A 55,950-nucleotide genomic window follows, 5' to 3' on the forward strand; every position below is an offset into this window, starting at 1 on the left:
CACAGTTCACGGATCATACATCCGCTATCAAAATTCGGGGAAAGGCAACCGTGTTAACCAAATACGGCTCGCTCGATACCGACGAGTAACAATTACATAAGAAATATGCGGATGAGCAGGCATAGCCTGCTTTTTTCGTATATACAATTAGGTATGGCACGGGAGCGGGGACTGGGTTCAGATGAGAGGGGGATGATGAAGCGTGATGAAGGGCAAGGGGCAAAGGTTGTTAAGAAATCTTCTCGGCGGCTGTCTTGCGGCTGTTATGTGTGCCTTGATCATCACGCTGCTTCACTCTTTAAGCGGCGGAACTCCAACATCACGTGCAGTTATGGTGATCCAGCCGGAGAGGATAACCTGGATCGGCAGTGATAATCTGGTGGATGCGCTGCTCGCCCAGCACTTCTCCCAGCGGATACGCAGGACGGATTTGAAATCGGCTGTTCTGTCGGTGGATTTTGCGATCCCGCAAGAGGCAGTGGATATTGAGCCTATGTATGAGGATGTGCTGAAGCTGATCAAGCTATCCTTTAACCAAGCCCGTAACGTTGACCGGCTGCTCATACGCTTCGTGGAGCCTGCTGCTGGAAACGGACCGCATGCTGAAGTGAGGGAACGGCTGCTGCTGGCAGCCGATATCCGGCGAACAGACAGCTGGCTGGCCGATGCAGAAGCGGTGGAGGTTACGGATCTGCTGGCCGAAGAGAGCTGGTCGCACCGGCTTCGAATCAGCTTTACAGCTCTTGGGGCTCAACGGTTTGGCCGGAGCCACGGACTGTGAGCAAGGCATTCAGCAACTATAGCGGCTAAAGCGGGATAAGAAGCATTACTGTGCTTCACCATTACAGTTGTGATATAATAATTTAGATTATAGAGCTGCAGCTTGGAACATGAACTGCACTGCCCGGAGGCTGGACGATGAATGAATACCGCATACCAGAATTAGCCAGAAAATACGTCGAGCACGACATGATAACAACCCATACCGAGCTTCCGGATTTCCCCGACTTCCGGGTCAGGTTACTATATACGCTGTTGTCTGAAGGCACAGCAAGTGCTGAGCATCACGAGCTATATGCGCTTGTCGTGTCACTGGTTCAGATGGGGCTGGATATCCATGACGTCATTGATACCGACACGGCTGTTCTGTCCCAAATACGCATGCGTGAAAGGCAGCTGAATGTACTGGCCGGCGACTATTACAGCGCACGATTTTACCATTTGCTGTCTCAGGCAGGGCAGGTGGGAATGGTCCGCTGCCTGAGTGACGCCATCTGCGAGATTAACCGTCAAAAGATGAATCTGTATATATTGATGAGGCAGATGAAGCTGACGGCGGAAGAATATATGGCTGCATGCACCGAACTGAAGAGCGGTTTGTTTGCGGGCTTTGGCCCGTTTCTGGGAGAAGCGCATTCCCCCGTATGGCCTGAACTGCTTGCGGCTGTCAGCCGCTGCGATGTTGTGATGGACGAGCTTGAGCGTGTGAGCGAGCCATTGCGGTTTGAAGGCAGCTGGGGATACTGGCATGTGCTTGAGCATGGATCGGAAGAGGAGAAGATGAAGCTGATTCAACACGGGCGTGAGGATAGCTTTATTAAACTCCTGGCTCGAAAATACGACTTGCGCGGACAGCTGATCCGCATGTTGAAGCAGGCGGTTCAGCAGTTTCAGACTGCTGCGGGCCAGCTGGAATCGGACAAGCTCACGGGCGAGCTGGCGGAGCTTGGCGAGAGCATTCTGCGTCCTTTTACCGCGCAAGCGGCTGTATACAACGAGATGAGGTGACAAGATGGATGCGAAGACGAAGGAGAGCTTCGTCCATTCCGTATTTGAGACCATAGCCCCCAAATACGATATGATGAATGATTTGCTCAGCTTCCGCAGGCATAAAGCCTGGCGTAAATTTACGATGCGAAAGATGAATATTCAGGCAGGAGAAACAGCCATTGATATATGCTGCGGAACTTGCGACTGGACGATTGCCATCGCGAAGGCGAGCGGTACAGGGCATGTGGTTGGGCTTGACTTCAGCCAAAATATGCTCGATATCGGCCATAAAAAGCTGGATAAGGAAGGCCTGGATTCCCAGATCAGTCTTGTTCAGGGCAATGCTATGAGCCTCCCCTATCCGGATCATTCATTCGATTATGCGACAATTGGCTTCGCCCTGCGCAATGTGCCTGATCTGCACAAGGTGCTGCAGGAGATGCGTCGTGTCGTGAAGCCGGGAGGGAAGGTTGTCTGTCTTGAGCTCTCGAAGCCAACCTGGCAGCCATTCAAGGGGATTTATTACTTCTATTTCCGCAGATTGCTTCCGCTTGTCGGCAAGCTCGTTGCCAAGAGCTATGAACAGTATAAATGGCTGCCCGAGTCGCTGGTTGCTTTTCCGGATCGGCATGAGCTGAAGGCGATTTTCGAACAGAACGGACTGAGGCAGGTGGAAGCCTATCCGCTGACCGGCGGAATTGCCGCTCTCCACATCGGCACGAAGGAGAATGGCCGGACATGATGCGTAAAATAAAGATTTTTATGGAAATGATTAAATTTGAGCATACGCTGTTTGCTCTGCCTTTTGCCTTCGTGGGAGCCATTCTGGGAGCTGTAATGGAACAGGACAGGCTGCCGGGATGGGGGGAGATCGGATGGGTTATTGTAGCTATGGTGGGCGCCAGAAGCGCAGCCATGGGACTAAACCGGCTGATCGACCGGGCCATTGACGCGCGTAACCCGCGGACGGAAAAACGTGCGATTCCCGCAGGACTGCTGCGTTCGAATGAAGTGCTTATTTTTATTACGGTCTCATTCCTTCTATTGTTTGCAGCTTCCTTCCGGCTTGATCCATTGGCAGTAAAATTGCTGCCTGTTGCGATCTTTATGCTGGTTTTTTATTCTTACACGAAACGGTTCACTTGGCTATGCCATTTATTCCTGGGCTTTACGATCGCGCTCGCGCCGCTTGGCGGATGGGTTGCCGTTACGGGCACAGCAGGGTGGTCCGCTTATCTGCTTTATGTTTCCGTCGCTTTCTGGACAGCAGGCTTTGATATCGTCTATGCTTGCCAGGATTACGAGTTTGACCGCAGGGAAGGTCTTCACTCGATTCCAGCCCGTTTTGGAATCAAGCGCTCCTTATGGCTTGCCCGTTTGTTCCACCTTGTACCAGCCGGCGGTTTCCTGGCGTTATTCTGGATGACCGAATTAAGCTGGGGGTATCTGACAGGCACTATTATTGCAATAGGTCTGCTCTTCTATCAGCATGTCATAATCAAGCCGCAGGACCTTTCGCGTGTTAATTTATCGTTCTTCACTATGAACGGAACGCTGAGTGTCGTATTATTTGTCTTTACGCTGCTTGATTTGGTGGTGCTGCATCAATGGTGAGCAATCGCTCTTATGCCGGCAAATGGGTAGTGGGGATTACGGGAGCAAGCGGCTCTGTCTATGGCATTAGGCTCACCGAGGTCCTGCTTGCCGGCGGCGTGCAGGTACACCTTGTCATTACGGAGGCCGGATGGCGTGTGCTGAAGGAAGAAGCGGGCTGGACTGCTTCGAAGAGGCAGGAGGCGCTCGAAACGCATTTTGGCCCTTATCTGGCTGAAGGTGCTCTCCGGTATCATCCGGTAGCCGATATTGGTGCAAGCATAGCGAGCGGTTCCTTCCGCATGGATGGCATGATTATTATTCCCTGTTCCATGGGGACCCTTGCTTCTATCGCCCACGGCACGTCGGATAACCTGATGACACGGGCTGCCGATGTGATGCTGAAGGAGGGACGGAAGCTGCTTCTTGTGCCGCGGGAAACACCGCTTCATGCCATCCATCTGGAGAATATGCTTAAACTGGCCCGACTTGGCGTGCGGATTATCCCTGCCATGCCGGCCTTTTACTATCGCCCGCAGACTATGCGTGATATGATTGAATTTATGGTTGGTAAAGTACTCGACAACATGCCCTTCGAGCACGATTTGTACCGAAGATGGGGAGATGAGCAGGATGGGCCTTAAACGCCCGATCACCATCGGACGCATTGATTATGCCAATGTATGGCCGATATATGACTACTTGAATGAAGTATTAGCAGAAATGGATGCACCGCCTCTCAAATTTATGCAGGCTGTCCCGTCTGTATTGAATAAAGCATTGGGCGAAGGCAGAATTGACGCTGCTGCCGTGTCATCCTTTGCTTATGCCCGACACAGCAGCGAGCTGCTGCTCCTGCCGGGTTTATCAGTTAGCGCAGACGGCCCGGTGGGTTCTATTCTGCTCTTCTACAAGGAGCCGTTTGACCGGATGCTTAGCGGCAGAATTGCGCTGACAACAACCTCCGAGACATCGATTAACCTGTTGAAGATTGTCTTGGAGCAGAGATATCAGGCGAAGCCGGAGTATCTGTCAATGGAGCCGGATTTAGAAGCCATGATGGAGGTGGCGGATGCCGCGCTGCTGATTGGGGACCATGCGATTCGGGCATCCTGGCTGGAGCATGGTTACCGTGTGCTGGATGTCGGCGAGATGTGGAAGAAATGGACCGGGCACAGCATGACGTATGCGGTTGTAGCGGTCCGGCGTTCTGTGGCAGAGTCTTATCCTCAAGAGGTCGGGCTGCTGCACCGGGCGCTGCTGGAAAGCAAGCGCAGAGGCATACGGTATGCCGGTGAGCTGGCAAGAAAGGCGGCAGCTGAAATCGGCGGTGATTTGTCCTACTGGAATCAGTATTTTCACGGGCTGAGCCATGATTTTGGCACAGCCGAACAGACAGGCCTGATGCACTATTTTGGCTTTGCAAAGCAGTTAGGCTTGCTCAGTCAGGATGTGGGTATCCGGTATTGGTCTGAATCTGTGGCACAGGTGAACGAATGAAACTTCTGGATATATACGCAAAGATGCGTGCCGATCTTAACAAAATAGAAAAAGAGCTGGAGCGGAGCATTACGAGCGATCATCTGCTTCTTAGCGAGACCTCGCTCCATCTGCTGAAGGCGGGCGGGAAAAGGATTCGTCCGGTCATCGTGCTGCTGGCGGGCAAGTTTGGCGACTACCGGCTTGACGTGCTGGAAAAGGTCGCTGTTCCGCTTGAATTGATTCACATGGCGTCACTCGTGCATGATGATGTGATTGATGATGCCAGCACGAGGCGCGGCCAGCTGACCGTCAAGTCTAAATGGGATAACCGCATCGCCATGTATACGGGTGATTACATACATGCTAAGGCGCTGACAATTGTCACAGAGCTTAGTAACCCTGCCATTCACCAGGTGCTGTCCAAAGCGCTTGTGGAGATGTGCATCGGTGAAATGGAACAGATCCGCGACTTTTTCAATACCGGACAAACCGTGCGTAATTACCTGCTTCGAATCCGCCGCAAGACGGCGCTGCTGATTGCTATCAGCTGCCAGCTTGGCGCGATGGCAGCTGGTGCTGGCGAGCAAATTTACAACCGGCTGTACCGGTTCGGCTATAACATCGGGATGGCCTTCCAAATCCGTGATGATCTGCTGGACATATGCGGGACAGAGAAGCAAATCGGCAAGCCTCCCGGCTCCGATATTCGTCAAGGGAATATTACACTCCCCGTACTTCTCGCTCTCCGTGAAGCGGACAAGCGGGAGGAGCTGCTCACTGAAATTGCCAGACTGAAGAGCACCAATGGTGAAGCAGACAGCAGCAGAGCCATTGAACTTATTCGGAATAGCGAAGGAATAGGTGAAGCAGAACGCCTCGCCAGCCGATATATAGATAAAGCGGTTCACGCGCTTTCCGGTCTACCTGATATACCGGCCCGGAAGAGCTTGAAGGATATAGCCTATTTTATTGGCGAACGCAGTTATTAAGAACATCCGTACAGGAGGGATTAATAATGGAACAAACATTCTTGATGGTGAAACCAGATGGTGTTCAGCGGAGTCTAATCGGAGAGATCGTGTCTCGCTTTGAGAAGAAGGGATTACAGCTTGTTGGTGCGAAGCTGATGATGGTTAGCAAGGAGCTTGCGGAGCGGCATTATGCCGAGCATAAAGGTAAGCCCTTTTATGAGCCGCTAATTGAGTTCATCACATCTGGTCCAGTGTTCGCGATGGTCTGGCAGGGTGATCAGGTCATTGCGCTGACCAGATCGCTGATCGGCAAGACCAATGCCGTGGAAGCGGCCCCGGGCACTATTCGCGCCGATTTTGCGGTACATACCAATTTCAACCTGATTCACGGATCGGACTCCGTGGAGAGCGCACAGCGCGAAATCGGTATTTTCTTCGATCCAGCCGAGCTGATTCCTTACGATCATACGATCCAGCGCTGGATTTAATTTAGGCCACAGACTAACTGCAGGACGCGGGAGGAGCGCTTTATGGAAGACACGGATTTTTTATTTTTCATTAAGCAAATCAAGGCGAAAACAAACATCGATCTCTCGCAGTACAAGGAAGCGCAAATGAAACGCAGGCTGACTACACTTCGAGCAAAGCATGGATTTACCACTTTTGCAGCCTACACGGAAGCGCTAAATTCTGATCCGAAGCTGATGAATGAGTTCCTGGACCGGATGACAATCAATGTATCCGAATTCTGGCGCAACCCAAACCGCTGGGCGGCTCTCGAGCAGAAATTCCTGCCGGAGATGCTCAAGACGGGCGGCAAGCTGAAGATTTGGAGTGCGGCGTGTTCTACAGGCGAGGAGCCTTACACGATTGCGATGATACTGGACAAGCTTGGCGCTTTCGAGCGGGCCTCGATCCTGGCCACGGATCTAGATAACAAGGTTCTGGAGAAAGCGATGGAGGGGCGGTATTCGGACCGTTCGGTCAAGGATGTGCCGTCCTCGTACAGGGATCAGTACTTCAACCATGCAGGGGATGATGAGCTTACTGTCAATCCCAAGCTGAGGAAGATTATCCGGTTTCAGCAGCACAATCTGCTGCACAGCGCGTTTGAGACCGGCTTTGACCTCATAGTCTGCCGTAATGTAATGATTTACTTCACGGAAGAGGCGAAGCATGAGCTGTACCACAGGTTCGCGAGCAGCTTACGGCCTGGAGGCATGTTGTTTGTAGGCAGTACAGAACAGATTTTCTCACCCGCCCAATATGGGCTTGATACGGTGGAGACCTTTTTTTACCGCAGAAAAACGGACTAATGTATAAGTGTTCATCTTTTTTCCGATACTGACAGTAAGCATGCATGTCTGGAGGTATAGGATGGATAAGCGCAAAGTAATCGCGGCATACCGCCGTGGGATGATTACGATTCATGAGTGCGCGCAAATACTTGGACTTGAAGCTATACAGGTGACCGGCATAATTGAAGATTTCAAGCTGCCGGCGGATCCGGCTGGCCTGCCCGCTAAGCAACCGATCAGCGGTTGCTGATATGGCAGTATACTAGAACCGCTTCTCCCGTCAATCGGCAACAGCCGACACACGGAGGAAGCGGTTTTTTCTTATATGAGGCCCTTATTATATGTAAAAGACAAAGCCAGCCGGGAATTGTATACATGGCCTTCATTTCTTGTCAAACCGTCAGGGCTATACTATAATGAGCAAAGATATTAGCGGATATACATAGCGAATTAGGGGGAAATCGGAGTGAGTTTACGATACTTAACGGCCGGCGAGACGCATGGTCCTCAGCTGACTGCCATTATTGAAGGTCTACCGAGCAATCTGATGATTGATTTTGAAGAGCTGAACTTTCAGCTGGAGCGCAGACAGAAGGGTCACGGACGGGGACGGAGAATGCAAATCGAGAAGGACCGTGCCAATATCGTGGGCGGTGTCCGTCATGGTAAAACAACCGGTGCCCCTGTCGCTTTAGTGGTCGAGAATAACGATTGGAAGCATTGGACCAGTGTAATGAACATTGAACCAATTGAAGGCAGCGATGAAGAGAAGCGCCGCGTGCATCGTCCAAGACCCGGACATGCCGATTTGAACGGCGGCTTAAAGTATAACCTGAAGGATCTGCGTAATGTATTAGAGCGTTCCAGTGCCAGGGAAACGGCAGCGCGTGTTGCGGTTGGTGCCGTTGCAAGGCAGCTTCTGGCTGAATTCGGCATTAAGGTAGCTGGACAAGTGATTCGAATCGGTGAGGTGGAAGCGAAAGTGAGCCAGCTGCCGGTTGACGAATTAATCCGCATTACGGAGGAATCACCGGTCCGCGTTGTGGACAAGGAAGCGGAAATTAAGATGATGGAGCATATTGACCAGATGAAGGCTGACGGGGACTCCATCGGTGGAATTGTGGAATGTATTATTGAGGGTGTGCCAGTAGGGCTGGGCAGCCATGTTCAGTGGGACCGCAAGCTTGATGGCCGCATTGCGCAGGCTGTCGTGTCTATTAATGCCTTCAAGGGCTGCGAGATCGGCATTGGTTTTGAAGCAGGCGAGCTGCGTGGCTCACAGGTTCATGACGAAATCATGTATGAGGATGGGCGTGGTTTCTACCGGGCCTCAAACCGTGCAGGAGGTTTTGAAGGCGGTATGACAACAGGCGAGCAAATCGTCGTGCGCGGCGTCATGAAGCCGATTCCAACCCTGTATAAGCCGCTTCGCAGTGTTGATATTGATACGAAGGAGCCATTCACGGCACAGGTAGAGCGTTCGGACAGCTGTGCGGTACCAGCAGCAAGTGTAGTGATGGAGCATGTTGTCGCCTGGGAGGTCGCCAGAGCATTTCTGGAGAAGTTCGGCGGTGACTCAGTAGAGGAGATTCGGGGCAACCTGAACCGCTATCTTGAGCAAGTGGGGCAGTATTAAGATGCGTGAGTTAACCGTCGATCTGGGTGACCGATCTTATCCGATCTACATCGGGGAAGGTCTGCTGCAAAGAGCGGCTGAATTGTTTGCCAAGCATGGTGTCAGCCTGAAGTCCCCGCTTATGATCGTCTCAGATGCTAACGTAGCGGATAACTATCTTGTGCCGCTGGAGGAGCAGCTCCGGTCAGCCGGTTACCAGACCGTCTCGATTACTGTACCGTCCGGAGAAGGTTCGAAGTCGTTGTCCGTATTTGAATCGGTCATTACCAAGGCGCTGGAGGCTGGTCTTGACAGGCATTCCACCATTGTTGCGCTGGGTGGAGGCGTGGTCGGCGATCTGGCCGGCTATGCTGCCGCGGCCTATATGCGGGGAATTCGTTTTATCCAAATCCCTACCACCATCCTGGCTCATGACAGCAGTGTTGGCGGCAAGGTAGCCGTTAACCATCCGCTGGCCAAAAATATAATCGGAGCGTTCCATCAGCCTGAAATCGTTCTGTATGATCTGCAAACTCTGCAGACGCTACCTGGACGGGAGGTCCGTTCAGGTTTGGCAGAAGTCATTAAGCACGGTCTGATCTGGGATGCCGGATTCGTCAGTTGGATTGAAGAGAATATGGAGGAGCTGCTCGCTCTTGATCCGGAGGCTTTGGGCTACGCTCTATACAAGGGCTGCAGTATTAAAGCCGAGGTTGTATCCAAGGACGAGAGGGAGCAGGATTTGCGCGCTATCTTAAATCTGGGTCATACGATTGGGCATGCGCTTGAAGCGGTGGCAGGTTATGGAGAGCTGACACATGGGGAGGCTATTGCAATCGGCATGGTCGGCTCGGCCAGAATTGGTGTTGAGCTCGGCGCACCCCAAGAGGTCTATGACGTTACGCTGCGCCTCTTTAACAGCTGTGGTCTTCCGGTAGGGATTCCCGCCAACTATGATACAGAGGCGATCATGAGCGCCATGATGCGAGACAAGAAATTCAGGGAAGGCCGTATGGTTTTTGTCGTACCGACCGCTATCGGCAGGGTCGTCATTGATAAGAACATGTCGGCTGATTTGGTTAGACGGACCGTGGAGCAGCTTAAGGGGGAGACTGGGCAAGCATGAGTGTACGGGGAATTCGCGGAGCGATTACGGTAGATGTGAATGAAGAACAGCCTATTCTGCAGGCCACCATTGATGTGCTGAACGGAATTGTTACGGAGAATAGTGTTTCACCTGAAGATATATGCAGCGTATTGATTACGGTGACGACTGACTTGGATGCTGCTTTTCCTGCCAGAGCCATCCGCGAAATGGAAGGCTGGGAGCTAGTTCCCCTGATGTGTGCGGTTGAGGTTCCGGTCAAGGGCAGTCTTGAACGCTGTATCCGGTTAATGGTGCTCGTTAATACGGACAAGACGCAAGCTGAAATACATCATATCTACATGGGTGAAGCAGCCGCTCTACGTCCCGATTTGGGCAAATCTTGAGTCCGAAACCGGCCCGGCAGCCGGGTTGACGCACGGATAGCTGCTAGTGTATAGTGGTAACAAGTTTTAGCGAAAAAGAAGAGACCAATAGTAATTGAGCATAGAGCAGAGCAGAGTGTATGACGAGTTGAGATGAGCTGAGTTTAGAGGAATTAAGGAAGACGGGCAGACACAGTAGGTAGTGTTTGGCCGCTTTCGCTTCAGGCCAGGCGAGAACATGACCACAGGGTGATGGCGCAGATGGCTGATGAGGCGTTCTTCCGTAAACCTTCATCTTATACCCATAACCGCTCCTGCCTGTGCAGGGGCTTTTTTATATTCCAATACGGAGGGATAAGAGATGACGAGCGAGCGCAACGAAGTAATCCGAATGGCAGCCGAGTACAATTTAATACCGATTGCCCGTCATGTCATGGCCGATACCGAAACACCGATCCGGTTATTTCAGCATTTCAGCAAGGAAGACCATGCGTTTCTGCTGGAAAGCGTGGAGGGCGGGGTCAAGTGGGCGCGTTATTCCTTTATTGGAACCGATCCATTCATGATGATTCGCGGGAAGAACGGAAGAATGGTCCTGGAGCGGGAGGGACAAACGTTCGAGCTGAATGATAAGCCTCTGGAATTGTTAAAAGCGCATCTTAGGGCTTACCGCAGTCCTTCGCTTCCCGATCTGCCGCCCTTTACCGGCGGAGCGATTGGATTTTTCGGATATGATCTCCTTCAATATTATGAGAAGCTGCCGGCCCACCGGATGGATGATATGCAGATGAGCGACCTGCAATTTATGTTTTGTGACCAGATCATCGTCTTCGATCATATTAAACAGCAAATTCAGGTGATCGGTAACGTGCATATCCGGGAAGGTGCTACCGATCTTGAGATCAGTGAAGCGTATGACCGTACGCTGCGACGTATTGAAGCGGTGATCGAGCGGATGCAGCAGCCTGTACCGTACCCTCTTGCAGCCGGCGGCTCGCCGCCAGAAGACCCCGAGCTCGGTGAGGTGAAGTCCAATCTGAGCAGGCAGCAGTTCCTGAATAATGTGGATAGAGCAAAAGAATACATCCGGGCAGGGGATATTTTCCAAGTGGTGCTGTCTCAGCGCTTTCATATCGAAACAAGTGTAGATCCGCTGCATGTATATCGGGTGCTTAGAACGATGAATCCATCACCTTATATGTACTATCTGAAAATGGAGGACGAGGTGATTGTCGGTACATCACCTGAGGCGCTTGTGAAGGTGGATGGGGATAAGGTGGAGACACGTCCGATCGCCGGTACACGGCCGCGCGGGCGCACGCCGGAGGAAGATGCTGCTTTGGAGCTGGAACTGCTGGCTGATGAGAAGGAACGGGCTGAGCACTTAATGCTTGTGGATCTTGGACGCAATGACATCGGCCGTGTATCCGAGTTCGGAACGGTACGCTGTGATGCTTACATGGAGATCGAACGTTATTCTCATGTCATGCATATCGTTTCCAACGTATCAGGCAAGCTTCGCAAGGACAAGGATTTCTTCGATGCCTTCGTGTCCTGCATGCCGGCCGGTACCGTATCTGGCGCACCTAAGCTGCGGGCAATGGAGATTATCGCAGAGCTGGAGAATGAAGCGCGTGGAGCATATGCGGGCGCCATTGGCTACTTGGGATTCGGCGGCAGCCTGAACACCTGCATCACGATCCGGACGATCATATTCAAACATGGCAAAGCCTACGTGCAGGCAGGTGCCGGTATCGTATGGGATTCCGTGCCTGAGAACGAATACATGGAGACCGTCAATAAAGCTAAGGCCATGCTTAAAGCAATCCGAACCGCGGAAGCGATGTTCCCGGTTAAGGAAACGAAAGCAGCCGGCAGTATGATAAACATGGATTATTATCATCGGGTATAGGAGGAATCAAGATGGCGGACACGATTTCGATGCAGCAGGCTTTGCAGCAGCTTGTGGGCGGCAAGGATCTGACACGTGAGCAGTCCAGGCAGGTTATGAACCTTGTTATGCAGGGCGAGGCAACCCCTGTACAGATAGCCGGCGTTGTTACAGCTCTTCGTATGAAAGGCGAGACGGAGGAGGAAATTACAGGTTTTGCAGAGGCAATGCGGGCCTGTTCGAACCGCGTAGAGACTGAGCAAGAAGGACTGCTGGATACCTGCGGCACCGGCGGCTCCGGGATTCATAAATTTAACATCTCCACCGCATCCGCAATTATTGCGGCGGCCGGCGGAGTCCGGGTTGCCAAGCACGGGAATCGTGCTATGTCCGGCAAGGCCGGAAGCGCGGATGTATTGGAGGCGCTGGGCGTCCAAATAAATCTGACGGCAGACGAGGCTGGAAGATGTCTGGATGACATCGGCATCTGCTTTATGTTTGCACAGCTGTACCACCCTTCTCTTCGTCATGCTGCGGTTCCCCGCCGCGAGCTTGGTGTCCGGACCATCTTTAATATGCTGGGGCCTTTGACGAATCCCGCGGGGGCGGACCGCCAGCTGCTCGGCCTATACGACAAGTCACGAACGGAGACGGTGGCAGCTGTTCTGGGCAAATTGGGACTGAAGAGAGCGGTAGTCGTCAGCAGTCACGATGGTCTGGATGAGATTAGCATTTCGGATGCGACCCAGATTTCCGAGCTGCAGGGCGGTACCGTTAAGACTTATGATATCACGCCAGAAGAGCTTGGACTCGAGCGGCGGCCAATCGGTGAAGTGCTTGGGGGTGACGCTGCTCGTAATGCTGACATCATCCGGCAGATCTTCGCAGGCGAAGAACGGTCTGCATACCGGGATATCGTGCTGGCTAATGCGGGTGCGTGCTTGTATGTCGGAGGGAAGGCCAATTCTCTGCAGGAGGGTGTGCGAGCTGCAGGAGAGCTGATTGACACGGGCAAAGCGCAGGCTAAGCTGGCTGAATTGATTATGAAGACGGGAGAGTTGACCCATGTTTCTGGATAAAATCGTAGCCGCCAAGCGGCATGAAGTTGAACTGCTGACTGAGTCCTTTTCCTTACCGGAAATCGAACGGAAGATTACCGGCATGCCGGCGTGCAAAGGCTTTGAGCAAGCGCTAAGGTCCCGGCGTAACCGTCTAATGGGACTGATAGCCGAGGTGAAGAAGGCATCGCCCTCCAAAGGCCTGATCCGCGAGGATTTTCACCCGGTGGAGCTTGCGAAGACTTATGAGGAAGCAGGGGCGGACTGTATCTCTGTGCTGACGGACACCGATTTTTTTCAAGGCTCGAACGATTATCTGAGCGAGGTTCGCAAGCATGTGCAGGTTCCGCTGCTTCGTAAGGATTTTACGATCGATTACCGGCAAATCTATGAGGCCCGGGTAATCGGAGCAGATGCTGTTCTGCTGATTGCTGCAATTCTTACAGCGAGCCAGATAGACGAATATATCGATTTGGCCCGCTCTCTTGGTATGGATGTGCTCGTTGAAGTCCATAACCGGCAGGAGCTGGAATCCATTCTGGAGCTTGGCAAGGCGACACTGATAGGCGTTAATAACCGGAACTTAAAGACATTCGAGACCGATTTGGCCGTTACGGAAGCGCTGGCGGAATTGGTTCCTGAGCATGCCCTTCTGATCAGCGAAAGCGGCATTGGCGGGCCGGCTGATATCGATTATCTGGCTGGTGTGGGAGCGCAGGGCGTGCTGGTAGGTGAGCATTTTATGCGTCAGCCGAATGTCGGGGAAGCTGTACATAAGCTGCTGGGACCGGTGAAAACGTAATGACCACGCGCATCAAGATATGCGGACTTAAAGACAGCAGTACAGTATGGCAGATGAACGGCCTGCCGGTAAGCGAGATCGGACTTGTTTTTGCGAAGAGCAAGAGACAGGTCACCGTAGAGCAGGCAGCGGAGCTGATTGCGGCAGCTGCAGCCATAACAGGCGCAGGGAGCAGGCGTCCACGGATGGTTGGCGTCTTCGTTAATGCGACCACGGAGGAGCTGGACAAGCTGCTCCCGGCTGCCCCTCTGGATGTTGTTCAGCTGCACGGGCAGGAATCGCCGGAACTATGCCGAACCATTAAGGGCAGGTACGATGTAGAGGTTTGGAAAGTATTTGCTGTTGCTCCCCATGAAGATCAGAACGCCGCAATGAGGAAGCTTGAGCCTTATGCAGGAACGGTAGACGCGTTCTTAATTGATACAGCGGGAGGCGGAACGGGCGAAGCATTCGACTGGACGGTTATCGACGGCTATAAGGAGGCAGCTGCTCAAATCGGCGTACCTCTGTATGTGGCAGGCGGTCTGCATCCAGACAACGTAGGTGAGCTTGTTCAGAGCTACAGGCCGGATGGCGTGGATGTATCAAGCGGAGTAGAAACGGATGGCGTGAAGGATATTGCCAAAATAAAAGCTTTTGTGGAAAGGGTGGCTACAGCATGAATCAAGTTCCTGATCAGCAGGGGCGTTTCGGAAAGTTTGGCGGACGATATGTTCCGGAAACCTTAATGAACGCACTCCTTGAGCTGGAGGAGGCCTATCAGCATTATTCTAAGGATCCTGATTTTATTCGTGAGGTCCGCTACCTCCTGAATAAGTATTCGGGCCGGCCGACCTCGCTTTATTACGCTGAACGGCTCACCAAGCATCTTGGCGGCGCCAAGATATACTTGAAGCGGGAAGATTTAAACCATACAGGCGCGCACAAAATCAACAATACGATTGGACAGGGCGTGCTGGCAAAGAGGATGGGTAAAACCAAGATTATCGCTGAAACAGGCGCAGGGCAGCATGGTGTTGCCTCAGCAACGGTAGCAGCGCTGCTGGGTATGGAATGCAAGGTCTTCATGGGGGAGGAGGATACAAAGCGGCAGCAGCTGAATGTATTCCGGATGAATCTGCTCGGAGCAGAGGTAGTGCCTGTTACCTCGGGAACGCGCACGCTTAAGGATGCCTGCAATGAGACGCTGCGGTACTGGGTAAGCCATGTCGAGGATACCTATTATATACTTGGTTCTGTAACAGGACCGCATCCCTATCCGATGATGGTCCGTGACTTCCAGCGCGTTATCGGTGACGAGACAAGAGAGCAGATTGTGGAGGCGGAAGGCAAGCTTCCTGATTACGTGGTCGCGGCAGTCGGCGGCGGAAGCAACGCGATAGGCATATTTTATCCGTTCGTGGGTGATGAATCGGTTCGTCTCCTTGGTGTAGAAGCCGCAGGGCGAGGGGTGGAGACACTAGAGCATGCTGCAACAATGACCAAGGGCAAGCATGGTGTATTCCAAGGATCGCTAAGCTACGTGCTGCAGGATGAATATGGACAGGTCCAGCCTGCTCACTCCATCTCGGCAGGGCTTGATTATCCGGGAATCGGGCCTGAGCATGCTTATCTGAAGGACACGGGACGCGCTGAATATGTACCGATTACAGACGCCGAAGCGCTGGAGGCTCTCCAGCTGCTATCACGCACTGAGGGGATTATTCCTGCGCTCGAATCGGCGCATGCGGTTGCCCAGACGATGAAGCTTGCACCGACGCTGGATAGTGACAAGGTTATTGTCATCAGCTTGTCGGGCCGTGGCGATAAGGATGTTGAGTCCATTATGCATTATCTCGGAGGTGAACCCGGTGAATCGCATTGACCAGGTGTTTGAGGAACTGAGGGCAAGCGGTTCAACCGCGCTGATCCCTTTCATTACAATGGGTGATCCGGACATCCGTACATCCGTCGATATTATCAAGACACTGGTTCAGGCAGGCGCGGATATGATTGAGCTGGGCGTGCCTTACTCAGATCCGCTGGCTGACGGGCCGGTAATTCAGCGTGCATCGGAGAGGGCACTCCGCCACCGTATTTCGATTGTGGACTGCATCCAGGTAGCTGAGGATGCACGTAATGCAGGAGCGGATGTGCCGTTTATCCTGTTCACCTATTATAATCCGGTGCTTCAGCTGGGCCTTGAACGATTCTTCGAGCTGATCACCAGCAAAGGCATTAGCGGACTTATTATTCCCGACCTTCCGATTGAAGAGGATGAGGAAATGCGCGGACTTGCCGAGCAGGCGGGCATCCACCTTATCCCGCTTGTTGCCCCGACCTCTCATGACAGAGTGAAACGGATAGCCGCTAAAGCGAGAGGATTCGTGTATTGCGTATCCTCGCTAGGGGTAACCGGTGTACGATCTGATTTCCATGCGGGCATTGATGAATTTCTGCAGTCAGTCCGGGAAGCGGCTTCCGTTCCAATCGCGGTCGGGTTCGGCATCTCCAGCAGAGAGCAGGTGGAGCGCTTTGCCGAGCAGGCTGACGGCGTCATAGTGGGCAGCGCTATCGTGCGGAAGATCGAAGAGGCATTGCCGCTGCTGGCTGAACCAGACCGCAGGGAAGAAGGCCTGCAGTATATTCATGACTATGTAAGAGATCTGAAAGCTTAAGTCATTCACGCTTTACTAGAGCTCTGCCGTATACCGGCAGGGCTCTTTGGTTCTTGATGAATGGCAGGGGATATGAGACAATGTTCATTAAATGCTAAACGAGTAAGTCTATTGGATAAATTGGATGAGGTGAACGCCGTGCAGCCGAAAAGCAATATTGTACATCTTCCGGTCTATCAGCCGGGAAAACCGATTGAAGAGGTTAAGAGAGAGCTAGGCCTTACCGAGGTTATAAAACTTGCATCAAACGAAAATCCGTTTGGCTGCTCTGAGCAGGCGAAGCAGGCCATTATGTCGGAGCTCGATAACACAAGCTTATACCCTGACGGGGGGGCGGTAGCTTTAACACAGACGCTTGCCGAGCATCTGGGCGTGAGTGGCGACCAACTGATCTTCGGCGCGGGGTCAGACGAGGTGATCTTGATGATTGCCCGTGCGTTTCTCGTAAAGGGTGACGAAACCGTGATGGCGGACGAGACCTTCCCGCAGTACAAGCATAATGCAGAGATTGAGCATGCTACGATTGTGGAAGTGCCGCTGAGAGACGGGAAGCATGACCTGCCAGCCATGCTGGCCAAAGTGAACGAGCGGACTAAAATTATATGGATCTGTAATCCTAATAATCCGACGGGAACAATCGTGACAAGGGAGGAGCTGGACGCATTCCTGTCCGAGGTTCCACCTCATGTTCTGGTTATTCTGGATGAAGCGTATTGTGAATATATTGGCGATCCATCCTACCCGGATGGCGTAGATTATGTGAAGCAGTATAAGAATGTCATTGCTCTTCGGACGTTCTCTAAGATTTATGGACTGGCGTCTCTGCGTATTGGTTATGGTATCGGACATCCTGAGGTAATCCGGTACGTTAATCAAGTGCGCGAGCCCTTTAATACAACGCGGTATGCTCAGGCAGCAGCAAGAGCTTCCATCCTGGACACAGCTTTCATTGACAGCTGCCGTGAGCGGAATGCTGAGGGGCTGCAGTACCTCAAGGAGCAGTTTGACCGGCTGGGGCTTTCCTATTTTGAGCCGTATGGCAACTTCGTAATGGTAGATGTCAAGCAGCCGTCCCAGGCTGTATTTGACGGGCTGCTGCGCAAGGGTATTATAGCACGAGCCCGCTGGACGTATTACCCGACACATATACGTATTACAGTCGGAAGCAGGGAGCAGAACGAGAAATTCATCCAGGCACTGGAGCAGGTGCTGCAGGAACTGGCGGTGCAAAGTTGATATTATGACTAAAATTGCGATATTCGGCGTCGGCCTGATCGGCGGATCGCTGGCATTATGCTTTAAAGGCAAGCCTGGGCTGCATGTGGTTGGCCATTCGGTCCGCCCAGAATCAGTCCGCAAATATTTGGACAGGGGGGTCGTCGATGAGGCGACCACCAAATTGGAGGAAGCAGCGGCGGATGCCGATTTTATTTTCCTCTGTGTACCGGTAGGCAGTTTGGAGACCTATATGGAAGCGATATGCACTCTACCGCTTAAGAAGGGGTGCATTATTACCGATGTAGGAAGCACAAAGGCCAGTGTAGCGAAGAGGGCGCGGACGATGGACTTGAACGGAGCAGTATTTATAGGGGGGCATCCGATGGCCGGGTCCGAACGCTCGGGTGTTGAAGCGGCCAGTTCCCACTTGTTTGAGAATGCCTATTATGTCCTTACACCCGACAGCAGCACCCCTCAGGAGGCAGTTGACCGGCTGACTGGGCTTCTTCAGCATACAGGCGCTCATATTGTACATGTGGAAGCGGGAGAGCACGATGAAATTGTCGGTGCGATTAGCCATCTGCCCCATATAATCGCGGTTGCACTTGTGAACCAGGTAAGGGGCTATAGCGAACACAACGACCTTTATCAGGCGCTTGCTGCCGGGGGCTTCCGGGATATTACGCGTATTGCATCCAGTGATCCTGTCGTGTGGCGGGATATTCTTATTAACAACCGGACGGTTCTGTTAAAGCTGCTTAAGGAGTGGAGGGCGAATACAGAGCAGTTTATGCACATTCTGGAGGAGGGCAACGAGACTTTAATCGAAGAAGCATTCCGGACAGCAGGAGAATTTCGCGAAGGACTCCCAGAACGCCGTAAAGGCATGATAAGAGCCTTATACGAGTGCTATATTGACGTTCCTGACCATCCGGGAATCATAGGGCGGATTGCGACAGAGCTTGGCAAGCACCGGATCAATCTGAGTAATCTGCAAATTATTGAGAGCAGGGAAGATGTCCCTGGCACGCTGCGTTTATCGTTCCGCAAGCAGGAGGAGCTGGACAGGGCGGTGCGTTTACTCGAGTCATTAGAGTTCAAGGTGCATTTTTAAAAAATAATATACGAAAAATGAAAACGGATACTTGACAGAATGAAAACGGATACATATAATAAAAGTACAGTATGGTTTCTCTCCACTCCTATCCAAATCATTCGCACTTAGTCGTGCAGCCACCCGTAATCGGGTGGTTTTTTTTTGTGTTCATAATAAGAGTGATTGGACATCTCCTAATAGGCATATTACCATGAAGATAGGCTTAGGTAATTTCTCTTGGCCGTCAGATTCTTGTACGTATAACACAGTATCGACAAATTCTGAGGTCAAAAGTTGGTAAATTTTAATTTATCCTTTGATTGAAGCTGTGTTAGAATATTCATATGCTTTGTAAAAAACTGGCGATCATCGAAAATTGTCGAATGTGGCAGGGATTTTGATGATCAACTCGAAACCATAAGGAAGTATAACTATATTGGAGCCTTTCATATGCTGTATAGATTTGCTAGACGGCAAGCAATGGTTGAGTAGCGGAAAAGAAATCATTATTCGTTATGATAATTTATTAATATTCAGCGAAACTTTTTACTCTCCGGTAGGTACAATGTGTATACCGTACTGGGGAGCTAACTCCGAAAGCCAAGGAGGGTCGCTTGCATGACCGACTCCCAGTTGATACGAGAAATAAAGGACGGCAACGTACAGCTATATTCGGAATTAATGCGGCGATACCAACGAAAGATAATGGCTTTCATACTGCATATGCTGAAGGGGGCAGGACTCGAGCCGTTGGCTGAGGATCTTTGCTCCGAAACATTCTATAAGGCATATCGCAGTCTGCATTCCTTTCGGGAAGGAGACGCATCCTATTCCACATGGTTGTATACAATCGCAAGAAATACCGTACTCAGCGAGCTCCGCAAGCAGAAAAGTGGAAATGTATCACTTGACGAATCCGGTTACGTGCCCGTAGCGTCGGCTGATACGATACCGGAATACAAGCTTCTGCAAAATGAGCGGATGGGACTGGTACGTAAGGCGATTAATAACCTCCCGGAGAAGCAGCGCTCGGCCCTGATCCTGCGCGAGTACGATCAGCTCGATTATCAGGAGATTGCCTCCATATTGGGCCAGACAGTCAGCTCGGTAAAATCATTACTGTTCCGGGCCAGAGCCAGTGTCAAGACGCAGCTTGAGCCGTACTTTGGGGATTCGCCGATCCTGGAAGAATACGAGGGGATGAAGGCGCAATGAATTGCAGAGAAGCGGAAGAGCTGTTCGGTATTGTCTGGGATCTGCCGGAGAATGATCCGGAACGCCTGGCGTTTGAGCAGCATTTAATAGAATGTGAAGGCTGTGCAGAGCAGTTCGCCATATGGGAAGAAAGCGAAGCCATGATTCGTGACTTGTCGCTCGAAATGCCGGAGAGCGCGCCGATCGATCATGTCAACCGCGGTGTTATGGAGCGCATTTATAAAGAAGAGAGCTGGCTTATGCCGGTAACGGAGCGCTCCTATCGCTTCACAAGGTCATTCCGCCGCAATATTGCCGCTGCTATAGCAAGCTGTATGGCTATGTTTGTAAGCGGGCTGTTTTATTTCCTGTTCGGTTACTCCGGCAATTCATCATCTAACGAAGTAGTTAAAATGACAGGACTGATTGAAACGGCAGATGCTAATAACCCGGGTGCGACAATCAGTCTGGATTACTATCAGGAAGTGCCGGTAGCGAGTATCAGTGACCCGCTTGTCCTTCAGGTTGTACCCAAAATTCCGGAATACTGGATTGCATTGTCAATACTCGGCATCATCATGACTCTCCTGTTTATGAATTGGCTGTCAAGGACAAGGTCGTGACACATTTGAGGTAAAGGAGCGGGTGCCCTTGAGGATTGGGTTAATCCGGCATGGCAGAACGGAGTGGAATGCCCTTGGCAAAATTCAGGGGCAGACTGACATCCCCCTTAACGAAGAAGGGATACGCCAGGCAGAGGCCTTAGCCAGAAGGCTGTCAGCAGAGGAAGGGAAATGGGATGCGATCGTATCCAGCGATTTGAAGCGTGCCTACGATACAGCAGCTATTATTGCGCGGACCCTTGATATCCCTCATCTGCCCCCAGACCCGAGAATCCGGGAACGGTCATTCGGTATCATAGAAGGGACAACAGAGGAGGAGCGTCTGGCACGCTGGGGGACGGACTGGAGACAAGCGGATGCCGGACAGGAGAGCGATGAGTCAATCGTAAAACGGGGCATGGCTTTCATTGACGAATGGAGAGCCAGCCAGCCGGAAATCCGTCTTCTTGTCGTATCCCATGGCAGCTTCCTCGCACAATTGTTTCAGGCGATGTGCCGCCGTGCCAACAATGGATACCTGGTCAATATGTCATTCTCTGTACTGGAGTATGTGGATTCGTCGTGGCAGCCTTTATTGGAGAACTGCACCTTGCATCTTCAGGATTTGGAACAGAGAAGCTAGACTATTTGATTCAAATTTGAACATTTCAAGAGACTGCAAGCAGGTATTTATCCTGTGGCAGTCTTTTTCTATTTATAGGCCTATTACAATTTATTCTATCCATCTGACTAAGACGAGGCGTTATCATCCCATCCAGAGGTTTAAATTTTCCCGAATTTCCCATAATGATAGTAAATCATGCGAAGCGGAGGCGGGAAAATGAACTTGGCAGAGATGCTGGGCTATGCGGATATCGCCCAACTGGCCCGGATTGCCGGTGTTTACCGCTGTGATTGCAGCGGCCACTCAAAGCATGAATTGATTCAGGCTATCCTGGTAGCAGTAAGCGGGAAAGAGCTGTTCGATAACCAACTTGAGGACATGCCTGTCGAGGATCTTCGTTTTCTCAATTCCCTGCTGTTTGATTCCAGAGATGCCTTCAGTCTGGAGGACTTAGTTGCCCGTGCCAGAAACTGCAGCTTTGGCAAGGATGATCAGTCAGCGGTTACAGGTGCAAGAAGCGCAATAAGCGCAAGTGAGATGCTCCCGGGTAGCGAACAGAGCAGGAAAGAGCCTGCAGACAAGCCAGTCTCCAAACGCTCAAGCAAGAAAGTTAAGCCGGCGGCAGAGCCAGGGCCACGTGATACCATAGCGAGGTTTAAGCATTTGGGATGGCTGTTTAACGGACACAGTGGAATGGACCGATATCTGTTTCATGTGCCGAGCGACCTGAAGCAGCGCTTTAAGGAGGCGCTGGCAAGACGATACCGCAGAGCAATCAAGGAATGCGGGGAGCCTCCTGTCTACCGGGATGAGCAGCTGCTGCTGGCGGATGACATTCTGCATTTACTCCGCTATGTGGAACAACAGGAAATTCCGCTTACTGTGGAGGGGGCAATGTACAAACGGCAGACTCTGCAGGTGCTTGAGCTGATGTCCATTACGGAGGAAATGCCTGTCAAGGGAGCCTGGCGTTTCGGTTATGGCCGAAGATTCAAGGATTACCCGGACCGGTTGTCCCTGCTGTACGACTATTGTTATTACAGCGGGCTGATCTCGGAATCGGATATGCGATTAACCCTCACCATGGCGGGTAAAGAAAAACTAGAAGGTAAGCGCAGAGAAGAGCCATCGGAGCTGTATCGCTTTTGGCTTCGCCTGTATAAGGGAGCAGTACCGAATCTGACAGCGATCGTCCACTGGATCGACGAGCTTGCTGTCAAATGGGTCGCAATAGACCCGCTAAGATCAGAACTGCTGCCGCTTATCAGACCCTTCTATTACGATTCGGCGGAAACGGTATTCAACCAGCGGGTAATCATGATGATGCTGCATTTGGGTTTGCTGCGTGTAGGAGAGGATGAACAAGGCTGTCAGGTTGTCCGAATGACTGCTGCTGGACATGCGATTGTCCGTGGCGTTCATGTTTCGGAGCAAGACCACATTCAACTTGATTGACAAGCTGTGGGACGGTTGGTAGAATCTCCCCAATATATGGAGAGGGGATAGTCCATCGTGATCATTCCATACAGGGGAGTTGTACCAACTATAGCTGATCAGGTGTATGTGGCTGAAGGGGCCAAGTTAATTGGCGAAGTCATGATCGGGTCTGAGAGCTCGATATGGTTCAATGCAGTATTAAGGGGCGACATGGCTCCAATTGAAATCGGGAAACGGTGCAACATTCAGGATGGCGTGATCGGTCATGTGAATACTGATCAGCCGCTCATTCTGGAGGATGAAGTGTCGGTTGGTCATGCGGCCGTAATTCATGGCTGCCGCTTAGGTAAGGGCACATTAATCGGTATGGGGGCCATCGTACTAAACGGGGCAGACATCGGTGAATATGCTTTAATAGGAGCGGGTTCAATCGTAACCGAAAATAAAAAAATTCCTCCTTATACGCTTTCCTTGGGTTCGCCTGCCAGAGTCGTCAGAGAATTGAACGAGCACGATCTTCAGCGGATGAAAAGGACGATGGAAAGCTACGTGGCGAAAGGAAAGGAATACAGGACGGGATAAACACCGGTATGGGGGTGGATCCTATGGATAAAATGAAAGTCACGTATGAAGCAATGCTTGGATTGGCTGCGGAAATGGTGCTGGATGAAGCTGTTCTTGATTTCCGTAGGAAACGGATCTATGACGAAATTGATAGAGCGCTAGCGGATGGGGACGAGGTTGGCTTTCAGAAGCTTACAGAAGAATTAAAGGCATTATGTAACTAACGGCCATTGAACCTTGCCCGGCAAAGGCCCGTGTCAGCTGTAGAGGACAGCCGCACGGGCTTTTTTTGTTGGCGTAATTATTGGTGCCATGCTCTTTTTACCGTTTGCAGGATTCTGGTGTTGTGGTAACATGGGAGACGCTGCATGTAGATTGATATGGAGGCAGGGGACAGAATGAAATTCAGTGAATTTGACCATACGCGATGGGCGGAGCTGCAGTTATACTTTGACACATGCGTGCTGCCTGTTACCGGAATGACAGGAGCTGAATCGCCAGCCGAAGCGACAGAAAAGCTGGAGCAGCTACGTGATCTGCTGGATCTGGTTGAAGTTCCTTACAAAGGAAGAACAGTTACTTATCCGGCCTTGCACTATACGGGAGAAGGCAGCAGGCTGGAGGAAGCGGTTGCCTTCGCGGCAGGGAAGATGAAGAAGAACGGGTTCAAGCATGTGATTGTCGTAAGCCTGCCTGAGCTGGCCGCTGATGTGCCGGATGTTGATTATGTGATTTCCCCTACACCAGAAGGTGAACTTCCTCATGGTACAGTCGTCACGAATGCCATACAGCAGCTGTGGAGAAAACAGGCCGAAGGCTGAGTGTATGCTTGTCTGTGCATATTCATAACTAGCTATGGGGAAAATTAGGTAATGGAAGCTCAAATGTGACAAAATCGCAACAAATTTACGATTGTAAATGTGGAAAGTTTCAAATTATGTGACGGATTCTTGACGCTCCAAACCGCCTAGGCTATTATAAGTTATGTCTTGGTTCGTCATGGTTTTTGTCGTCCGGACAAGACCAGATATACGATTGGCAAAGGGGGTAGAACAGTAGATGAGCAAACACGAACAACGTGAACAAACACATAACACCGTGAAACGCAAAGAAATGTCCCGGCGTCAATTTTTGTCATATACGCTTGGTGGTGCAACCGCATTTATGGCGGGCGGCGCGGTATTGCCGATGATTCGTTTTGCGGTGGATCCGATTCTGACGAAGAAAAGTGAAGGAACGTATGTGAAGGTTGTTGAGGAGAGCAAGATTACAACCGAGCCTCAGGAATTTAAATTTCAAATTCATCAGGTAGATGGCTGGTATGAGAGTGACCCGCAGCTTTCAGCGTGGATTTCGAAGGATGAATCAGGGGAGATATTCGCCCTGTCACCTGTCTGTAAGCATTTGGGCTGTACGATTAGCTGGAACACGCAGAACAATAACCAGTACTTCTGTCCATGCCATGAAGCGCGCTATACGAAAGACGGCAAGAATCTTGCTGTCGCGCCAAATCCGCTGGATGAGTATGAAGTGGAAGTTAGAGACGGTTTTGTGTACCTGGGACCTGTCAAAGGCAATACACGTGTGGAATAAGGAGGCGTAACAACAGATGTTTAAGACGGTATACAACTGGATTGACGAACGTCTGGATATCACGCCGATGTGGAGGGACGTTGCGGATCATGAAGTACCGGAGCACGTTAACCCGGCGCACCATTTCTCCGCATTCGTATATTGCTTCGGCGGGCTGACGTTTTTTATTACAGTCATTCAAATTCTGTCAGGTATGTTCCTGACCATGTATTACGTGCCGGATATTATTAACGCTTACGCGAGCGTTGACTATCTGCAGCATAAGGTCGCCTTCGGCGGTATCGTACGCGGCATGCACCACTGGGGTGCCAGTCTTGTTATTGTCATGATGTTCCTACATACACTTCGGGTATTCTTCACCGGCTCCTATAAGGCGCCTCGTGAAATGAACTGGGTAGTAGGGATGCTTATCTTCTTCATTATGTTAGGACTTGGATTCACCGGTTATCTGCTTCCGTGGGATAACAAAGCTTATTACGCCACTAAGGTAGGCATTCAGATTGCCGAATCCGTCCCTTACCTGGGACCGTATATTCAAGAACTGCTCCAGGGCGGTGAAGTCGTCGGCGCTCAGACGCTGACCCGATTCTTTGCGATTCACGTATTTTTCCTGCCGGGCGCGCTGCTGGCCATGCTGGGGGCTCACTTCCTCATGATCCGCAGACAAGGTATTTCCGGACCACTATAATAGAAGGGAGAGCTGCACCATGTCCGAAAGCTACAAAGCCAAGGAACGCGTGGTATATGTGGGCGACTCCCGGGTTCGCAAAGGGAATATGCCTAACGTGCCAGCAGATTACACGTCTTATCCAGGTAAATCGGAAGCATTCATTCCGAACTTCCTGCTGAAAGAATGGATGGTCGGCTGTGTTGTATTAGTCGGCTTCCTCGTACTTACCATGGCTCATCCGGCTCCGCTCGGTTATCCGGCTGACCCGACGAACGGTGCCTTCATACCGATGCCGGACTGGTACTTTCTGTTCATTTATCAGCTGCTGAAATATCCATATCTCTCCGAGAACTATGTAGTCCTCGGTACGATCGGGATTCCGGGAATTGCGTTCGGTGCGCTGCTGCTTGCACCATTCCTGGACACAGGCAAGGAACGCCGTTTCTACCGTCGTCCAATTGCATCTTCACTGATGATTCTCTCGCTCATCGCATGCGTATATCTGACCAAGGTATCCTGGGATCACTACACGCATGAGCTTGAGAAGACGAACACGATTCCTGAGCACATCGAGCGTGAGGAGAAGGCTCGTGAAGCGGCTATGGCTGGCAAGGAGCGTCCGAACTACACGAAGCAGCCTGAGCTGCCTGCGGTTGTTGATGCCGGTGATCCGGCAACAAGCATTATCCAGGCGCAGTGTCTGTCCTGTCACGGCACCGAGTACGAAGGCAGAGGAAATATACCTCCGCTTCGTGGGGTAGGCGACAAGTACTCGAAAGAGGAGATCGCTGAGATCGTGACGAACGGCCGTGGCGGTATGCCGGCGTTTGGCGAAGGAAAAGGCGGTAATGTTGAGCTGTCCGCTGAAGAGATCGACCAGGTAGCTACCTGGCTAGCGAAGCAGAAGGCGGCAGCCGAATAATACTATTAACGAAGCCTGACCGTTACTTGTAACGGTCAGGTTTTTTATGTCACAATAAGGGAATTAGGACAAGGTTAAGGATATACATAAGCATTATTTACTGAACAGAAAGAGGTGTTAGCTTGTCAATCTCCTGGTTATGGAGCCGAGCGCTCCTGCTTAACCGCAGCTTTTTATGGCTGCTCTTTGCGGTAAATGCGGCAGGAACGGTCTACGGCTATATGTGGTACGGGGACCAGCTGGCGGAGACGGCCGCGAACCATCCTCTATGGAGGCTGGTTTTCGTGCCGGACAGTCCGACGGCGAGTCTTTTTTTTACATTGTCGCTGCTGTTCCTGCTCTATCCTCCGGGCAGGGATAACCGTTTGTTGAACCTGCTCCGGGCATTCGTAGAAGCCTTTGCTGTACTCACGCTTATTAAATACGGTGTCTGGGCGGTAGGCATCAACTTTGCGCAGCAGGCGCAAGGAAGTCCGCTAGACTGGCAGAACTGGATGCTTATTGTCTCACATGCCAGCATGGCTGTTGAAGGTCTGCTGTATATCCGGTTTATGATCTTTGGCCGTGCTGCAGCCTGCGTCATACTGGGCTGGCTGCTGCTTAATGATACAGTCGATTACACATTTGACGTCTATCCATGGCTTCCCGGTGTGCTTGAACCACATGTGACGGCTGTAAGGAACCTTACTGTTCTGCTGTCCTTAATAAGCTTCTTAGTCAGTCTGCTGGCATTGTCGCTGGTACAACGGGGCAGAAAGGCATAAAAAGGACGACTTCCCCATAGGATGGTAGGGGAGGGGATGTCCATTGAAATTTCACAAGTTAATGCTGCTGTTAGCGGCTCTCTTGATATGCTCCGGCTATGCGCAGGCCTCTGGTGAAGAGGCTGTTCCGCCGGAGGGAGGAAGCAAGCTTGAGCAGCTTGCCGTTTTGGCGGATGGCTTCTATCAGGCATCGATGGATAGCAACCGCCAGCTGGCATACAGCTATTTGACACGTCTGAAGCGCTTGACGGCAGATGCTGAACTGCGGCAAATCGGAAACAGGGAAGGCTGGCACGCGGTTGACGAGCGCGTGATAAAAGCGGAATCTTCCGTAAAGGATGGCCGTACGGCCTACAGGTGGAGGGAAGAGGCGACACAGCTGCGTCTTGCTGTTGATGCCCTGGCCAAGGAGCATCAGTCATTATGGATGCAGTACGAACAGCTGCTTCGCGATGATTTGGGGAGGCTTAAGCAGGCGTGGAAGCGGGGCGGGAGAGATGGAGCACAAGCTGCTCAAGCCGCATTGTCCCAGCTTAAGCAGCACACTGAACGGCTTGAGACAGCGGCTTATGTGGCACGCGGTGCAGAGCCGGTTAACCTGCTCAAGGATCGAATCAGCTATACCGCTAAGCTGATCCGGACGGCTGAAGACGGCGATGTGAAGCAGAGCTGGGTGGACCAGTCGCTCCTTATGCTAACAGACGCCATTGATCAGCTGTTCGAGCCCGGGGAACAGGCTGTTGATGTGCCCGTGGCTGGCAGTCCGGCATGGCAGTGGATGTTTACGATCAGCCTGATCATACTTGCTGCCTTGTTCTATACCGGACTCCAGAAATACCGGTTCGACCGGGATGGAATAACACCGGCCAGACGAGGCTAAATCCAGTCTTATGATTCTTTGAAGCCTTCGCCGATAACATCATGTACTTCGCCGACCACGATGAAAGCCTTCGGATCAATCGATTGAGCGATTAGCTTAAGCCGTCTAATCTCCTGTCTTCCCACGACACAGTACACCATCTGCTTGTCTTGTCCGGAGAAGGCGCCGATGGCGGGAACAATGGTAACACCACGGTCAAGCTGCTTGGTAATGACTGCGGCCATTTCGTGGCCCTGTGCAGTTATGATAGAGAAGGATTTGGCGGCGTATGCTCCTTCTTGGATGAAATCGATGACCTTGGCAGCAATGAACACCACAACGAGTGTATAAAGCACTCTCTCCTTCGGAATGAAGATAAGGGAGAGTCCGATTATAACCGCGTCCATGGCAAGAATGACCTGTCCCATGCTCCAACCCCGGCCTCTTGAAGCGATGCGGGCCAAAATATCGGCTCCACCTGTTGTGGCGCCGAAGCGGAATACGAGTCCAAGGCCCGCGCCAAGCGTCACACCGGCGTATAGTCCGGCGAGCAGGAGGTCGCGGTCTGTTCGGAAAGGGTCAATAATTCCCTGGTGCATAAGCAGCTCGATTAGCCACAGGAAGAAGGTCAGAGACAAGGTGCCATAGATCGTCATGAACATCTGGCTTCCTCCGAGCTTCCGCCAGCCGATGATGAAGAGGGGGATGTTCAATAGCAGTGTTGAAACGAACAGGGGCAGTCCGAACACATAATTCAGCAGAATGCTGATGCCTGTGACGCCGCCTTCCATGAACTGGTTAGGCAGTACAAAATAATGCAGCCCGAATGCATAGATGGCTGTTCCGGCCGAAACCGCAACGAGCAGGCGGAGCTTGATTCCCCGCAGAAACGTAAGCATAATGTTACCTCCATTGATAGCAGCAGTGACTGATTTATTCTTCCATTATACAATATACATTATCACATGCTGATCCGGTATGTGATATTTGTTTATCGGGAGGCATGCCAGGCTCTTTGCGCAGGCATTGTTTTCAGCTGTTCTTTGCGATAACATAATAAGAGAATACTGCTTGCTGGAGGGAACAGGACTTGTCTAATAAATCACTGGCTTCTATTCAGAAGGAAGTCGATCAATACATAGGTCAGTTTAAAGAAGGTTATTTCAGTCCTCTGGCGCTAATGGCCCGTTTAAGCGAGGAAGTGGGTGAGCTTGCACGGGAGGTCAACCACCAGTTCGGTCCCAAGCCGAAGAAGCCGGATGAGGCTGATAACTCCATTGAGATGGAATTAGGCGATATTCTATTTATATTATCCTGCTTCGCAAATTCTCTCGGAATCAGCTTGACAGAAGCTCATGATAAGGTAATGAACAAGTTCAATACACGTGATGCTGACCGCTGGACCCGTAAAGAAACCGAACAGTAAACGCCGTTTGTACATATGCTGTAATAAAGCTGTGTACAAGGAGGCTGGGCGAATGGACGGGGGACAATGCGTGAAGAAGGCTTACGAAAGTATCCTTCATGGCGACTATGAGCTTGCCGAGCATTGGTTCGAGCAGGCCGTCGCCTCACAGCCTTTCAATCCTGCATACCATCATAAATGCTCTATTACATGCCTGCGCAACGGCAAGCTGGATAAAGCGCTGCATTATGCGGAGGAAGCCGTTCGGCTTGAACCGCATAATGACGAATGGCGTTTTCATTTGAATACAGTCCGGGCGCAGATGTTGCTTAAAGAGTCAGCCGCAATACTGTCGGCTGACCTGCCCGATTACGGGATCGCGATAGCCAGGCTGCGTGAGGCGATTGAGCTTGATCCGCTGCTTGATGAAGGTTACCTGATGCTGGCGGCGGCCTACGGCACACTGCGTATGTATGATGAAGCAGCACTGTGCGCAAAGGAAGCGCTCAAGCTTAATCCTCAGCATGCGGGTGCACGGCGGCTGTTCGCCGATTACAACCGGAGACGGCGTCAGGCCCGGGAGCGGCGTAAACAGAAAGGACAATAAGCACCGTATCCGGGCTGCAGTTATTTCTGTGCGGATACGAATGAACAAGGAGATGCACGATGAGCGAACCAATTAAAGTAGCAGTGGCAGGAGCGGGCGGACGCATGGGCCGTGAAGTGGTAAAAATGGTGCTGCAGGACGACAATCTCGTCCTTGCGGCAGCTGTGGACCGTTCGGCGGAGCTGATTGATGCCGGCCTGTTGGTCGGCCTTTCCGCCTGCGGTGTGTCTATTACCAGGGATTTGGAAGAAGCGCTCCGGGATTCGGGTGCAGATGTGCTGGTTGATTTTACGATACCGGCCTTCGCTTACAGCAATACACTGGCAGCCATAACGCATGGCGTGCGTCCGGTTGTAGGTACAACAGGGTTTACGCCGGAACAGATCAAGGAGCTGGACGAGCTGTGCAAGGGCCGTGGGATTGGCGGCCTGATTGCACCGAACTTTTCCATTGGCGCGATACTGATGATGAAATTCGCGGCAGAGGCGGCTAAGTATTTTCCGCATCTAGAAATTATTGAATATCACGGAGACCAGAAGCTGGATGCACCGTCCGGTACTTCCATTAAGACAGCGGAGCTGATTTCCGAGGCCAGACGTGAATTAAAACAGGGCAATCCCAATGAAGAAGAAACCATTGAAGGTGCAAGAGGCGGCTATTATGACGGCTTCCGCATTCACAGCGTTCGTCTGCCGGGTGTATTTGCACAGCAGGAAGTCATATTTGGCGCTTTCGGTCAATCGCTAAAGATTCGGCATGACTCCTATGATCGGGCAGGCTACATGCCGGGTGTGAATGTGGCTGTCAATAAGGTCATGAATTACACTGGGCTTGTTTACGGTTTTGAACATCTAATGGATTAACAGTTGAGCGGCAGAGGCCGGAGGGAGAGTTTTGATATGAGTCAACAGATGAATATTGCTTTTATTGCGCATGACCGCAAAAAAGATGAAATGGTAAACTTCGTAATTGCTTACGAGCAGGTGTTCAAGGATCATACTCTGTATTCCACGGGCACGACCGGCACACGAATTATGGAACAAACGGATTTGCAGGTCCAACGTTTCATGTCCGGACCGCTCGGCGGTGATCAGCAGATCGGCGCAATGGTTGCCAAAGACGAGATGGATCTCATCATCTTCCTCCGTGATCCGCTTATGGCACAGCCGCATGAACCGGACATTACCGCTTTGCTGAGATTATGTGATGTTCAAGGCATACCTGTGGCTACAAATATAGCAACTGCTGAGCTGCTGACGAATGCACTTGCAAGAGGCGAATTCGGCTGGCGTGAGCTTGTTCACAAGTACAAGCCGGGGGAATGGCAGTCATGAGCAGTCTTGACATACTCGCCTTCGGTGCTCATCCCGACGATGTCGAAATTGGAATGGGCGGCACGATTGCCAAGCATGTTCAAGCAGGAATGAAGGTGGGCATATGTGATCTGACAAGGGCAGAGATGTCGTCCAACGGGACGGTCGAGCAGAGAAGGCAGGAGGCGGATGAGGCATCGAAGGTGCTGGGTTTATCGATGCGCTCCTGTCTCGCCCTGCCGGACCGCGGGCTCACCGGCTCGGCGGAGCAAATAGCTGCCGTAGTGAAGGAAATCAGACTCCACCGTCCCCGGCTGGTATTTGCACCTTACTGGGAAGACAGGCATCCTGACCACAACAGCTGCAGTCGTATTATTGAGGAGGCGGTATTCAACAGCAAGCTGAGGCGCTATATGCCTGAGCTGCCGCCGGTGCAGGTTGAACAGCTGTTCTTCTATTATATCAACGACATGAAGGACGTCAGGATGACCATTGATATCAGTGGCTTCTACGAGACGAAGATACAGGCGCTGCAGTGCTATCGTTCCCAGTTTGAACCTGCCCGTGAAGGGGAGGATAAAGTGGCGACTCCGCTGAATCAGAGATACATTGAACGGGTTACAGCCAGAGATCAGCTGGTTGGCAGTCAGCGACAGCTGGCTTACGCAGAAGGCTTTGCCGTGAAACAGCCGCTGGTGGTTGAATACCTGTAATTACTTCTTTTAAGTAATACATAGCTTAAATCGTTCCGCTGTCTCATAAAATATACGATAACGAAGCATTGGGGGTGCGGTAATGGCAAGACCGCTGAAGATTGGCATTACCTGTTATCCGACGCTGGGCGGATCTGGAGTAGTCGCTACAGAGCTCGGAAAGCTGCTGGCTGAGAAGGGCCACGAAATTCATTTTATTACACACAGCATCCCCTTTAGGCTGGGTAAGTTCCAGAGGAATATTTATTATCATGAAGTAGAAATCAGTGACTATTATGTGTTCCGCTATCCGCCTTATGATTTATCTCTTGCCAGTAAAATGGCACAGGTCGCCAAGATGCAGAAGCTGGATCTGCTGCATGTGCATTATGCGGTACCGCATGCAATCTGTGCTTACCTTGCCAAGCAGATGGCCGAACAGAGCGGGCTTAAGACGGTCACGACACTGCATGGCACGGACATTACGGTGCTGGCCCAGGATGAGTCGCTGAAGGATCTGATCCGGCTGGCCATTCATCAGAGTGATGCGGTAACTGCGGTTTCTCAGGATCTGATCCGGGAAACACGTGAGCTTCTTGACATTTCGGATCCTATTGATTTGACTTATAATTTTGTGGATAAGAGGGTTTATTACCCCCGTGAGTGCCGCTCGCTGCGCAGCGAGTTTGTTGATGGAGAAGAGAAGATTCTCATGCATATTTCCAACTTCCGCCCTGTTAAGCGTGTAGGCGATGTCGTTGATATATTTGCAAAGGTGAGCGAACGGCTTCCGGCAAAGCTTCTTCTCGTCGGAGAAGGACCAGATTTATCCCGCATCCAATGGAAGATCCAATCTATGGGACTGCAGGATAAGGTTCATTTTCTCGGCAAGCAGGATGATGTGGCGCAGGTTATATCTATCGCGGATGTAATGCTGCTGCCATCGGAAAAGGAAAGCTTCGGCCTTGTCGCTCTAGAGGCTATGGCCTGCGGGGTGCCGACCATTGGCTCGGTGGCGGGCGGTATTCCTGAACTGGTTGCTCACGGTGAAACGGGATATCTGGCACCGATCGGCGATACGGAGCGTATGGCTGATTATGCGGTCAGTCTGCTTCAGGATCCGGAACGTTATGCGAAATTCCGCAAAGCATGCCTTAGCAGGGCGAGAAGCGAATTTTGCAATGACCGGATAACAGCGGAGTATGAACGGATTTATTACCGTGTATTGGGGATTGATACCGAGGTTACCCTACCCGTCTGCGAATAAGTATGTATCTAACCACTAAGGGGCAGGTTGCTGATGAAGATGGAACTGGATAAACGGATGGCCGAAGCGGTCCCCATTTTGAGACGGTTGAACGAGGCTGGTTATGAAGCCTACTTTGTTGGCGGATGTGTCCGAGATCTCTTAATGGGGCGCCGTCTGTCTGATGTGGATATTGCGACGTCAGCACAGCCGGATTCGGTGATGGAGCTATTCCCTCGCTGCGTGCCCACAGGTCTGCGGCATGGAACCGTTACCGTCCTGGAAGAAGGCAAGGCTTATGAGATTACGACATTCCGCGAGGAGTCGGAATATGAGCAGCATCGCAGACCACAGGCTGTCCGGTTTATACAGAATCTTGAGGGGGATTTGCTGCGCCGTGACTTTACGATCAACGCCATGGCTATGGACGTTAACGGTGAAATCAAGGACCCGTTTGGAGGGGTAGCTGACATGGAGCGAAGGATACTTCGCTGTGTCGGAGATCCCGATGCAAGATTGCAGGAGGATGCACTGCGGATGCTGCGGGGCATCCGTTTTGCTTCTATGTTCGGCTACAGCATCAGTTATTCAACCTGGAAGGCGATGCTCAGACACCGTAATCTGCTGTCCTTTATCGCTATGGAGCGTGTGGGGAGCGAGCTGGACAAGATGCTGAGCGGAACCCTTCCGGCTGCAGGTCTTACCCTTCTTGGCCGCAGCGGTCTATGGAGGCACTTCAAGCAGGTGCCCCCTCTTAACCGGAGCATCTGTGCAGCTGAGCCGTTCGGTAACCAGCCTGCTGGAACGTGGCCGGCAGCGCTTGATCTTCGGTGGGCTTATATCTGGATCAGCCTTATGGCGGATCATGAAGAGCTGAGGAAGTGGCTGCTTCATTTTAACTTTGGCAAGCAGCGGGTTGAGCGTATTGCCGCTTTGGTACATATGAATGCTGCGGCTGTTGAACTTATTGATAGATCGGCTGCAAGTCAAACCGGGGCTGTTTATCTTGATGGATGGATTGATCTCCTATTACGTTTTGGCAGGCAAACGGCCATGGACTGGATTGAACTTAAAATTGAAACAGGAGAAGGTCTGCTGCCTGCCATGACCACTGAGAAACTCAGTGAGCTTAGGAGGACGGCCGAAGAATTATCCGTTCTCTCACCGGCTGATCTCGCGATCGGCGGCGATGATGTAAAGGCTGTAACTGACAAGCCTGCGGGACCTTGGATTAGACGACTGCTGGGAGAGCTGGTGCGGGCCTGTGCACATGGCCAGATTCCGAACACCAAGGAGGCGCTTTTGTCGGAAGCGGCAATACGGATTGAGAAGGAGCAAACATGAGAGAGCAGCTCACAGCATTACTTAAAGAGAGACAAGGCGAATATGTATCAGGAGAGCAGCTTAGCCGGCTGTTGAATGTCAGCCGGACAGCTGTGTGGAAGCATATCCAGAAGCTTGAGGAAGAGGGTTATAAGATCGAGGCTTCCCGCAAGCTGGGATACCGGCTTGTCGACAGCCCGGACCAAATCACGCTGACAAGTCTGCTGCCGCGGCTTACGACAGAGAGGCTTGGCAAATCGGTAAAGCTGTATGACGAGGTGGACTCCACTCAGAATATCGCGCATAAGCTGGCAGAGGAGGGGGCACCCGAGGGCACAATTGTGCTGGCCGAGCGGCAGCTGAGCGGACGTGGCAGATTGGGGCGGACGTGGCTGTCTCCTAAAGGCAGGGGAGTATGGATGAGTATGATTCTTCGTCCTACGATTCCGCTTCCCTATACACCGCAGCTTACGCTGCTGACTGCGGTGGCGCTGTGCCGGGCGCTAAGGCGGTTAACCGGGCTCGAGATCGGAATTAAATGGCCGAATGACCTGCTTATTGACGGCCGCAAGATTAGCGGCATCCTGCTGGAGTCGAGTGCAGAGGAGGAAAGGCTCAAGCATGTTATTGTCGGTGTTGGCATCAGTGTAAATCTGGACAAGCAGCATTATACCGAAGACATGCTGGACCGGGTGATCTCATTAAAAATGGCTGCCGGCAGATCTTTTGACCGCTCCGAGATTATTGCCGGGTTTCTTGCCGAATATGAAGCAGTTTATGCGCTCTACGAACAGGAAGGCTTTGCCCCGATTCGTTCATTATGGGAAGCCCTATCGGTATCCCTACATAAGCCGTGTAAGCTTACGACTCCACAAGGGATAATGGAAGGCGTGCCGGTCGGATTGGCGGATTCGGGAGCCTTGCTGCTTATGCTTCAGGACGGTGCAACTGTACCGGTCTTTTCGGCTGAAATGGGTTGATTCCCGTCTTAACCCTGCATGTGCAGGAAGTAGCTGGGCAACTGAATAGACGGCAAACTTTTTTTTTGCTATACTGGGTTGTAATTGAGGCGGTATTCCTGATGGAAGCTGCACTCTTGGCCAATTTTCCAAAAAAATTTGTAAAGACATGGATAAACGTTCGTTCAGATAAGCGCATTCTGCTCTGAGCCGCAAGGACCGAGACAGAAGGAAGCTCGCAGTCAATGGATGTTTCTTTTTGGACTCTGAAACCTTTTTGGCGGCTCGCTGAAAGGTTTTTTTACGTTTGTTCGTGCCAGAAGGAGACGTTGACGATGAAGCATGCCCTAAGCGTGACCAAGCTGAAGAAAATGAAGAAGGACGGAAATCCGATTTCCGTACTCACGGCATATGATTATCCATCCGCTAAGCTTGCTGAAGAGGCTGGCATTGATGTACTGCTCGTTGGTGATTCACTGGGCAATGTCGTGCTGGGCTATGATACGACCATTCCTGTAACATTGGACGATATGGTGTACCATTCACGGGCGGTTGCACGCGGAGCGGCTAATACCTTCATCGTTGCGGATCTTCCCTTTGCCACCTACAGACTGGGGAAAGAGGCAACTCTGCGTAACGCGGCAAGACTGATGCAGGAAGGCGGGGTCCAGGCGGTTAAAATGGAAGGCGGCGCCGATCTCGCAGATGAGATCGAGACGCTGGTGAGATCCGGTATTCCGGTAATGGGTCATATCGGGCTGACACCACAGTCTATTAACCAGATTGGAAGCTATAAGGTACACGGCAAGATGCCGGAAGAGATCAGCAGGCTTATCGAAGATGCCAAGGCGCTGGAGAAAGCTGGAGTATTTGCTCTTGTGCTCGAGCTGGTTACCGATCAGGTGGCAGCCCAAATTTCCAAGGAGCTTTCCATTCCCACAATTGGTATTGGCGCGGGAGCAGGCTGCGACGGTCAGGTGCTTGTCTACCATGATCTACTCCAGTACGCATCGCCATACCGTGCGAAGAAGTTTGTCAAAACCTACGCAGACATCGGCACAACTGTCCGCCAGGCCATCGGCGAATTTGTCCAGGATGTCAAGAACCGCACGTTTCCTATGGAAGAACACAGCTTCTCGTCCGGACAGGAGCAAGGGTCTGTGCCGGTATATGGGAGCGGTAGTACGGACAAGAAGGAGTACGTGCCTAAATGAAGCGTTGTAACACAATAACAGAACTTCGTAGAACACTGCGGGAATGGAAACAGAACCATCCGGGCGGAAGCATAGGGTTCGTGCCGACAATGGGGTTCCTGCATGAAGGGCATGAGAGCCTTATCCGGCGTGCTGCAGACGAGCATCAGCTTATCGTAGTAAGCATCTTTGTTAATCCCCTGCAGTTTGGCCCGAATGAAGACTTTGAGCGGTATCCTAGGGATCCTGAACGAGATGCCAAGCTGGCTGAGAAAGCTGGAACGGACATTTTGTTTATGCCTTCCGTAGAGGAGATGTACCCAAGGCCGGTGTTGACGAAGGTGATGATAAGCGGTTTGACTGACAAGCTGTGCGGGGCTTCAAGGCCTGGCCATTTCGACGGTGTGGGTACAGTTGTCAGCAAGCTGTTCCACCTCGTTCAGCCTGATGCCGCTTATTTTGGCCAGAAGGATGCTCAGCAAGTCGCTGTCATTGAGCGTATGGTGGAGGACTTGAATATACCGGTGAAGATCGTGGCCTGTCCAATCGTACGCGAGCCGGATGGCCTCGCTATGAGCTCCCGTAATGTATACTTATCTCCGGAGGAGAGGACGCAAGCTGTTGCGTTGTATCAGTCCCTGCAGCAGGCGGAGCAATGGTTTGCCGACCCTGATTTGACGGCAGGCGAGATTAGACAGCGGATGTCAGAACTAATCAGACGAAGTCCGCTCGCCGAGATAGATTATGTTGAAATTTTGACCTTCCCGGACCTAGAGGATTCCAGGCAGGATATCCCATTGGGGGATCTGCCGCCTGGATTCCGCTATATAGCGGCACTGGCTGTTAAGTTTGGTGCGACCCGATTGATAGATAACCGTATTTATACCGTAAAAGGGAGATGAACACCATGTTTCGGACTATGATGAAATCCAAGCTGCACCGGGCGACGGTGACAGAGGCGAATCTTAACTATGTTGGCAGCATTACCATCGATGAGGATTTAATGGAGCTTGCGGATATCTGGGCCAACGAGAAAGTACAGATCGTAAATAACAATAATGGCCAGCGTCTGGAAACCTACGTCATTCCCGGGAAGCGCGGTTCAGGTGTTATCTGTTTAAACGGTGCCGCAGCCAGACATGTTCAGCCGGGAGATCTTGTGATTATTATTTCGTACGGGATGATGACGGAAGAGGAAGCGCGCAAGAACAAGCCGAAGGTTGTTATTCTGGATGCGTCCAACCAACCGGTGAAGACCATGACAGAAGAGAAACATGCAACCATTCTGTAATAACACCCTCTGCATCTGAAGTCCCTTAACATGGATGCTGTAGCGGCTTGCACCTCGTATAGAAGCAGCCTGCTTAACAAAGAATGAGCATAGTCCCCGCAGCGAAGAGACATGTCGCTGCCAGGTCTAGTCTATTCGTGAAGGTGGGGTGCGTGCAGTTGCTTCAGCATGTGTTTGCCGTCATGAACGAGCTTCTTGATGAAATCATGATCTCTTATCCGAATGCACAAGAAGCGAAGCAGAAGGAAATGCAGGAACAAATGAAGATTCTTCAAACGATGAGTGATACCATTATTGATGGATGGCTGCAGGTGGAAGAGAAGCTTGCCTTTCTCCGTCAGAGCAGTGCAGACAAAGAGCAGACAACTGCTCCCGGGACTGCCGAGACCTCTACAAAAACTGCAGCCATGCAGACTGAAGCGTCTGCTGAATGGCTTCCGGCCTTATGCGCCAAGCAGCCGTATCCGGCTCACGAGGCGGTAACTGAGGAAGCGGGACGCAGCCTGAACATCGGCCAGGGGTATTTCAAGCTGTTCATGTTCAAGGAGGCAGTCCCGCATTTTCGCCGGACGGTTCGAATCTGTCCGGATTCGGTAACCGCCAGATTATATCTAGCCATGTCCCACATGCATCTGGAGGAATGGGAAGAGGCGGAACAGCTGTTCCAGCTGATCGTCAAGTGGACCAGTCATCCCAAGTGGAAGGCACTCGGCTACAATGCTCTGGGCTGCATACAGGCAGTCAGAGCGAATATCGAGCAAGCGGAAGCCTATTTCCGGCTCGCTTACGATGCGGACCCGTCCTTTTCGGGCGCGGCCAGCAATTTGAACAGCTGCAAGAAAAATACAGGCAAATTGTCGTTATATTTCGGCAGTGCCGAGCTCAGCTGTATGTGAGAGGAACGAACCGGATGAAATTTGCTGTTTTGGATTTGGAAACGACAGGCCACGGTGCCGATGATGATATTATTCAGGTCGGTCTTGTGCTGCTGGATGAGGAGCTTGAGGTTACGGAAACGTATGTCTCCTTTGTCCGGCCGCGCATACCGATCCCTCCTTTTATTACCCAATTAACCGGTATTACCGATGAAGATGTGGCGGATGCTCGTGAGCTCGATGAAGTGCTGATGGAGATGATCCCGAGGCTTGACGATGCAATCCTGGTTGCCCATAATGTCGGATTTGATGCCGGTTTCTTGAATAATTCCCTCGATCGCTGCGGCTATATGCCTTTTGTCGGCCGGCGGCTTGATACGCTGGATCTGCTCAGGATACTGTACCCGGGTCTGACAACCTACCAGCTAGGTGCCGTCTCAGAGGCTTTTGGCATCGAGCATGAACGGCATCATCAGGCCGACAGTGATGCGATGGCGACAGCCGTTATTTTTCGGTCATGTGTCGAGAAGCTCTACGATTTGCCTCTGCTAACACTTCAGCGATTGGCCTCATTCTTTCAAACCGAGGATGACCTCGGATGGTTTATCCAGCAGGCGCTGATACGAAAAGAAAGCGAAATCGCCGTCGATCAGGACGCTTTCGCTTATTTTCGGCAGTTTGCTCTGAAGGTCGGTGATTGGACAGAGGAGCTTCCCCCCAGGTATGATGATGAGGAGAGCCTTGAACAGATCCGGGGGATGGATTTTGATGCCTACCTGTCCCAGGTTAAGGAAGCCTTTGCGGAGCATGTTCCCGGTTATGAGCAGCGAGAAGCGCAGGAGCAGATGTTCCACGAGGTTTACAATGCCCTGTCGGGAGACAAGCATCTCATGATAGAAGCGGGTACAGGTACGGGCAAGTCACTCGGTTATTTGATTCCTTCCTTGTTTTATGGTGTCCAGCAGGAGGAGAAGATAGTCGTAAGCACGCATACCATTAACCTGCAGGAGCAGCTGAGAGAGCGGGATGTGCCGCTGCTCCAGAGAGTGCTTCCCTTTCCTTTCAAGGCAGCTGTCTTCAAGGGACGCAGCAACTACATGTGCCTGCGCAAGTTTGAAGGCAAAATAAACATGCAGGACTTCATCTCTCCAAGTGAAGACCGGATTACAGCTGCACAAATGATTGTCTGGCTCGGTGAAACCGAGCATGGTGATCAGGAAGAGCTGAACTTCAGCAACCGCGGTGGTGATTTTTGGGATACGGTGTCAAGCGATGCGGATTCCTGTCTGAATCGTTCCTGTCCTTGGTTTAAACGCTGCTTTTATCACCGTGCGAAGAATGAAGCCAATCTAGCCGATGTTGTCATTACCAATCATTCTATGCTCTTCACGGACATTCGGGCTGATCATCGGCTGCTGCCGACCTATGGGCATCTAATTATTGATGAGGCCCATCATTTGGAGGATGTGGCGGGTAAACATCTCGGGCTGCAGTTATCTTACTTCGGACTGCTGAATCCGCTGCAGCGGATTTGTAAGGACTCGCGAACCGGCATGCTGCTTCAGCTTAAGTACAAGCTTGCTGCCGAGGGTGATGAGCGGGTACAGGAATGGACAGAAAAGATCGACGCGGCTGTTCCGGTATTCGGAGAAATCCGGGAGAATTGGGATCAGCTGTTCGATATGCTCTTCGGTTTTGCGGCCGCAACGCGCGATAACAACATCGAGAATGGCCAGACTGTGCTGCGTCTTAAGCCAGACGGACTCCCGGAAGAGTGGCATTTTGCCCAGACAGCCGAATCGAATGTTTATGCCGGGCTTAACGAAATCGTTCGCTCGGTTGATAAGCTGGTTTCCGATATCAAGGAGCATGTAGATGATCCGGGGATTCAGTCTCTGATCACGGATATGAATGGAAGTCTGAAGGATCTAGCGCGGATCCGGGACGGCGTGCATAATTTTATGCGCCTTGAAGAGAAGGGAACTGTCTACTGGCTGGAAGCAAATACTAATTTCCGGGCAAAATCGGTACAGCTTCATGCCGTACCGGCAGATGTCAGCAGTCAGCTGAAGCAGTATCTGTTCGAACCGAAGCAAAGCGTTATCATGACTTCGGCAACCTTGTCCGTCCAGAAATCGTTCCAGTATGTATGCGAGCAGTTCGGGCTGGATTCTTACGCTGATCAAGGAAGGCTTGTAACTGTTCAGCTGCCGTCACCGTTTAATTACAGGGAACAGGCCCTTGTCTGCATTCCCCGTAACTTCCCCAGCCTGAAGGGAGCCTCAGGTGATCCACAATTTGTGGGTGCTCTGGTTGCTTCCTTGGCGGCCGCAGCACGTGAGACAAATGGACGTATGCTGGTGCTGTTTACTTCATACCGGATGCTGAAGCAGGCTTACGAACCGCTTAAGGATGCCTTGGCAGGGTCGGGGATACAGGTTCTTGGGCAGGGTGTGGACAGCGGGAGCAGAAGCAAGCTGACGCGCAGATTTCAGCAGCAGTCTGCCTCAATTCTGCTTGGCACAAGCAGCTTCTGGGAAGGGGTTGACATCCCGGGAGAAGCGCTGAGCTGTCTGGCGATCGTCAGGCTTCCGTTTCAGCCGCCGAATCACCCGCTGGTAGAAGCCAAGTCGGAGATTCTGCAGCAGGAAAAACAGAATCCGTTCATGAAGCTGTCGATCCCGCAAGCCGTAATTCGTTTCAAGCAGGGCTTTGGGCGGCTCGTGCGGACAGCGCAGGATAAGGGGATTGTGCTTATCTTTGATACACGTGTTATTGAAACGTATTATGGAAAATATTTTCTGTACTCACTTCCGGGACCCAAAATCGAGCACATGCATCTGGACCAGATTGTGCCTCGAATCCGCGAATGGCTTGGGGCCCCGCAAGCGATTGAAGAGGGGGCGGAGTAGTTGAAGCAGGCGAAAATATCGGAAGCGGTTGTACGCAGACTCCCGATATATTTACATGTTCTGAATGATCTGCAGCGCAGTGAAATACAGACAGTCTCTTCGCAGGATCTCGGACAAAGACTGGACCTTAACCCGGCCCAAATCCGTAAAGACCTTGCCTATTTTGGTGAGTTCGGACGCAAGGGAATAGGCTATGAGGTGTCTTACCTGATCGAAAAGATCCGCCAGATCCTAAAGCTGGATCAACAGCTTAATGTAGCTTTGGTTGGAGCGGGTAACCTTGGGCAGGCGTTGTGCAATTATAATATGTACATCAAGGATAATATGAAAATTGTGGCCGTGTTTGATGCCCATCCGGCTAAGATCGGCAGCAGGATTAATAATATGACGGTGCTGGATATGGAGCACCTCAAAACAACAGTTGAGTCGCTTGGCATCCGGATCGGTATTATAACCGTTCCGGCTGTTGAAGCGCAGAATGTTGCGGATAAGCTGGTTGCAGCGGGGGTTGAGGGAATATTAAACTTTGCCCCTGCTATTTTGAAAGTGCCTGAGCTGGTACGCATACACCATGCTGATTTTACAACGGAGCTGCTGAGCTTGGCTTACTATCTGGAAAATGGAGCGGATCATAATGACGATGACAAAGTGGTGGATTGAGGGCGGAATTTTCGTAACCATGGCATCCCAGGAGCCAGTCGTGAAGGGACATCTGGTCGTGGAAAACGACCGAATTGTATACATAGGCGCAGAACACCCTGGCAAGCTGGCAGAAGGCGCAACCCGCATATCGGGAAGCGGCTTGGTGTTCATGCCGGGGCTAATCAATACGCATGGGCATGCGGCAATGTCTCTTCTCCGCGGTTACGCAGATGATATGGTGCTGCAGGATTGGCTGCAAACGAAGATTTGGCCGATGGAGGGCAATTTTACGGACCAGGACGTTTATTGGGGAAGCGCACTGTCAGCCCTCGAAATGCTCAAGAGCGGGACGACGGCATTTGTTGATATGTATGATCATATGAATGAGGTTGCAAAGGTCGTTCAGAAATCAGGGATGCGTGCTGTCCTTACCCGCGGCGTGATTGGCTTGTGCCCGGAGGATGTTCAGCGCGCCAAGCTCGAAGAGGCGGTCCGTTTCGTCCAGGAGTGGAATGGCAAGGCTGACGGCCGTATCATGACGATGATGTCCCCGCATGCGCCATATACATGCCCTCCTTCCTATATTGAACAAATTGTACAGGCTGCGCACGATTTGGATGTACCGCTGCATACCCATATGTCTGAAACGGCAGCCGAAGTAGAACAAAACGTGCGCGATTACGGCTGCAGGCCTGTTGAGCATCTGGATAAGCTCGGGTTGTTCTCCAGACCATCGCTGGTTGCACATGCCGTACATCTCCAGGATGATGAAATTGCGCTGCTCGCCGAACGCGGAGTAGCAGTTTCTCATAATGCGGCCAGTAATTTGAAGCTCGCCAGCGGTATTGCCCGGGTACCTGAATTGTTGAAATCGGGTGTAACGGTGTCGCTCGGCACTGATGGGGCGGCCAGCAATAATAATCTGGATATCTTTGATGAAATACGGCTTGCTGCCCTAATTCACAAAGGTGTCACAGGCGATCCAACTGCCGTACCGGCAATGGAGGCTCTTCGTCTGGGTACGGTTTACGGAGCAAGGGCTATCTGGCAGCAGGATCAAATCGGAATGCTGCAGGTCGGAATGAAGGCAGATATGATCGCACTTGACCTGGATCAGCCTCATTTTTACCCGCGGACGGACATTGTCTCCCATCTGGTATATGCGGCAAGCGGCAGAGATGTGCGTCATGTGTGGGTGGATGGTGTACAAGTCCTGAAGGATCGGAAAGCAGTACTGCTTGATGAAGAGAAAATTATAGCCGAAGCTCAGCGCTGTTTTGAAAGGCTGACCAATAAGGTATGAGATCCAGCTCTTCGGCGACCCGTTTCATGACTCCGGGACGGTGGGCTATACTCGGCTCGCTAGCGACCATTCTGATATTGCTGCTGCTAAATTTATATTATCAGTGGGTACAGTCGGATATAAGGCGGGAGGAGCGTGCAGCCGAGCGTATAGCAGTGGATGCAGCTCAATTGACTGATATCAGTGAAACAGAGAAGTTTGTATGGGATGAAGTGGTATGGGTTGTGAGAGGCTCGGCTCATGATGGACAGAAGGTAATGGTCTGGGTTACGGATGGCAAGGCTGATGTTGTTCCGGAAACTCTAGGCGTAACGGAGCATCAGATAAAGTCGAAGCTGCTGGCGGCCAGACCGGAAGCGGAGATTATCCGGATCAGGCCCGGACTGTACAACGGCCAGAAGATATGGGAAGCCTATTATAGCTTGCCGGAGGAGCCTAAGCGGTATTACTACGAATTTTTTTCCTTTACCGACGGCTCACCTATTATCCAGTTCCGGCTTACCAACAAGTACTCGAGTTGAATTATAAGCAACGAACAAGCAAATTATATAAACACTCTAACGTTTTCCTAACCATGCATTAGAAAGTTTTCATATCTGCCTTTTATTTCAGCCCCCTATTCGGACATGTTTTATGATATACTCTCTTATAGCAAAGGTGCTATACGATAATATATCAATCGTCCTTGAAAGGGGGCTTTTTTGTATGAATAAATTACGTCCGCTGCCTATACTCCTGACCGTACTGCTGTCTGGCGCTGTGTTGTTCGGAGGATGGTTCTCATATCAGAGTTTTGCTGTGGAAAGACCTTTCATGGAGTCCTTAGATTCAATCCAGGGTGTGGAGGTATACGAGCCCGTAATTGACCGGGATTCCGTCACTGTTAAGCTGAAGCTTGAGAGCGGCAGTGATCTAATGTCCGTTTATCAAGAAATTAAGAAGCAGGGTTCTGATATAATCGGCAATAAAGAGTTGAAGCTTGATATTGATCAGAAGCCTTCTGCTGAGCTGGAGAAGATTTGGTCTTCCGTCTTGTTTGAGGTGGCTCAAGCGATGGATAACCAGCTATACGCGAGTATACCAGAAGCAGCTGCTAAATGGATGGATAAATATGACGGCCTTGATGTTGTAACTTCGATGGATGATACCAATGTATATATAACACTTGAACAATCGGGGGAGTCAAAGTTTGTGATTCTGCCTCGAATCCCGGCGAAGATGGGGGTATGGCCGAATGCTTAAATATGGTAAAGAGATAGCGATTGGTTTTTTACCGGTATTACTTATATTCCTGTATATGACTGGTGTGAATATACTGCCTCTTCTGCTGGCAGCAGGTGTAATCGGTGCGCTCTTCTATGTTGCACGGACACGCGGCAACGTAGCCGCTGCTCATGGCTCGAAGAAGAGCTCTGTCCGCCAAATGACTCCACTGTCCTTCGAACAGATCGGCGGACAAGAGAGGGCGAAGCAGGAGCTAATTGAGGCTCTGGATTTCATTGTCAAGCCAGAGGAGATTGCAAAGTTCGGTATCCGCCCGCTTAAGGGTATCCTTCTTACCGGCCCGCCGGGAACAGGCAAGACGCTGCTAGCCAAGGCTGCGGCACATTATTCGGATTCCGTTTATGTGGCTGCTTCTGGCAGTGAGTTTGTGGAAATGTATGTGGGCGTGGGTGCCAGCCGGATCCGTGATATATTTAAGGAAGCACGACAGAAGGCTGTGAAGAGCGGGAAGAACAACGCCGTTATCTTTATTGACGAAATTGATGTTATTGGCGGTAAGCGTGATGGCGGCCAGCATCGGGAATATGATCAGACGCTTAATCAGCTGCTCACTGAAATGGACGGCATTCATTCAACTGAATCGCCTAGAATTCTTATCATCGCAGCCACGAACCGCAAGGAAATGCTCGACAGCGCACTTCTACGTCCAGGTCGTTTTGACCGTCATATCGGCGTGGACCTGCCAGATAAGAAGGGCCGTGCACATATCCTTAAGATTCATGCCAAGAACAAGCCTCTTGACGATAACGTCAACCTGGATAAGATTGCAGAGGAGTCGTTCAACTTCTCAGGCGCACAGCTGGAGAGTGTAATGAACGAGGCTGCGATTTATGCCATGCGGGACAAGCAGGAGAAGATCAGGCAGCAGCATCTCAGCATGGCTATCGATAAGGTTATGATGGGTGAGAAGACAGATCGTGAAGCGACGAAGGAAGAGCAGGAGCGGGTAGCTATTCATGAACTGGGTCATGCGATAGCTGCAGAAGCTGTCCGTCCGGGCAGTGTATCAACTGTGGCCTTGTCGCCAAGGGGGCAGGCGCTCGGTTATGTACGCCATAATCCGCAGGATGACCAGTATCTCTATACGAAGCCTTACATGGAAGATCAAATCATGATCGCACTCGGCGGGGCAGCCGCTGAGGAAATGTTCTACGGCAACAGAAGCACAGGCTCCCGCGGCGATTTTGAACAGGCGATGGCCATCGTGCGTAATATGGCCGAATCAGGATTGACGGAAATGGGTATAGTAGATAGAAACATGGTTACTCCAGAAGCACTCTCTAAGGTGTCTGGTCGTATACTGGACGATTTGATGGAACGCACGAGAAGGCTGCTGGAGAGCTACCGCCCTGTGTTTGACGGCTCGCTCGCCATTCTTCTGAAGGATGAAACCTTGTCAGGCGATCAGTTCCGGGTACTTATGCAATACAATAATGGCTCTAAAAGCGCTTAATTTTTCGACATTTTCATGAATTAAGAAGGATGTCCACCTGGACGCCTTCTTTTTTCATGATCAGGTAATGTATAATATAGTGGGTTTGCGACAACTGAAAATACAAATAGAGAAGGTGAGCATCCATGGCAATCAGGAAAGTAGGAGTAGTTGGAGTAGGAACAATGGGTCAAGGGATTGCGGAAATGCTGGCATTCAAGGGCCTGGATGTCGAAGTTTTGGAGAAAACGCCGGAGCAAATGAAAAGCTCAATGCAGCAAATCGAGCTCAGCCTCGATAAACAAATAGAGAAGTGGGCGCTTACCCAAGCAGAGAAAAAGCTGGTACTCAGCCGGATCAAACCGGTTAACAGCTTGGCGGAAATGTGTGACTGCGAGATAATTATCGAAACAATCACCGAGGATCTTGAAGCCAAGAAGAAGATTTTTGAACAGCTTGACCAGCACTGCAACCCGAACGTAATATTGGCGAGCAACACCTCTACCCTCAGCTTGACTGAGCTGGCAAGCCATACATCCAACCCGCAGCGGGTTGTCGGTATGCATTTTATTTATCCTGCTTACAAAATTGATCTTGTTGAAATAGTACGCGGACTGCAAACATCCGACGAAACCTTTGGCAGCATCAAGCATTTTGTAGAAGACGTTATTAATAAGAAGAGTGTCATGGTGTTTGAATCGCCGGGCTTCATTACGACCCGGTTAATTTGTCTGTTCATTAACGAGGCACTGCATGTGCTTGAGGAAGGCGTTGCTTCCGCCGAAGATATTGATAATGCGATGCGCGTAGGTTATTCATTCCAGCATGGTCCTTTTGAGATGGCCGACCGGTTTGGTCTGGATGCCGTCCTCGCGGCTCTTGAACGGATGTTCCGTGAATACGGTGAGTTGAAATACCGCCCATCCATCGTTCTTAAGAAGATGGTTCGCGCGGGCCATCTGGGTGTAAAGACAGGAATTGGATTCTTTAAATATGATAAGGATGGGGACCGCACATGAGAGTACTTGTCATTAACGCTGGCAGCTCCTCGCTGAAATACCAGCTCTTTGATATGACCAACGAAAGCGTTCTGGCCAGTGGCCGGGTAGAGCGGATCGGAATGGATTCATCGATCGTTACACATGAGCCGACAGACAAGCCTGAGGTCAAAGATGTGAGTGAAATTCTTGACCATGTAACAGCAGTGAAGCGGGTTATCGATCTATTAGTGCATCCAGAGCATGGCGTCATCCGTTCCATGGACGAAATCGATGCCGTTGGACATCGAGTCGTACATGGAGGCGAAACCTTCAAGGAATCTGTTCTGGTAGACCAAGACGTGAAGCTTGAGATTCGTAACCTGTTCGATCTGGCACCCCTTCATAACCCGGCTCATATGATGGGAATTAACGCTGTTGACACCAACCTGCCTGAAATACCGCAGGCAGTTGTATTCGACACGGCGTTTCATCAATCGATGCCCCCAGAGGCTTACCTCTACCCAATCCCTATGGTACTGTACCGCCGCCACAAAATCCGCCGTTACGGCTTCCATGGCACTTCCCATAACTACGTGAGCCAACAGGCCGCTGAGCTTCTTGGCAAGCCGCTCGAGGAGCTTAAAATGGTAACCTGTCATATCGGTAATGGCGCCAGTTGTACGGCCATTATGGGCGGCAAATCCGTCGATACCAGTATGGGTCTTACACCTCTTGAAGGCCTCATGATGGGCACGCGCAGCGGTGATCTTGATCCGGCTATCGTACCGTTCACCATGAATAAGGAAGACTTGACGCTGAGCGAAGTGAACTCCATGCTGAATAAGCACTCCGGTCTGATGGCGATCTCGGGTATCAGCAGTGACATGCGCGAAATAGTTGAATCTATGGAAGAGGGAGACCGTAATGCCAAGCTTGCCTTCGATATGTATACGTATCGTGTACGCAAGTACATTGGCTCCTACGTAGCGGCAATGGACGGGCTTGATGTGCTAGTCTTCACGGCCGGTGTAGGTGAGAACTCCGTACAGCTGCGTGAAGCGGTATGCAGCGGTTTGTCTTATTTTGGAGTCAAGCTAGATCCTGAACTGAACAAGCAGCGCTCCAAGCAGGCTCGTATCATTTCGGCTCCTGATTCCCGCACGAAGGTTATGGTTGTTCCAACCAACGAAGAGCTGATTATAGCCCGTGATACGTATCGTCTTGTCCTTGAGCAGGAGAAGCAGGGAATTAACGAAATCTAACCGGGGAGTGACAGCATGAAGGACGGAAACCGGGACGCCTTTGTTCACGGCATGACTGCAGCTATGTCGGGGGGCGGCGTATTTATGCCGGCCGTTCTGCTGCGGTCTTACAGGGCCATTGGGCTCAATGATACGGATGCCATGCTGCTCATTCATATCGCTGCTTTCAAGCAGGCCGAGAACATTGAATTTCCGACTCTGGAGCAGCTCGGTGAGCGAATGGGTCTGAGTGCCAAGGCTGTCGGTCAGCATGTACAGCGTTTGATGAAGGAAGGATTTCTTGCAATTGACGAATATATAGATCCGGTATCGGGTATACAATCCGAGACGTACAACTGGAACGGGTGGATCGTGAAGGCTGCAGAATGGGTAACAGATCACCCTTCAAGGGCCGGCTCAGCAGCCCAGGAGTTGGAGTCCAGGGATAGGAGCTATACATCTCCGTCCCAGCCGCCTGACATTAATTTGTTCTCCTTGTTCGAGCAGGAATTTGGCAGGCCGCTGTCTCCGATGGAGCTCGAAACGATCAGCGGATGGCTCGATGCCGACCGTTACCCGGAGGAGCTTGTCCGATTCGCCCTCAAGGAGGCCGTGTTTGCAGGAAAGCTGCATTTTCGGTACATAGACCGTATCTTACTGGAGTGGAGCCGCAACCGGGTAACCAACAGCGAGGAAGCCCGCGCCCACGCGAACCGGTTCCGCAGCAGCAGTAACAAAAAAAGCTGAGACGCATAAGCGTCTCAGCTTTTTCTTATATTGGGCTTTGCCTGTTTAAGCAGCTCCCAGCGGTATACATATTCGAAGAGGAATTCGAACGCTTCAAGATGCCGTTTGGCCTCAAACGCATTCGCACCCCAAGCATATATCCCATGCTTCCGAAGCATGATACCTGGAACACGCGGGTCAAAACGCTTCGTGACTTCCGGTACAATCTTAGGAATATCCGCATAGTTGGGTATTAGCGGGATGTCAATATGGGCTTCTTCCTCCCAGATATTAAATGCCTTTATCAATTCGACGCCATCTACCGGTATGGAGCCGCGCTCCCAGAACCATTCCGATACGACATTGTTGAAAACAGTGTGGGTGTGAAAGATAGCGCCACAGCCTGTAAGGCGGTAAAGCTCACAGTGAATCAGTGTTTCGGCCGAAGGCTTCAGCCGGGTCGTCTCACACGGTTTGCCATTTTGATCGACGAACAAAAAATCCTCGGGCGTATGTACGGACTTATCCTTGCCGCTTGCCGTGATTGCAAAGTGGAAGCTGTCCGGTTCATAGTCACCGACACGGATAGACAAGTTTCCGCTAGTCCCGGGGAACCAGTTGCGTGCCGCAAACAATGCCTTAACTTCTCGCAGCTCAGTTAATGCGCGCTGCTTATCCTCAGTTGAGATATCATGGAAGTTTAGACTCATTACACTCTCTCCTCCAGCTCGTCGATAACATCATGAAAGGTTTCGAACGGGGTGTAAGAGACCCCTAGCTCCCGGCATTTCTCGATCAGATGGGAACGCGCAAAGACCATATCGGCAATTTTCGCGCCTTCGAAATCCGTCACACTGTCACCAATCAGGATCCGCTCGTATTGATCAGCGGGGAAGCGGCGCATGATGGTGGTTTTACACATGCCGCATTCATTGGAACACTCGTGGTCGCAAGGATGCGGCCATAAAATTTCAATTTGGCTGCCCTCGAAGCTGCTGCCATTACAGAAGATGTGATCTTCCGGAATGTCGAACGGCTGGAGAAGCGGATAAACGAAGAAATCAATGCCTCCGCTGGTTACATAGAAGTCAATGGATTGGTACTTGCAGAAGCGAAGCAGTTCACTAAAGCCTTCACGAATTTGCGCATTGCTGATAGCAAATTCGACAACTTCCTTTCTGCGGGAGGCGGGAAGGAGCCGGAACAGCTCTCCGACTCCTTGGCGGATTGACTTACGTTCACCTACAATATCATCGACAATAGCCTCCCAACCCTCCGGGTTAAAATGCTTAATGATTGCGACAATATTATCGTTTACCGTGATGGTACCGTCAAAATCACAGAAAATGACCTTGCTGCGTGATGTTCTGCTCATTCTTTTACCCCCCACGCGGCTATTGCCGCAGCAAGCTCTGGATGTTTTGCAGCGTAATCGCGCAGCGGGACTCCATTAAGTGAAGCCTGGATAGCCTGACGGAAGGCTTGTCCGCCTGCAGCGGTTCCCATTGGATGGCCGTGGATTCCCCCGCCTGCGTTCACGACTACGTCGCTGCCAAAATCCCGCAAAATGAGAGGGACAAGCCCGGGGTGAATACCGGCCGATGGCACAGGAAAGCTGGTCTTAATGCGCAGATCCGGATCAAGCAGGGCGTCTCTTACGGCCATGTTCTCTTCCTTCGGCATGACCACTGACCCGTAAGGTGAAGGGAACAGGACGAGATCCGCACCGGCGATTCTCATCAGCTTACCCAACAGGACCGGAGCGGCAATGCCATAATGTGGAGAAGGGTAGAAGGCGCCGGCCATGGCCGGGTGAGCGGCAATCGGCACATGGATCTCGGGATCACGGCTGAGCTCGGCCAGCACATCATAGCCATAGGCGAGTACATTGAACAGCAGGGCATTGGCGCCAGCCTTAATCGCCTTCTTGGCATTGGAGGCAATTAAGGAGGTAGGGCCTGTAATATTCACGGCATACAGCAGCTTTTGGCCGGTCTCAGCCTTTGCCTTGGCAGCAGCCTCCATGCAGACCTCTACACGCTTTTCCAGAGGGGTAAGAGGATTCTCGAACAGAATTTCATCATCCTTGATCAAATCGACACCGCCGAGAGCCTGCTGGTAAAATTGCTCCTGCAAACCGTTCAGGTCATGCCCGATAACGGATTTAAAGATGCTCATCAGCAGCGGCCGGTCTGTTATGCCGAGCTGCTGGCGTACACCCGGGAGTCCGAATTTGGGCCCCGGGAATGCCGACAGGAAGTTGTCTGATACATCGATATCAATCAGCTTGATCCGGCCGTCCATGGACAGCTTGCCAAAGATCGTGACCAGAAGGGCAGGGATGTCACGGCTGAAATTTATATCCGGATAGTCAATAACGATATCTGCGTATCGTTCACCGGTGGCAGAGGCATTTCCTTCATACTCGCTCACAGACACAACCTTGCCGAGATGCTTCTCCATATGTGCCTTCTGCGCTTCAGGCAGCTCAGTCCAGCTTCCCACAGTCAATCCGACAGCGATTGACTGTGCCTTCTTCTGAAAATCCGCCTTGTCATCGAAACAGCGGTAGACCGCTCTGCAGTATCCATTCATCGCGTTGTGCTCCTCTCCAGCTCGGCGCCCATCTCTCTGGCCCGTTCGGCTGAACGCCGTACCGCTTTGATTATAGTGGAAGTAAAGTCATGCCGATCCATGACCTCTATAGCTGCTTGCGTTGTGCCGTTAGGTGATGATACCTTCCGACGCAGTACGGAAGGCTCTTCTCCCGTCTGATGAACCATCGAGGCTGCGCCGAGTACCGTCTGAATCGTCAATTCTCGGGAAGACTCCGGCGACAGGCCCAGATCAATGCCGGCCTGCATCATAGCTTCCATGACATAATAAATATAAGCGGGTCCGCTGCCCGATAAGCCGGTGACCGAATCGATCATTGATTCCTCAATTATTGTTGTAATCCCGACAGCCTGGAAGATATCTACAGACAATTGCTTCTGTTCTTCAGTTACTTGGTTATTAAAGCAGAGAGCAGTAGCTCCGAGTCCAATCGTGGAGGAGGTGTTCGGCATGGTACGAACGATAGGCAGCGCTTTTCCGATTAACCGTTCGATCGTCTCGGTTGACAGACCGGCAATGACGGATATAATCAGCTGACCTTCCTTGGACAGACCCGCCAGCCTGCCGAGTGCCTCTTCAGCGTCTTTGGGTTTCATGCAGAGGAACAGAATATCTGCTTCTGCAAGAAGCTGATCTTTATCTTCCCGGCCCGTTGGGATTACCACACCGTAACTACTGTTCAGCTCGGCAAGCCGCTGCTCGTCCGAACGGTTGATAACGCTGATCTGGCCTGCTTCCGCTAGGCCTTGTTCAACTATGCCTCTCAGTATGGCTTCAGCCATCGATCCCGCACCGTAGAAGCAGAAGCGTTTATTCCGGATAGGTGCTGTAACCTTGGTGAGCTGTTCTTTCATGGCATTTAAAATCCCCTTTATCCGCGTATTTGGCCGGTTCCGTAGATCCGGTACTTGGTTGAAGTAAGTGCTGGAAGGCCCATTGGCCCCCGTGCGTGGAGTTTCTGTGTACTGATGCCGATTTCGGCGCCAAAGCCAAACTCAAAGCCGTCCGTAAAGCGGGTGGAGGCATTGTGATAAACAGCTGCCGCGTCTACCTCCTGCATAAAACGGGCTGCATGTTCCGCGTCCTCAGTGACAATGCACTCTGAATGCATAGTGCCGTATTGGCGGATGTGAGCGAGCGCATCATCCAGACTGTCAACGATACGGATATTCAGAATATAATCATTATATTCATGATCATACTCGGGCGCCGGAGCATCAGCTGTCTCGGGCAGCAGGGTCCGGACGGCTTCGCAACCGCGGAGCTCAACGCCAGCTTCTCGGAGTCTGCCGGCAATGCTCTGCAGATGGTTTTGAGCGAAGGAGCGGTGTACGAGCAGTGTTTCCATAGCGTTGCAGACAGAAGGGCGCTGCGCCTTGGCATTAACAGCTATATTAGAAGCCATAGCCGGCTCAGCGGACTCATCAAGATAAGTATGACAGATTCCGGCCCCCGTTTCGATAACAGGGACGGTGGCATTCTCAACAACATTGCGGATCAAGGAGGCGCCGCCTCTTGGAATCACGACATCAAGGAGCCCGTTCAGCTTAAGCATTTCGTCGACTGAGCGGCGATCTGAATCTTCAATCAGCTGCAGGGCATCGGGCGGCATCTTCGTATCAGCTATCGCCCTTCGCAGAACCTCCACGATTTGCTTGTTGGAAGCAATCGCAGCAGAGCCGCCGCGAAGAACAACCGCATTGCCTGTCTTTAGACATAGTCCGGCTGCATCAACGGTGACGTTGGGCCTGGCCTCGTAAATCATGCCAATAACCCCGAGCGGAACTCTGATTTTCTCAATATGCAGCCCGTTAGGCCGTTTAAAGGCTTCCAGCTTGTCGCCGACAGGGTCCGGCAGCTCGACAATCTGCCTTAATCCTTCAGCAATGCCCTTGATCCGGTCTTCGGTCAACTTTAGCCGGTCAAGCAGAGATTCGCTGGTGCCGCCGCTGCGTCCCCGTTCAAGGTCTTCCTCGTTAGCTTCTATAATACTCTCCTGATTCGCGATTAACGCATCAGCCATACGCAGCAGCGCGTTATCCTTCTCTTGCGTAGTTAAGCTGTTCATGAGGGCAGCAGCTTTGCGTGCAAGCGCTGCTTTATCCTTTACTTCGCTCATACGACTACCTCCAGTCAAGTTTATAACGTTACCCATTCGTCCCTGTGGATGACCTCGATGCGTGCGACTTCTACCCGCCTTGCAACCTCGTCAGTGCCAAGACCGGCAACAGCCTGGATTTGCCAAGATTCATAATTAACGACCCCGCGCCCGATAACATTCCCGGAAGGGTCCATGACCTCAACCACATCTCCCGGGTGAAATTCGCCTTCTACCACTTGAATGCCTGCAGGCAGGAGACTCTTGCCGCGTACGGTAAGTGCGGTTACAGCGCCTTCGTCAATCCTAATTTTACCGCGCGGGGTAGAGTGGAAGCCAAGCCACTGTTTCTTGACAGAGAGGCTGTGCAGGGATGTATCAAAATAAGTGCCTTTTCCGCTGCCCCGTACGGCGGATAGCAGATCACCCGGCTCAGATGCGCGCCCGATAAAGGTTGAAACTCCGCCGCGCATCGCAATGCGTGCTGCTTCAATCTTGGAACGCATGCCGCCTGTACCTACGGCAGAGCCAGCCCCGCCTGCAATGGCCATGATGTCCTCCGATATTTGTTCAACCCTGGCAATTCGCACGGCGCTGGCATCCTTGCGGGGGTCTGCCGTATATAAGCCGTCCATATCTGTCAGGATCATCAGCTGCCGGGCTCTCACCAGATTGCCAACCAGTGCGGAGAGCGTATCATTATCGCCGAATTTCAACTCATCTGTTGCGACCGTGTCATTCTCATTAATAATAGGAAGCACCCGCTGACTAAGAAGCTCCTCAATGGTCATCAGCGCGTTCTGAATCCGCCTGCGATTTGAGAAATCAGCCCTCGTTAGAAGCAGCTGCGCAACACCTATCCCGCTCGATGCGAAGGCTTCCTGATAAGCCTGCATGAGCAGCGCCTGCCCGACAGCAGCGGCAGCCTGCTTTTCGTGTACCAGCTTGGGACGGGCGGCATACCCGATTCGTCTAAAGCCGGCAGCAACTGCACCAGAGGTGACAAGGAGAAGCGGATGCCCTGCCTGATGAAGAGCTGACAGCTCAGCAGCGAAGTAGGCAATTTGGTCACGGTTCAGCCCTCCTTCTTCAGAGGTTAACGAGCTGCTGCCAATTTTGATAACAATGCGTTCTTCCATAATGATTCCAGTTCCTTCCTAGGCTGCGTTCGCCACAGTAAGCCTTCCGCCTGGGGGGAAGCAGGGCTGCCGGGCGACAAAAAAAGACTTTCATCCTGTGTAAAGGACGAAAGTCTGGCTTCCGCGGTACCACCTTTTGTTGATGATGCTAATGATCATCCTGCTCCATGACCTGATAACAGCAGGCACTGTCCGGTTCATCACCGGCCGTTCAGGGGTGGGTTCGGTAAGGGTTCGCGACGGATTCTTGCAGCCGGGGAATCCGTTCTCTGAGCGCGAGGATCCAAACGTACTGGTCCCGTCATAACGTTGTATGTTCGATTGTGACATCTAACGTAAGAATACCATGATCGGCAAGGGCTGTAAAGTAAGGCAGGCTGCCCCTGTGGAAGCCCTATATACGCATTCCGTGATCAGCTCCCGAACAGCCCGAGAGCACCAATTCGCCGGACAGCCTCCTGAAGACGGGCCTCATCCGCCAGTAGCCCCAGCCTTACATAGCCTTCGCCATGCGTGCCAAAC

Annotated in this window: 64 protein-coding genes (2 of these 64 running past the window's edge); 56 read left to right on the plus strand and 8 right to left on the minus strand. The window is 51.6% G+C overall.

What is annotated here, in order from left to right:
• The 34 genes from mtrB to L1N82_RS03050 form a co-directional block, all read left to right on the plus strand.
• A protein-coding gene (gene mtrB, locus L1N82_RS02885; protein WP_181438835.1) for a trp RNA-binding attenuation protein MtrB crosses the window boundary here: on the plus strand, window positions 1–89 show its 3' portion. Its footprint begins 136 nt before the window's first position; 89 of the gene's 225 nt are visible here — the last part of the coding sequence; the start codon falls outside the window, past its left edge; its stop codon occupies window positions 87–89.
• A gap of 113 nt (window positions 90–202) precedes the next feature.
• Window positions 203–781, plus strand: coding sequence for a hypothetical protein (locus L1N82_RS02890; protein WP_235285821.1), 579 nt, complete (start codon window positions 203–205; stop codon window positions 779–781).
• A 137-nt stretch (window positions 782–918) separates the two neighbouring features.
• A complete protein-coding gene (locus L1N82_RS02895) occupies window positions 919–1,788 on the plus strand; it encodes a heptaprenyl diphosphate synthase component 1 (RefSeq protein WP_235285822.1) in 870 nt (289 codons plus the stop codon).
• Window positions 1,789–1,792: 4 nt separating this feature from the next.
• Window positions 1,793–2,512, plus strand: coding sequence for a demethylmenaquinone methyltransferase (locus tag L1N82_RS02900; protein WP_235285823.1), 720 nt, complete (start codon window positions 1,793–1,795; stop codon window positions 2,510–2,512).
• The gene (locus tag L1N82_RS02905; RefSeq protein WP_235285824.1) at window positions 2,509–3,384 is read left to right on the plus strand and encodes a UbiA-like polyprenyltransferase; all 876 of its coding nucleotides are present in this window, start codon (window positions 2,509–2,511) and stop codon (window positions 3,382–3,384) included. Before L1N82_RS02900 ends, L1N82_RS02905 begins: the two co-directional genes overlap by 4 nt.
• Window positions 3,378–4,007 (plus strand): UbiX family flavin prenyltransferase, encoded by a 630-nt coding sequence (locus L1N82_RS02910; RefSeq protein ID WP_235285825.1) that lies wholly within the window; start codon window positions 3,378–3,380, stop codon window positions 4,005–4,007. The genes L1N82_RS02905 and L1N82_RS02910 overlap by 7 nt, the downstream gene beginning before the upstream one ends.
• Window positions 3,997–4,863, plus strand: coding sequence for a menaquinone biosynthetic enzyme MqnA/MqnD family protein (locus tag L1N82_RS02915; protein WP_235285826.1), 867 nt, complete (start codon window positions 3,997–3,999; stop codon window positions 4,861–4,863). Before L1N82_RS02910 ends, L1N82_RS02915 begins: the two co-directional genes overlap by 11 nt.
• Window positions 4,860–5,834: a polyprenyl synthetase family protein gene (locus tag L1N82_RS02920; RefSeq protein WP_235285827.1), complete on the plus strand. Its 975-nt coding sequence runs from the start codon at window positions 4,860–4,862 to the stop codon at window positions 5,832–5,834. The genes L1N82_RS02915 and L1N82_RS02920 overlap by 4 nt, the downstream gene beginning before the upstream one ends.
• A gap of 26 nt (window positions 5,835–5,860) precedes the next feature.
• Entirely contained in the window at window positions 5,861–6,304 is a 444-nt protein-coding gene (gene ndk, locus L1N82_RS02925) for a nucleoside-diphosphate kinase (protein ID WP_235285828.1), read from the plus strand.
• Window positions 6,305–6,346: 42 nt separating this feature from the next.
• Entirely contained in the window at window positions 6,347–7,132 is a 786-nt protein-coding gene (locus L1N82_RS02930; RefSeq protein ID WP_235285829.1) for a CheR family methyltransferase, read from the plus strand.
• A 61-nt stretch (window positions 7,133–7,193) separates the two neighbouring features.
• Window positions 7,194–7,364 carry a hypothetical protein gene (locus L1N82_RS02935; protein WP_235285830.1) on the plus strand — a complete coding sequence of 57 codons (171 nt, stop codon included), beginning with the start codon at window positions 7,194–7,196 and terminating at the stop codon, window positions 7,362–7,364.
• Window positions 7,365–7,580: 216 nt separating this feature from the next.
• Complete coding sequence (aroC, locus tag L1N82_RS02940) at window positions 7,581–8,750, plus strand: chorismate synthase (RefSeq protein ID WP_235285831.1); 1,170 nt, start codon at window positions 7,581–7,583, stop codon at window positions 8,748–8,750.
• Between the two features lies 1 nt (window position 8,751).
• A complete protein-coding gene (aroB, locus tag L1N82_RS02945) occupies window positions 8,752–9,855 on the plus strand; it encodes a 3-dehydroquinate synthase (protein ID WP_235285832.1) in 1,104 nt (367 codons plus the stop codon).
• Window positions 9,852–10,220 (plus strand): chorismate mutase, encoded by a 369-nt coding sequence (gene aroH, locus L1N82_RS02950; protein ID WP_235285833.1) that lies wholly within the window; start codon window positions 9,852–9,854, stop codon window positions 10,218–10,220. The genes aroB and aroH overlap by 4 nt, the downstream gene beginning before the upstream one ends.
• Window positions 10,221–10,560: 340 nt before the next feature.
• Window positions 10,561–12,111, plus strand: coding sequence for an anthranilate synthase component I (gene trpE, locus L1N82_RS02955; RefSeq protein WP_235285834.1), 1,551 nt, complete (start codon window positions 10,561–10,563; stop codon window positions 12,109–12,111).
• An 11-nt stretch (window positions 12,112–12,122) separates the two neighbouring features.
• Window positions 12,123–13,169 (plus strand): anthranilate phosphoribosyltransferase, encoded by a 1,047-nt coding sequence (gene trpD, locus L1N82_RS02960; RefSeq protein ID WP_235285835.1) that lies wholly within the window; start codon window positions 12,123–12,125, stop codon window positions 13,167–13,169.
• Window positions 13,156–13,950 (plus strand): indole-3-glycerol phosphate synthase TrpC, encoded by a 795-nt coding sequence (gene trpC, locus L1N82_RS02965; protein ID WP_235285836.1) that lies wholly within the window; start codon window positions 13,156–13,158, stop codon window positions 13,948–13,950. Before trpD ends, trpC begins: the two co-directional genes overlap by 14 nt.
• Window positions 13,950–14,612 (plus strand): phosphoribosylanthranilate isomerase, encoded by a 663-nt coding sequence (locus L1N82_RS02970; RefSeq protein ID WP_235285837.1) that lies wholly within the window; start codon window positions 13,950–13,952, stop codon window positions 14,610–14,612. Before trpC ends, L1N82_RS02970 begins: the two co-directional genes overlap by 1 nt.
• Window positions 14,609–15,814, plus strand: coding sequence for a tryptophan synthase subunit beta (gene trpB, locus L1N82_RS02975; RefSeq protein WP_235285838.1), 1,206 nt, complete (start codon window positions 14,609–14,611; stop codon window positions 15,812–15,814). The genes L1N82_RS02970 and trpB overlap by 4 nt, the downstream gene beginning before the upstream one ends.
• Window positions 15,801–16,607 carry a tryptophan synthase subunit alpha gene (gene trpA / locus L1N82_RS02980; protein WP_235285839.1) on the plus strand — a complete coding sequence of 269 codons (807 nt, stop codon included), beginning with the start codon at window positions 15,801–15,803 and terminating at the stop codon, window positions 16,605–16,607. The genes trpB and trpA overlap by 14 nt, the downstream gene beginning before the upstream one ends.
• Before the next feature lie 138 nt (window positions 16,608–16,745).
• Window positions 16,746–17,843 (plus strand): histidinol-phosphate transaminase, encoded by a 1,098-nt coding sequence (hisC, locus tag L1N82_RS02985; protein WP_235285840.1) that lies wholly within the window; start codon window positions 16,746–16,748, stop codon window positions 17,841–17,843.
• Window positions 17,844–17,847: 4 nt separating this feature from the next.
• Window positions 17,848–18,939 carry a prephenate dehydrogenase gene (locus L1N82_RS02990; RefSeq protein ID WP_235285841.1) on the plus strand — a complete coding sequence of 364 codons (1,092 nt, stop codon included), beginning with the start codon at window positions 17,848–17,850 and terminating at the stop codon, window positions 18,937–18,939.
• A 600-nt stretch (window positions 18,940–19,539) separates the two neighbouring features.
• The gene (locus L1N82_RS02995) at window positions 19,540–20,136 is read left to right on the plus strand and encodes an RNA polymerase sigma factor (RefSeq protein ID WP_235285842.1); all 597 of its coding nucleotides are present in this window, start codon (window positions 19,540–19,542) and stop codon (window positions 20,134–20,136) included.
• Window positions 20,133–20,738 carry an anti-sigma factor family protein gene (locus L1N82_RS03000; protein WP_235285843.1) on the plus strand — a complete coding sequence of 202 codons (606 nt, stop codon included), beginning with the start codon at window positions 20,133–20,135 and terminating at the stop codon, window positions 20,736–20,738. Before L1N82_RS02995 ends, L1N82_RS03000 begins: the two co-directional genes overlap by 4 nt.
• Window positions 20,739–20,760: 22 nt before the next feature.
• Window positions 20,761–21,360 (plus strand): histidine phosphatase family protein, encoded by a 600-nt coding sequence (locus L1N82_RS03005; protein WP_328284417.1) that lies wholly within the window; start codon window positions 20,761–20,763, stop codon window positions 21,358–21,360.
• Window positions 21,361–21,558: 198 nt separating this feature from the next.
• Window positions 21,559–22,797 (plus strand): hypothetical protein, encoded by a 1,239-nt coding sequence (locus L1N82_RS03010; protein WP_235285845.1) that lies wholly within the window; start codon window positions 21,559–21,561, stop codon window positions 22,795–22,797.
• A gap of 57 nt (window positions 22,798–22,854) precedes the next feature.
• On the plus strand, window positions 22,855–23,361 hold the full coding sequence (locus L1N82_RS03015) for a gamma carbonic anhydrase family protein (RefSeq protein ID WP_235285846.1): 507 nt from the start codon (window positions 22,855–22,857) through the stop codon (window positions 23,359–23,361).
• A gap of 23 nt (window positions 23,362–23,384) precedes the next feature.
• Complete coding sequence (locus L1N82_RS03020) at window positions 23,385–23,567, plus strand: IDEAL domain-containing protein (protein ID WP_235285847.1); 183 nt, start codon at window positions 23,385–23,387, stop codon at window positions 23,565–23,567.
• A 174-nt stretch (window positions 23,568–23,741) separates the two neighbouring features.
• Entirely contained in the window at window positions 23,742–24,164 is a 423-nt protein-coding gene (locus L1N82_RS03025) for a DUF2487 family protein (protein ID WP_235285848.1), read from the plus strand.
• 238 nt (window positions 24,165–24,402) lie between these two features.
• Entirely contained in the window at window positions 24,403–24,936 is a 534-nt protein-coding gene (locus L1N82_RS03030; RefSeq protein ID WP_235285849.1) for a ubiquinol-cytochrome c reductase iron-sulfur subunit, read from the plus strand.
• Between the two features lie 16 nt (window positions 24,937–24,952).
• On the plus strand, window positions 24,953–25,624 hold the full coding sequence (gene qcrB / locus L1N82_RS03035) for a menaquinol-cytochrome c reductase cytochrome b subunit (RefSeq protein ID WP_111149222.1): 672 nt from the start codon (window positions 24,953–24,955) through the stop codon (window positions 25,622–25,624).
• A gap of 19 nt (window positions 25,625–25,643) precedes the next feature.
• Window positions 25,644–26,528, plus strand: coding sequence for a menaquinol-cytochrome c reductase cytochrome b/c subunit (locus L1N82_RS03040; protein ID WP_235285850.1), 885 nt, complete (start codon window positions 25,644–25,646; stop codon window positions 26,526–26,528).
• A 122-nt stretch (window positions 26,529–26,650) separates the two neighbouring features.
• The gene (locus tag L1N82_RS03045) at window positions 26,651–27,292 is read left to right on the plus strand and encodes a DUF1405 domain-containing protein (protein WP_235285851.1); all 642 of its coding nucleotides are present in this window, start codon (window positions 26,651–26,653) and stop codon (window positions 27,290–27,292) included.
• A gap of 43 nt (window positions 27,293–27,335) precedes the next feature.
• Entirely contained in the window at window positions 27,336–28,172 is an 837-nt protein-coding gene (locus L1N82_RS03050) for a sporulation protein YpjB (protein ID WP_235285852.1), read from the plus strand.
• An 8-nt stretch (window positions 28,173–28,180) separates the two neighbouring features.
• Here the strand turns inward: L1N82_RS03050 and L1N82_RS03055 are convergent, their stop codons facing one another.
• Window positions 28,181–29,050, minus strand: coding sequence for a YitT family protein (locus L1N82_RS03055; RefSeq protein ID WP_235285853.1), 870 nt, complete (start codon window positions 29,048–29,050; stop codon window positions 28,181–28,183).
• A 191-nt stretch (window positions 29,051–29,241) separates the two neighbouring features.
• Here L1N82_RS03055 and L1N82_RS03060 point away from each other — a divergent pair, with 191 nt between their 5' ends.
• The 21 genes from L1N82_RS03060 to L1N82_RS03160 all read left to right on the plus strand — a co-directional run bounded on the left by L1N82_RS03060 (window position 29,242) and on the right by L1N82_RS03160 (window position 49,596).
• Complete coding sequence (locus L1N82_RS03060) at window positions 29,242–29,577, plus strand: nucleotide pyrophosphohydrolase (RefSeq protein ID WP_235285854.1); 336 nt, start codon at window positions 29,242–29,244, stop codon at window positions 29,575–29,577.
• Window positions 29,578–29,629: 52 nt separating this feature from the next.
• Window positions 29,630–30,163: a tetratricopeptide repeat protein gene (locus L1N82_RS03065; RefSeq protein WP_235285855.1), complete on the plus strand. Its 534-nt coding sequence runs from the start codon at window positions 29,630–29,632 to the stop codon at window positions 30,161–30,163.
• 59 nt (window positions 30,164–30,222) lie between these two features.
• Window positions 30,223–31,026, plus strand: a complete 804-nt coding sequence (dapB, locus tag L1N82_RS03070; RefSeq protein WP_235285856.1) for a 4-hydroxy-tetrahydrodipicolinate reductase — start codon at window positions 30,223–30,225, stop codon at window positions 31,024–31,026.
• Window positions 31,027–31,074: 48 nt separating this feature from the next.
• Window positions 31,075–31,497 carry a methylglyoxal synthase gene (locus L1N82_RS03075; RefSeq protein WP_235286149.1) on the plus strand — a complete coding sequence of 141 codons (423 nt, stop codon included), beginning with the start codon at window positions 31,075–31,077 and terminating at the stop codon, window positions 31,495–31,497.
• Window positions 31,494–32,189 (plus strand): bacillithiol biosynthesis deacetylase BshB1, encoded by a 696-nt coding sequence (gene bshB1 / locus L1N82_RS03080; protein WP_235285857.1) that lies wholly within the window; start codon window positions 31,494–31,496, stop codon window positions 32,187–32,189. Before L1N82_RS03075 ends, bshB1 begins: the two co-directional genes overlap by 4 nt.
• Window positions 32,190–32,271: 82 nt before the next feature.
• Window positions 32,272–33,435 carry an N-acetyl-alpha-D-glucosaminyl L-malate synthase BshA gene (bshA, locus tag L1N82_RS03085; protein ID WP_235285858.1) on the plus strand — a complete coding sequence of 388 codons (1,164 nt, stop codon included), beginning with the start codon at window positions 32,272–32,274 and terminating at the stop codon, window positions 33,433–33,435.
• Window positions 33,436–33,468: 33 nt separating this feature from the next.
• Window positions 33,469–34,758 (plus strand): CCA tRNA nucleotidyltransferase, encoded by a 1,290-nt coding sequence (locus L1N82_RS03090; protein WP_235285859.1) that lies wholly within the window; start codon window positions 33,469–33,471, stop codon window positions 34,756–34,758.
• A complete protein-coding gene (locus L1N82_RS03095) occupies window positions 34,755–35,717 on the plus strand; it encodes a biotin--[acetyl-CoA-carboxylase] ligase (protein WP_235285860.1) in 963 nt (320 codons plus the stop codon). Before L1N82_RS03090 ends, L1N82_RS03095 begins: the two co-directional genes overlap by 4 nt.
• A gap of 314 nt (window positions 35,718–36,031) precedes the next feature.
• Window positions 36,032–36,910, plus strand: coding sequence for a 3-methyl-2-oxobutanoate hydroxymethyltransferase (panB, locus tag L1N82_RS03100; protein WP_235285861.1), 879 nt, complete (start codon window positions 36,032–36,034; stop codon window positions 36,908–36,910).
• The gene (panC, locus tag L1N82_RS03105) at window positions 36,907–37,791 is read left to right on the plus strand and encodes a pantoate--beta-alanine ligase (protein WP_235285862.1); all 885 of its coding nucleotides are present in this window, start codon (window positions 36,907–36,909) and stop codon (window positions 37,789–37,791) included. The genes panB and panC overlap by 4 nt, the downstream gene beginning before the upstream one ends.
• 5 nt (window positions 37,792–37,796) lie before the next feature.
• A complete protein-coding gene (gene panD / locus L1N82_RS03110) occupies window positions 37,797–38,180 on the plus strand; it encodes an aspartate 1-decarboxylase (RefSeq protein WP_235285863.1) in 384 nt (127 codons plus the stop codon).
• A gap of 152 nt (window positions 38,181–38,332) precedes the next feature.
• Window positions 38,333–39,076 (plus strand): tetratricopeptide repeat protein, encoded by a 744-nt coding sequence (locus L1N82_RS03115; RefSeq protein WP_235285864.1) that lies wholly within the window; start codon window positions 38,333–38,335, stop codon window positions 39,074–39,076.
• 14 nt (window positions 39,077–39,090) lie between these two features.
• Entirely contained in the window at window positions 39,091–41,967 is a 2,877-nt protein-coding gene (dinG, locus tag L1N82_RS03120) for an ATP-dependent DNA helicase DinG (protein WP_235285865.1), read from the plus strand.
• Window positions 41,968–42,627 (plus strand): redox-sensing transcriptional repressor Rex, encoded by a 660-nt coding sequence (locus L1N82_RS03125; protein WP_235285866.1) that lies wholly within the window; start codon window positions 41,968–41,970, stop codon window positions 42,625–42,627. It abuts the gene before it with no gap.
• Window positions 42,608–43,912 (plus strand): amidohydrolase, encoded by a 1,305-nt coding sequence (locus tag L1N82_RS03130; protein ID WP_235286150.1) that lies wholly within the window; start codon window positions 42,608–42,610, stop codon window positions 43,910–43,912. The genes L1N82_RS03125 and L1N82_RS03130 overlap by 20 nt, the downstream gene beginning before the upstream one ends.
• A complete protein-coding gene (locus tag L1N82_RS03135) occupies window positions 43,909–44,433 on the plus strand; it encodes a cell wall elongation regulator TseB-like domain-containing protein (RefSeq protein WP_235285867.1) in 525 nt (174 codons plus the stop codon). Before L1N82_RS03130 ends, L1N82_RS03135 begins: the two co-directional genes overlap by 4 nt.
• Before the next feature lie 184 nt (window positions 44,434–44,617).
• The gene (locus tag L1N82_RS03140; RefSeq protein ID WP_235285868.1) at window positions 44,618–45,154 is read left to right on the plus strand and encodes a hypothetical protein; all 537 of its coding nucleotides are present in this window, start codon (window positions 44,618–44,620) and stop codon (window positions 45,152–45,154) included.
• Window positions 45,147–46,649, plus strand: a complete 1,503-nt coding sequence (locus tag L1N82_RS03145) for an AAA family ATPase (protein WP_235285869.1) — start codon at window positions 45,147–45,149, stop codon at window positions 46,647–46,649. The genes L1N82_RS03140 and L1N82_RS03145 overlap by 8 nt, the downstream gene beginning before the upstream one ends.
• 125 nt (window positions 46,650–46,774) lie before the next feature.
• Window positions 46,775–47,647 (plus strand): 3-hydroxyacyl-CoA dehydrogenase family protein, encoded by an 873-nt coding sequence (locus L1N82_RS03150; protein ID WP_235285870.1) that lies wholly within the window; start codon window positions 46,775–46,777, stop codon window positions 47,645–47,647.
• Window positions 47,644–48,870: an acetate/propionate family kinase gene (locus L1N82_RS03155; protein WP_235285871.1), complete on the plus strand. Its 1,227-nt coding sequence runs from the start codon at window positions 47,644–47,646 to the stop codon at window positions 48,868–48,870. The genes L1N82_RS03150 and L1N82_RS03155 overlap by 4 nt, the downstream gene beginning before the upstream one ends.
• A gap of 15 nt (window positions 48,871–48,885) precedes the next feature.
• Window positions 48,886–49,596 carry a DnaD domain protein gene (locus L1N82_RS03160; RefSeq protein ID WP_235285872.1) on the plus strand — a complete coding sequence of 237 codons (711 nt, stop codon included), beginning with the start codon at window positions 48,886–48,888 and terminating at the stop codon, window positions 49,594–49,596.
• A 14-nt stretch (window positions 49,597–49,610) separates the two neighbouring features.
• On the opposite strand, the gene mtnB is transcribed toward L1N82_RS03160, so the two are convergent.
• From mtnB to proB, 6 genes are read right to left on the minus strand one after another with little or no spacing between them, the layout of a single operon-like run.
• Complete coding sequence (gene mtnB / locus L1N82_RS03165) at window positions 49,611–50,285, minus strand: methylthioribulose 1-phosphate dehydratase (RefSeq protein ID WP_235285873.1); 675 nt, start codon at window positions 50,283–50,285, stop codon at window positions 49,611–49,613.
• Window positions 50,285–50,950, minus strand: coding sequence for a 2-hydroxy-3-keto-5-methylthiopentenyl-1-phosphate phosphatase (locus tag L1N82_RS03170; RefSeq protein WP_235285874.1), 666 nt, complete (start codon window positions 50,948–50,950; stop codon window positions 50,285–50,287). The genes mtnB and L1N82_RS03170 overlap by 1 nt, the downstream gene beginning before the upstream one ends.
• A complete protein-coding gene (locus L1N82_RS03175) occupies window positions 50,947–52,170 on the minus strand; it encodes a 2,3-diketo-5-methylthiopentyl-1-phosphate enolase (RefSeq protein WP_235285875.1) in 1,224 nt (407 codons plus the stop codon). The genes L1N82_RS03170 and L1N82_RS03175 overlap by 4 nt, the downstream gene beginning before the upstream one ends.
• A complete protein-coding gene (proC, locus tag L1N82_RS03180) occupies window positions 52,167–53,045 on the minus strand; it encodes a pyrroline-5-carboxylate reductase (RefSeq protein ID WP_235285876.1) in 879 nt (292 codons plus the stop codon). The genes L1N82_RS03175 and proC overlap by 4 nt, the downstream gene beginning before the upstream one ends.
• Window positions 53,046–53,062: 17 nt before the next feature.
• Entirely contained in the window at window positions 53,063–54,310 is a 1,248-nt protein-coding gene (locus L1N82_RS03185; RefSeq protein ID WP_235285877.1) for a glutamate-5-semialdehyde dehydrogenase, read from the minus strand.
• Between the two features lie 20 nt (window positions 54,311–54,330).
• Window positions 54,331–55,428, minus strand: a complete 1,098-nt coding sequence (gene proB, locus L1N82_RS03190; protein WP_235285878.1) for a glutamate 5-kinase — start codon at window positions 55,426–55,428, stop codon at window positions 54,331–54,333.
• A 142-nt stretch (window positions 55,429–55,570) separates the two neighbouring features.
• On the opposite strand from proB, the gene L1N82_RS03195 reads away from it, so the two are divergent.
• Window positions 55,571–55,735, plus strand: coding sequence for a hypothetical protein (locus tag L1N82_RS03195; RefSeq protein ID WP_235285879.1), 165 nt, complete (start codon window positions 55,571–55,573; stop codon window positions 55,733–55,735).
• A 106-nt stretch (window positions 55,736–55,841) separates the two neighbouring features.
• Here the strand turns inward: L1N82_RS03195 and L1N82_RS03200 are convergent, their stop codons facing one another.
• On the minus strand, window positions 55,842–55,950 hold the 3' portion of the coding sequence (locus L1N82_RS03200) for a pyridoxal phosphate-dependent aminotransferase (protein ID WP_268821784.1). Its footprint extends 1,088 nt past the window's final position; the window shows 109 of its 1,197 coding nt (coding positions 1,089–1,197); the start codon falls outside the window, past its right edge; its stop codon occupies window positions 55,842–55,844.

Source organism: Paenibacillus tarimensis (genome assembly GCF_021532315.1).
In the GTDB taxonomy this organism is placed as follows: Bacteria; Bacillota; Bacilli; order Paenibacillales; family Paenibacillaceae; genus Paenibacillus_I; species Paenibacillus_I tarimensis.

What these genes read in the sequence shown, in the direction of transcription:
- L1N82_RS02895 (WP_235285822.1), top strand. Translation starts at nt 919, where the DNA reads ATGAATGAATACCGCATACCAGAATTAGCCAGAAAATACGTCGAGCAC.
- L1N82_RS02900 (WP_235285823.1), top strand. Translation starts at nt 1,793, where the DNA reads ATGGATGCGAAGACGAAGGAGAGCTTCGTCCATTCCGTATTTGAGACC.
- L1N82_RS02905 (WP_235285824.1), top strand. Translation starts at nt 2,509, where the DNA reads ATGATGCGTAAAATAAAGATTTTTATGGAAATGATTAAATTTGAGCAT.
- L1N82_RS02910 (WP_235285825.1), top strand. Translation starts at nt 3,378, where the DNA reads ATGGTGAGCAATCGCTCTTATGCCGGCAAATGGGTAGTGGGGATTACG.
- L1N82_RS02915 (WP_235285826.1), top strand. Translation starts at nt 3,997, where the DNA reads ATGGGCCTTAAACGCCCGATCACCATCGGACGCATTGATTATGCCAAT.
- L1N82_RS02920 (WP_235285827.1), top strand. Translation starts at nt 4,860, where the DNA reads ATGAAACTTCTGGATATATACGCAAAGATGCGTGCCGATCTTAACAAA.
- ndk (WP_235285828.1), top strand. Translation starts at nt 5,861, where the DNA reads ATGGAACAAACATTCTTGATGGTGAAACCAGATGGTGTTCAGCGGAGT.
- L1N82_RS02930 (WP_235285829.1), top strand. Translation starts at nt 6,347, where the DNA reads ATGGAAGACACGGATTTTTTATTTTTCATTAAGCAAATCAAGGCGAAA.
- L1N82_RS02935 (WP_235285830.1), top strand. Translation starts at nt 7,194, where the DNA reads ATGGATAAGCGCAAAGTAATCGCGGCATACCGCCGTGGGATGATTACG.
- aroB (WP_235285832.1), top strand. Translation starts at nt 8,752, where the DNA reads ATGCGTGAGTTAACCGTCGATCTGGGTGACCGATCTTATCCGATCTAC.
- aroH (WP_235285833.1), top strand. Translation starts at nt 9,852, where the DNA reads ATGAGTGTACGGGGAATTCGCGGAGCGATTACGGTAGATGTGAATGAA.
- trpE (WP_235285834.1), top strand. Translation starts at nt 10,561, where the DNA reads ATGACGAGCGAGCGCAACGAAGTAATCCGAATGGCAGCCGAGTACAAT.
- trpD (WP_235285835.1), top strand. Translation starts at nt 12,123, where the DNA reads ATGGCGGACACGATTTCGATGCAGCAGGCTTTGCAGCAGCTTGTGGGC.
- trpC (WP_235285836.1), top strand. Translation starts at nt 13,156, where the DNA reads ATGTTTCTGGATAAAATCGTAGCCGCCAAGCGGCATGAAGTTGAACTG.
- L1N82_RS02970 (WP_235285837.1), top strand. Translation starts at nt 13,950, where the DNA reads ATGACCACGCGCATCAAGATATGCGGACTTAAAGACAGCAGTACAGTA.
- trpB (WP_235285838.1), top strand. Translation starts at nt 14,609, where the DNA reads ATGAATCAAGTTCCTGATCAGCAGGGGCGTTTCGGAAAGTTTGGCGGA.
- L1N82_RS02990 (WP_235285841.1), top strand. Translation starts at nt 17,848, where the DNA reads ATGACTAAAATTGCGATATTCGGCGTCGGCCTGATCGGCGGATCGCTG.
- L1N82_RS02995 (WP_235285842.1), top strand. Translation starts at nt 19,540, where the DNA reads ATGACCGACTCCCAGTTGATACGAGAAATAAAGGACGGCAACGTACAG.
- L1N82_RS03000 (WP_235285843.1), top strand. Translation starts at nt 20,133, where the DNA reads ATGAATTGCAGAGAAGCGGAAGAGCTGTTCGGTATTGTCTGGGATCTG.
- L1N82_RS03010 (WP_235285845.1), top strand. Translation starts at nt 21,559, where the DNA reads ATGAACTTGGCAGAGATGCTGGGCTATGCGGATATCGCCCAACTGGCC.
- L1N82_RS03020 (WP_235285847.1), top strand. Translation starts at nt 23,385, where the DNA reads ATGGATAAAATGAAAGTCACGTATGAAGCAATGCTTGGATTGGCTGCG.
- L1N82_RS03025 (WP_235285848.1), top strand. Translation starts at nt 23,742, where the DNA reads ATGAAATTCAGTGAATTTGACCATACGCGATGGGCGGAGCTGCAGTTA.
- L1N82_RS03030 (WP_235285849.1), top strand. Translation starts at nt 24,403, where the DNA reads ATGAGCAAACACGAACAACGTGAACAAACACATAACACCGTGAAACGC.
- qcrB (WP_111149222.1), top strand. Translation starts at nt 24,953, where the DNA reads ATGTTTAAGACGGTATACAACTGGATTGACGAACGTCTGGATATCACG.
- L1N82_RS03040 (WP_235285850.1), top strand. Translation starts at nt 25,644, where the DNA reads ATGTCCGAAAGCTACAAAGCCAAGGAACGCGTGGTATATGTGGGCGAC.
- L1N82_RS03055 (WP_235285853.1), bottom strand. Translation starts at nt 29,050, where the DNA reads ATGCTTACGTTTCTGCGGGGAATCAAGCTCCGCCTGCTCGTTGCGGTT.
- L1N82_RS03065 (WP_235285855.1), top strand. Translation starts at nt 29,630, where the DNA reads ATGGACGGGGGACAATGCGTGAAGAAGGCTTACGAAAGTATCCTTCAT.
- dapB (WP_235285856.1), top strand. Translation starts at nt 30,223, where the DNA reads ATGAGCGAACCAATTAAAGTAGCAGTGGCAGGAGCGGGCGGACGCATG.
- L1N82_RS03075 (WP_235286149.1), top strand. Translation starts at nt 31,075, where the DNA reads ATGAATATTGCTTTTATTGCGCATGACCGCAAAAAAGATGAAATGGTA.
- bshB1 (WP_235285857.1), top strand. Translation starts at nt 31,494, where the DNA reads ATGAGCAGTCTTGACATACTCGCCTTCGGTGCTCATCCCGACGATGTC.
- bshA (WP_235285858.1), top strand. Translation starts at nt 32,272, where the DNA reads ATGGCAAGACCGCTGAAGATTGGCATTACCTGTTATCCGACGCTGGGC.
- L1N82_RS03090 (WP_235285859.1), top strand. Translation starts at nt 33,469, where the DNA reads ATGAAGATGGAACTGGATAAACGGATGGCCGAAGCGGTCCCCATTTTG.
- L1N82_RS03095 (WP_235285860.1), top strand. Translation starts at nt 34,755, where the DNA reads ATGAGAGAGCAGCTCACAGCATTACTTAAAGAGAGACAAGGCGAATAT.
- panB (WP_235285861.1), top strand. Translation starts at nt 36,032, where the DNA reads ATGAAGCATGCCCTAAGCGTGACCAAGCTGAAGAAAATGAAGAAGGAC.
- panC (WP_235285862.1), top strand. Translation starts at nt 36,907, where the DNA reads ATGAAGCGTTGTAACACAATAACAGAACTTCGTAGAACACTGCGGGAA.
- panD (WP_235285863.1), top strand. Translation starts at nt 37,797, where the DNA reads ATGTTTCGGACTATGATGAAATCCAAGCTGCACCGGGCGACGGTGACA.
- dinG (WP_235285865.1), top strand. Translation starts at nt 39,091, where the DNA reads ATGAAATTTGCTGTTTTGGATTTGGAAACGACAGGCCACGGTGCCGAT.
- L1N82_RS03130 (WP_235286150.1), top strand. Translation starts at nt 42,608, where the DNA reads ATGACAAAGTGGTGGATTGAGGGCGGAATTTTCGTAACCATGGCATCC.
- L1N82_RS03135 (WP_235285867.1), top strand. Translation starts at nt 43,909, where the DNA reads ATGAGATCCAGCTCTTCGGCGACCCGTTTCATGACTCCGGGACGGTGG.
- L1N82_RS03140 (WP_235285868.1), top strand. Translation starts at nt 44,618, where the DNA reads ATGAATAAATTACGTCCGCTGCCTATACTCCTGACCGTACTGCTGTCT.
- L1N82_RS03145 (WP_235285869.1), top strand. Translation starts at nt 45,147, where the DNA reads ATGCTTAAATATGGTAAAGAGATAGCGATTGGTTTTTTACCGGTATTA.
- L1N82_RS03150 (WP_235285870.1), top strand. Translation starts at nt 46,775, where the DNA reads ATGGCAATCAGGAAAGTAGGAGTAGTTGGAGTAGGAACAATGGGTCAA.
- L1N82_RS03155 (WP_235285871.1), top strand. Translation starts at nt 47,644, where the DNA reads ATGAGAGTACTTGTCATTAACGCTGGCAGCTCCTCGCTGAAATACCAG.
- L1N82_RS03160 (WP_235285872.1), top strand. Translation starts at nt 48,886, where the DNA reads ATGAAGGACGGAAACCGGGACGCCTTTGTTCACGGCATGACTGCAGCT.
- mtnB (WP_235285873.1), bottom strand. Translation starts at nt 50,285, where the DNA reads ATGAGTCTAAACTTCCATGATATCTCAACTGAGGATAAGCAGCGCGCA.
- L1N82_RS03170 (WP_235285874.1), bottom strand. Translation starts at nt 50,950, where the DNA reads ATGAGCAGAACATCACGCAGCAAGGTCATTTTCTGTGATTTTGACGGT.
- L1N82_RS03175 (WP_235285875.1), bottom strand. Translation starts at nt 52,170, where the DNA reads ATGAATGGATACTGCAGAGCGGTCTACCGCTGTTTCGATGACAAGGCG.
- proC (WP_235285876.1), bottom strand. Translation starts at nt 53,045, where the DNA reads ATGAAAGAACAGCTCACCAAGGTTACAGCACCTATCCGGAATAAACGC.
- L1N82_RS03185 (WP_235285877.1), bottom strand. Translation starts at nt 54,310, where the DNA reads ATGAGCGAAGTAAAGGATAAAGCAGCGCTTGCACGCAAAGCTGCTGCC.
- proB (WP_235285878.1), bottom strand. Translation starts at nt 55,428, where the DNA reads ATGGAAGAACGCATTGTTATCAAAATTGGCAGCAGCTCGTTAACCTCT.
- L1N82_RS03195 (WP_235285879.1), top strand. Translation starts at nt 55,571, where the DNA reads ATGATGCTAATGATCATCCTGCTCCATGACCTGATAACAGCAGGCACT.